Genomic DNA, 41,252 nt, shown 5'->3' with positions numbered 1-41,252 from the left:
CGGGAAGGGTAGCGAGCGACGCGCGGGCCGGGTTGGTCCGGGGGTGGGTCACGGGATCCCTCGCTGCGCTCGGGATGACCATCCGGCCTGCGGCCGGATGGTCACTTCAGCGCCTTGAACCGCAGGCGCTTGGGACCGGCGTCGTCGCCCATGCGGCGGCGCTTGTCCTCTTCGTACTCGCGGTAGTTGCCCTGGAAGAACTCGACGTGGCTGTCGCCCTCGAAGGAGAGGATATGGGTCGCGATGCGGTCGAGGAACCAGCGATCGTGCGAGATCACGAAGGTGTTGCCCGGGAACTCCAGCAACGCGTCTTCCAGCGCGCGCAGGGTCTCGATGTCGAGGTCGTTGGAAGGTTCGTCGAGCAGCAGCACGTTGCCGCCCTGCAGCAGGGTCTTGGCCATGTGCAGGCGGCCGCGCTCGCCGCCCGACAGCGCGCCCACGCGCTTCTGCTGGTCCTGGCCCTTGAAGTTGAAGCGGCCGATGTAGGCGCGCGACTGGATCTCGATGCCGTTGATGTTGAGGATGTCGAGGCCGCCGGAGACTTCCTCGAACACGGTCTTGTCGCCTTCCAGCGCCTCGCGGCTCTGGTCGACGTAGGCCAGCTTCACGGTCGGACCCATGAGGATCTGGCCCGAGTCCGGCTTCTCCTGTCCGGTGATCATCTTGAACAGGGTCGACTTGCCGGCGCCGTTGGGGCCGATGATGCCGACGATCGCGCCGGGCGGCACGATCATCGACAGGTCGTCGATCAGCAGCCGGTCGCCGAAGCGCTTGCTGACGTTCCTGAACTCGATCACCGAGTTGCCCAGGCGCTCGCCTGGCGGGATGAAGATCTCGTTGGTCTCGTTGCGCTTCTGGTAGTCGACCGACTGCAGCTCCTCCAGCCGCCCCAGTCGCGCCTTGCCCTTGGAGCGGCCGCCCTTGGCGTTCTGCCGCGACCATTCCAGCTCCTTCTGGATCGCCTTCTGGCGCGCCTTCTCCTGGTTGTCTTCCTGCTTGAGCCGCTCGTCCTTCTGGGTCAGCCACTGGGTGTAGTTGCCCTTCCACGGGATGCCGCGGCCGCGGTCGAGTTCGAGGATCCACTCGGCGGCGTTGTCGAGGAAGTAACGGTCGTGGGTGACGGCCACCACGGTGCCGGTATAGCGGGCGAGGAACTGCTCCAGCCATTCCACCGACTCGGCGTCGAGGTGGTTGGTGGGCTCGTCCAGCAGCAGCATGTCCGGCTTCTGCAGCAGCAGCCGGCACAGCGCCACGCGGCGTTTCTCGCCGCCCGACAGCTTGCCGATCAACGCGTCCCATGGCGGCAGGCGCAGCGCGTCGGCCGCGACCTCCAGCTGGTTTTCCAGCGTGTGCGCATCGCCGGCGGCGAGGATCGCCTCGAGCCGCTCCTGCTCCTTGGCCAGCGCATCGAAATCGGCGCCTTCCTCGGCGTAGGCGGCATAGACCCTGTCCAGCTCCGCCTGCGCGCGCAGCACCTCGCCCACGCCTTCCTCGACCGCCTCGCGCACGGTCATCGCCGGATCGAGCTGCGGTTCCTGCTCCAGGTAGCCGACCTTGGTGCCCGGCTGCGGCCGCGCCTCGCCCTCGAAATCCTGGTCGACGCCCGCCATGATCCTGAGCACGGTGGACTTGCCGGCGCCGTTGAGGCCCAGCAGGCCGATCTTGGCACCGGGAAAGAAGCTCAGCGAGATGTCCTTGATGATCTGCCGCTTGGGCGGCACCACCTTGGACACGCGGTTCATGGTGTAAATGTACTGCGAAGACATGGGGAACTCCGGATTGCACGCGGCCGAGACCCACGCAGAACGCGGACCGGCGGGGATGACGCGGGATCGGGAGATTATAGCCGTTCGCCCTCCGGGCCCGACGGCTGAGCGGGCGTTAAACATTCGTGGAGGGCGTGCGTGTGCAAACGGTTGCAGGAAGCGGCGATTCAGCCTGGGCCGCCGATAGTCGTCCCACGCCAGCCGGGGTGCGGATGGCGCGGATTCCCGGAGGAACGACATGAACCAGAAGCTCAAGTGGGGTGCCGTCCTGATGCTGGCACTGGCCACGGCAGCCATGCCCGCGCTCGCCGACAACGACCGGCGGGGTTACGGCCATCGCGACCATGACCGGCGCGAGCACCGCCGCGACCATCGCGAGGCCCGTCGCGACTACCGCGACGATCGCCGCGACTACCGTCACGACCGGCGCCACGATCGTCACGATAACCGCCACCACCGCCGCGACTACGCCTACCACCGGCCTCCGGTGCGGGTGATCCACCACCGTCCCGTGGTCCGGCACTACTACCCGCCGGTACATTACGCGGGGCCGCCGCGCTGGGCCCGGGGCGGCTACGTGCACCACTACCAGCGCCCGATCTACGTGGTCCATGATTATCGCGGCTACGGCCTGCGCCATCCGCCGCGCGGCTACCACTGGATGCGCGACGACTACGGCGATTACCTGCTGGTGGCCATCGCCACCGGCCTGATCGCCGACCTGATCCTGCGCTGAGTCCCGGGCCTGTCGCGCCGGGGCGCTCCGGTCCGGGGATCCACGAGGCGCGCCTCCGGGCGCGCCTTTTCCGTGTCCGCAATCCCGCCACGCCGGGGCAGAACGGTACAATCGCCCGATTCCCGCACCCCGGAGTGCCGATGTTCCAGCGCGATGCCCGTATCGAAACCTACGATCCCGAACTGGCCCGGGCGATCGCCGACGAGGCGCGCCGCCAGGAGGATCACGTCGAGCTGATCGCGTCGGAGAACTACTGCAGCCCCCGGGTGATGGAGGCGCAGGGCAGCCAGCTCACCAACAAGTACGCCGAGGGCTACCCGGGCAAGCGCTACTACGGCGGCTGCGAGTACGTCGACGTGGCCGAGCAGCTGGCCATCGACCGCCTCAAGCAGCTGTTCGGCGCCGACTACGCGAACGTGCAGCCGCATTCGGGCTCGCAGGCCAACCAGGCGGTCTACCTCGCGCTGCTGCAGCCGGGCGACACCATCCTCGGCATGTCGCTGGCGCATGGCGGCCACCTCACCCACGGCGCCAAGGTCAACGCCTCGGGCAAGCTGTTCGACGCCGTGCAGTACGGGGTCGACGACCAGGGACTGATCGATTACGACGTGGTCGAGCAACTGGCGCTCGAGCACAAGCCGAAGATGGTCGTCGCCGGCTTCTCCGCCTATTCGCGCCGGATCGACTGGGCGCGCTTCCGCGCCATCGCCGACAAGGTCGGCGCGTACCTGTTCGTGGACATGGCGCACGTCGCCGGCCTGGTCGCCGCAGGCGCGTACCCGACCCCGCTGCCGCACGCGCACGTGGTCACCTCGACCACGCACAAGACCCTGCGCGGGCCGCGTGGTGGGATCATCGTCGCCAGCCGCGAGGGCGCCGGCGAGCGGTTCGACGAGATCGCCAAGAAGATGCAGAGCATCGTCTTCCCGGGCATCCAGGGCGGGCCGCTGATGCACGTGATCGCCGCCAAGGCGGTCGCGTTCAAGGAGGCGCTGGAGCCGGAGTTCAAGGGTTACCAGGAACAGGTGGTCAGGAATGCGCAGGCGATGGCGAAGACCATCGTCGAGCGCGGCTATCGCATCGTCTCCGGCGGCACCGACAACCACCTGATGCTGGTCGACATGATCGGCAAGCCGATCACCGGCAAGGCGGCCGAGGAGGCGCTGGGCAAGGCCCACATCACCGTCAACAAGAATGCGGTGCCGAACGATCCGCAGAAGCCCTTCGTCACCTCCGGCCTGCGCATCGGCACCCCCGCGGTGACCACCCGCGGCTACCGCGAGGACGACTGCGTGGCGCTGGCCAACTGGATCTGCGACGTGCTCGACGCGCCCGAGGACGAGGCCGTGCTGTCGCGCGTGCGCGAGGCCGTGACGAAGCAGTGCCGGCAGTTCCCGGTGTATGGCTGAGATGCCGGGAATCGGGAATAGGGAATCGGGAATCATCCAGGCCGACGATTCCAGGATCTTGCTTTACCGATTCCCCATTCCCCATTCCCCATTCCCGACCCGCTGATGCACTGCCCCTTCTGCCAGCACCAGGACACCAAGGTGATCGACTCGCGGGCGTCGGAAGACGGCGCGACGATCCGGCGCCGGCGCGAGTGCGAGGCCTGCGGCGAGCGCTTCAGCACGCTCGAGACCATCGAGCTCAAGCTGCCGGTGATCATCAAGGGCGACGGCCGGCGCGAGCCGTTCGATGCGCGCAAGCTGCGCATCAGCATGGACCGCGCACTGCACAAGCGCCCGGTGTCCGAGGAACAGATCGAGACCGCGGTGCGCGCGGTGGTGCACCAGCTGCGCATGACCACCGAGCGCGAGGTGTCGTCGCGCCGCATCGGCGAGTTCGTGATCGCCGAACTGCGCAAGCTCGACCACGTCGGCTTCGTCCGCTTCGCCTCGGTGTACCGCTCGTTCGAGGACATCACCGACTTCCGCGAGGAACTCGACAGGCTCGAGCGCGACCTGCCCGGCGAGGGCCAGCTGCCGTTGCTCGGCGGCGACGTGGTGCCGTTCGGCAAGCCGTCCGGGAAGGAAAAGAAGCGCTGATGGGCGGATCGTGAGCGGCTTCTCGGCGGTCGACCACGCGATGATGGCCCGCGCGCTGCGCCTGGCCGGACAGGCCGCGTACACCACCAAACCCAATCCGATGGTGGGCTGCGTGATCGCGCACGGCGAGGAGATCGTCGGCGAGGGCTGGCACCAGCGCCAGGGCGAACCGCACGCGGAGGTCCTCGCGCTGCAGGCCGCAGGATCGCGCGCGCGCGGCGCCACGGTCTACGCCACGCTCGAGCCCTGCGCGCATACCGGGCGCACCGGGCCGTGCGCGGATGCGCTGGTCGCGGCCGGGGTCGCGCGCGTGGTCGCGGCGATGCGCGATCCGTTCCCGCAGGTCGACGGCGCCGGCTTCGAGCGGCTGCGCGGCGCCGGCATCGCGGTCGGGTCGGGGCTGATGGAAGCGCAGGCGCGCGCGCTCAACGTCGGCTTCCTGTCGCGGATCGAACGCGGTCGGCCCTGGGTGCGGGTGAAGCTGGCCTGCAGCCTCGATGGGCGCACCGCGATGGCCAACGGCGATTCGAAGTGGATCAGCGGGCAGGCCGCGCGCGCGGACGTGATGCACTGGCGCGCACGCGCCGGCGCGATCCTCACCGGCGCCGGCACGGTGCTGGCAGACGACCCGTCGCTGACCGTGCGGTTCGACGAGCCGCGCGAATTCGTGCCGCCGCTGCGGGTGGTGCTCGACCCCGGCCTGGCCACCGTCGCGCGCGGCAAGGTGCGCGAGGGCGACGCGCCGACCCTGTACCTGCATGCGCCCGGCGCCAAGCCACCGCGCGACCTGGCGGCGGACCGCGCGGCCGTGCCGGTCAAGGGCGGCATGTTCGACCTCGCGGCGGTGCTGGCCCTGCTCGCGCGACGCGAGATCAACGAGGTCCACGTCGAGACCGGCGCCACGCTCGCCGGGGCCCTGCTCAAGGCGGGGCTGGTCGACGAACTGCTGCTGTACATCGCCCCGGTGCTGCTGGGCGACACGGCGCGGCCGCTGTTCGGCGGGCTGGGCTTCACCGAGATGGCGCAGCGCTTGCGGATGAGGATCGTCGAGACGCGGCATGTCGGAGACGACCTGCGTTTGTCGCTGCGTCCGCAGGTGTAGTCGGACGTCCGGGCGGTTGCGCGCCGCCGTTCGGTCTGGTTCTCCGGCGAAGTCCACGAAGAATCGATGCGGGAAGGAACATGCCGGAACATGAGCGGCGGCTTCCACGTTCACGAGTGAATGTGGCGCACGCGCGGCCGCCATTGCCCGTGCCCGGCGGGGAAGTGCATCCCGTCCGGATCGCATCGGGTAAGGTGGCGCGATGATCGCCGCCTCGTTCAAGGACCACTTTTCCACGGTCGCGGATGCGTACGCCGACGCGCGACCGGAGTACCCGGCGGCGCTGTTCGACTGGATCGCCTCGGTCGCGCCTGAGCGCGGCCTGGCGTGGGAGGCCGGCTGCGGCAGCGGCCAGGCCACGCGCGACCTGGCGCCGCGGTTCGCGGCCGTGCATGCCACCGACCCGAGCGCGGAGCAGATCGACCGTGCGCGGGGGCCGGCCAATGTCGCGTTCGCGGTCGAACCGGCCGAGCGCTGCAGCCTCGCCGATGCGAGCGCGGATGCGGTCTGCGTGGCGCAGGCGCTGCACTGGTTCGACCGAGATGCCTTCTTCGCCGAATGCGCGCGAGTGCTGCGGCCCGGCGGCGTGCTGGTCGCCTTGGGCTACCAGGACATCGTGGTGCCGGACGCCCTGCGCGAGGCGGTGGATGCCTTCGCGGCCGCCATCCGGCCGTACTGGCCGCCCGAGCGTGCGCAGGTCGACGCGGCCTACGCCGGCTATGCATGGCCGTTCCCGGCAATCGACACGCCGTCCTGGATCCTGCACGCGGACTGGCCGCTGACGCGCCTGCTGGCGTACTTCTCCAGCTGGTCGGCGAGCGGGTGCTTCCGCGAGGCGACCGGCGTGGATCCGGTTGCGGCGCACGCGGACGCGATCGCGCGGGCCTGGGGCGATCCCGGCACCACCCGTACCGTTCAGTGGCCGATGTTCGTGCATGCGCGGAGGAAGCCGTGACCCTGCGCTGGGGGATCGTCGGGTGCGGCGACGTGACCGAGGTCAAGAGCGGGCCGGCGCTGCAGCAGGCGACCGGCTCGGCGCTGGTGGCTGTGATGCGCCGCGATGCCGCGAAAGCGGAGGATTACGCGCGGCGCCACGGGGTGCCGCGCTGGTATGACGACGCCGACGCGCTGATCGCGGACCCGCAGGTCGACGCGGTGTATGTCGCGACACCACCGTCGACCCACGCGCGCTACGCGATCCAGGCGATGCGCGCGGGCAAGCCGGCCTACGTCGAGAAGCCGATGGCGCTCGATGCCGCCGAGTGCGACGCGATGCTCGAGGCCAGCCGCGCCACCGGGATGCCGCTGTTCGTCGCCTACTACCGGCGCGCCCTGCCGCGGTTCCTGAAGGTGCGCGAGCTGCTGGACGCCGGCACCATCGGCGCGCCACGGCAGGTTCGCGTGGCCTTGCACCGCACGCTCGACGGACGATACGCCGAAGGCGCCGCGCTGCCGTGGCGCGTGCGCCCGGAGATCGCCGGCGGCGGCCTGTTCGTCGATCTCGGCAGCCACACGCTCGACCTGCTCGACTTCCTGCTCGGGCCGATCATGGAGGTGTCGGGCCAGGCGCGTTCGGCTTCGGGCGCGTATCCGGCCGAGGACACGGTGGCGATGGCCTTCGCCTTCGGCAACGGGGCGCGTGGCGAGGGCGACTGGTGCTTCTGCAGCGATGCGCGCCGCGACGAGGTCGAGATCACCGGCGAGCGCGGGCGGCTGCGCTTCGCCACCTTCGACGAGGTGCCGATCGTGCTCGAGGCCGACGCCGGCGAACAGCGCTTCGAGGTTCCCAACCCGCGCCACATCCAGCTGCCGCTGGTGGAGACGCTGGTGGCGCAGCTGCGCGGCGAGGGGCGCTGCCCGTCCAGCGGCGAGTCGGCGGCGCGCACGACGCGGGTCATCGATGCCGTGCTGCGCGATTTCCGCAACGCAGCGTCCGTCGCCACCCGCGGCGCCGGGGACGCGCTGCGCTAGAATGGCGCACCGGCCGCCCGCGGCCACCACCACCAGAAACGTCTTCGGGGCGGGGTGCGATTCCCCACCGGCGGTAGGCGGACAGGTCCCCGGGACCCGGCCCGCGAGCCCGCGAGCGCCTGCACGGCCCACCGCCGCGCAGGGTCAGCAGATCCGGTCGAATGCCGGAGCCGACGGTCACAGTCCGGATGAAAGAAGACGCGTCGTACGGCCTGCGCCGTGCGTTCGCTCGCGCCCTGCGGGCGTTTCCCGCCATGGGAAGCGCAAGCCATGTTCACCGGATTGATCGAAGGCCTGGGCCAGCTCGCCTCGCGCGAGGTGCGCGATGGCGACGCACGGCTGCGGATCGCGGTCGGCACGCTGCCATTCGATGGCGTGACGCTCGGGGAAAGCGTCTCGGTCAACGGCGTGTGCCTGACCGTGGTCGCCTTCGACGCGATGCATTTCGATGTGGACGCCTCGAACGAAACGCTGGCGCTGACCACGCTGGGCCGGCTCGCGCCGGGCCAGGCCGTGAACCTCGAACGCGCGATGCGGCCCGACGGCCGACTCGGCGGGCACCTGGTCAGCGGACACGTCGACGGCGTCGGCTCGGTCGCGGCGATCGTGGACGATGCGCGCGCGCAGCGCTGGCGCTTCGGCGCGCCACCGGCGCTGATGAAGTACATCGCGCAGAAGGGCTCGATCTGCGTCGACGGCGTCAGCCTCACGGTCAACGCGGTGGACGCGGACGGGTTCGAGGTGGCGCTGATCCCGCACACGCTGGCGCATACGGCATTCGGCCAGGCCGGCGTGGGCGATGCGGTCAACCTCGAGGTCGACCTGGTGGCGCGCTACGTCGAGCGCCTGCTCGCCGCCCGCGCGCAGGAGGCCGCGGCATGAGCTTCGCGCCGGTGCCGGAACTGCTGCAGGAGGTCCGCGAGGGCCGCATGGTGGTGATCGTCGACGACGAGGATCGCGAGAACGAGGGCGACCTGATCATGGCCGCGGAGTGCGTGCGGCCGTCCGACATCAATTTCATGGTCACCCACGCGCGCGGCCTGGTGTGCCTGTCGCTGACCCGCGAGCGCTGCGCCCAGCTCGGCCTGCCGCCGATGGTGCAGTCGAACACCTCGCGCCACCGCACCAACTTCACCGTCAGCATCGAGGCTGCCGAGGGCGTGACCACCGGGATTTCCGCGCACGATCGCGCCCACACCATCCGCACCGCGGTGCGCGCCGACGCCGGTCCCGCCGACCTGTCGCAGCCGGGCCACATCTTCCCGCTGATGGTCGAACCCGGCGGCGTGCTCGCCCGCAGCGGCCACACCGAGGCCGCCGCCGACCTGTCGCGGCTCGCGGGATTCGAACCCGCGGGGGTGCTGGTCGAGATCCTGAATCCCGACGGCAGCATGGCGCGGCGCCCGCAACTGGAGGTGTTCGCGCGCGAGCACGGGCTGAAGATCGGCTCGATCGAGGACCTGATCCGGTACCGGCTGGAAACCGAGCACACCGTCGAGCGGCTCGACGAGCGCGCGATCGACACGCCGCACGGGTCGTTCCGCCTGGTGACCTATCGCGACCGGCTGGGCGATGCGCTGCATTTCGCGCTGGTGCGGGGGACGCCCGATGCCGGCCGCGCGGCGCTGGTCAGGGTGCAGCCGATGAACCCGCTGGCCGACGCGCTGCACTGGCGGCGCACCGACTTCGGGCCCGCCACTGGCGACGTGATGGCGATGCTGGCCGCGGAGGAGGCCGGCGCGCTGGTGCTGCTCGAGGAGCCGCACGATCCCGCGGCATTGCTGGCGCGCATCCGCGAGCCGCAGGCCGACGTCCCGAAGGTTTCGAAAAGCGGTGCGGCCGGCGAGTGGCGCCGCAACGGCGCCGGCGCCCAGATCCTGCACGACCTCGGCTTCGGCCGCCTGCGGGTGCTGGGCACACCGCGCCGGCAGGTGGGCCTGGCGGGATTCGGCCTGGAAATCGTGGAGTACGTGGCGCCGTAGGAGCTCGGGTCGTCGTGGCTTGGGCCACCGCGCCCCCCGCCGTCGCCGGGCCGGCTTCCCGCGCCCGCACCGGCGGCCGGCAGTACGCGCAACGACCGCGCCGGAGGCCCAGCGCGCGGCGCGGTAGAATCCACGTCCTCCATTCCCGCCTCCTGCCCATGAGCCACTACGAAGGCGACCTGCGCGCCCCCGAGGGCGCGCGCTTCGCGATCATCGCCAGCCGCTGGAACCCGCGCATCACCGATTCGCTGGTGGCCGGCGCGCGCAAGGCCTTCGCCGACCACGGCGTGGTCGAGGCGGCGGTCGACGTGGTGCGCGTGCCTGGTGCCTGGGAAATCCCGTTCGCCGCCGCGCGCATCGCACGGGCTGGCGACCACGCGGCGATCGTCGCACTGGGCTGCGTGGTGCGTGGCGACACCCGCCACTTCGAGCAGGTCGCCGATGGCTGCAGCGAAGGCCTGATGCGCGTAGCGCTGGAGCACGGCGTGCCCGTGGCCAACGGCGTGCTCGCGGTCGACGTGCACGAGGACGCCGAGCGCCGCGCCGGCGGCAGCCACGGCAACAAGGGCGAGGAATGCGCGCTGGTGGCGATCGAGATGGCGCACCTGCTGGAGTCGTTGCGGTGAGCCGCGGCCCGCGTCGCGACGGCATCGACCCGGTGGCGCGCACGCGTTCGCGCCGGCGCGCCCTGCAGGCGGTGTACGCGATGCAGCTCTCGGGCGTGGACGCGAAGAACGCGATCGCGCAGTTCGCGCACGAACAGGCGAACGAAGTCGCCGACCTCGAGTACTTCGAAGACCTGGTGCGCGGCGTCGGCAGCCATGTCAGGGCGCTGGACGCGGCGTTGCAGCCGTTCCTCGACCGCACGGTGGAGGAGGTCGACCCGATCGAGCGCGCGATGCTGCGCATCGCCGCCTACGAGCTGCAGCACCGACCGGACGTTCCGTACCGCGTGGTCATCGACGAGGCGCTCAAGGCGGTCAAGCGTTTCGGCTCCGAGCACGGGCATACCTATGTCAACGGCGTGCTCGACCAGGCCGCGGCGCAGTGGCGCGCCACGGAAGTCCAGGTGTCGCGCCCGTAGGAGCGCCTTGAGGCGCGATGCTTCTGCTTCTCGTCGAACCTTGGTCACTGTCGCAACAGCATCGCGCCTGAAGGCGCTCCTACGGGGGGCGTGACATGGAATTCGACCTGATTTCCCGCATCCGCGACCGCGCGCCCCGCCGCGTCGATGTGGTGCTGGGCATCGGCGACGACGCGGCGCTGCTGCAGGTGCCGTCCGGCATGCAGCTCGTGGTCGCGATGGACACCCTCAACGCGGGCGTGCATTTCCCGGCCGCCGCCGCGCCCGCCGACATCGGCTGGAAGGCGCTGGCGGTGAACCTGTCCGACCTCGCGGCGATGGGCGCGCAGCCCGCGTGGTGCACGTTGTCGCTGTCGCTGCCCGAGGCGGCCTCCGCCTTCGTCGACGGCTTCCTCGACGGTTTCCTGGAGCTGGCCGCACGCCACGACGTCTCGCTGGTCGGCGGCGACACCACGCGCGGACCGCTGTCGATCTGCGTGGCGGTGCACGGACTGGTCGAGCCGGGCCGGGCGCTGCGTCGCGCCGGCGCCGGCGTGGGCGACGATGTCTGGGTCACCGGCACGCCCGGCGACGCCGCCGCCGCGCTCGCCGCGCTGCAGGCCGGCGCTGCCGTCGATCGTGCGTTGCGCGCACGCCTCGACCGCCCGACGCCCCGCGTCGCGGCCGGACGCGCGCTGGCCGGCATCGCCAGCGCCTGCATCGACGTGTCCGACGGCCTGCTGGCCGACCTCGGACACGTCTGCGCCGCCAGCGGCACCGGCGCATGCATCGAACTGGAGGCACTGCCCGTCTCGAAGGCGCTTACGCGGTTCCGCCCGGAACTGCGCTGGCCATGGCAGGCGACGGGTGGCGACGACTACGAGCTGTGCTTCACCGCGCCCGCCGCGCAGCGTGAGGCCGTGGCGACCGCGCTTGCCGCGACGGGGGAGATCGGGGCCACCCGCATCGGCCGGATCGAAACCTCCACCGGCGTACGCGCCCGATCGCCCGACGGCACGCCCTGGACACCCGCGATGCCGGGCTACCGCCACTTCTGAACTCCGAACGTAGCCCGGATAAGCGCAGCGCATCCGGGATCGCGCGGGGGCGGGTTTTTCTTCCCGGATGCGCTGCGCTTATCCGGGCTACGCGGGATACGGGCTACGGGTTCGGCAGTCGTCCGATCGCCTCGGCCATGCGCGACAGCGCCTCGCGCAGCAGGGGGCGCGGCATCGCGAAGTTCAGGCGCACGAAGCCCCGGCCGGCGGCGCCGCATTCGGCGCCGTCGGTCAGCGCGACGCGCGCATGCCGGCGGAAAAACGCGCCGGGGGTCGTGTCGGGCGACAGCGCCAGGTCGCGGCAGTCGATCCACGCCAGGTATGTGCCCTGCGGCGGTGCGAAGCGGGCGTCCGGCAGATGGGTCGCCATCCATTCGGCGACCAGCGCGCGGTTGCCCTGCAGATAGTCGAGCACATGCCCGAGCCACGGCCCGCCGTCGCGCCAGGCGGCGACCGAGGCGATCATGCCCAGGCCCGCCACGCCATGGCCTGCGACCAGGATCATGCGCCGCCAGCGGGCGAGGTCCTCGTCGTTGCCGAACACGAGCTGCGCGCACTTGAGTCCGGCCAGGTTCCAGCCCTTCGACGCCGAGACCGCGACCACGCCGTGCCGCGCCGCGGCTTCGGACACGGTGATGTAGGGGACGTGGCGCTCGCCGGCGTAGACCAGCGGCGCGTGGATCTCGTCGGAGAACACCCGCGCGCCGTGGCGTTCCACCACCTCGGACAGGGCGAGCAGCTCGTGCTGCCCGAACACACGCCCGAGCGGATTCTGCGGATTGCACAGCAGCACCAGCCCGGCGCCGTCGCGCAGGGCGCCGTCGATCGTCTCCAGGTCCATGCGCCACGTGCCTTCGTGCAGGCGATGCGGCACTTCGATCACGCGATGCCCGTGCAGTTCGAGCAAGGGCCGGAACGGCATGTACGCAGGCGTCGGCAACACCACGGGCGTCTTCGCCGGCACGAAGTGCTGCAGCACGATCTCCAGCCCGCCGAGCACGTCGCCGACCGCGTGCACGCGCCCGGGGTCCACCTGCCAGCCATTGTGCCGGGCCTGCCATTGCGCGCAGGCCTGTGCGAGTTCGCGCGACAGGGCAGGGGTCGGATAGCCGCAGCGACCCTGCGCGATCGCAGCGCGCAGCGCGTCGGCGATCGGGTCGGCGATGCCGAAATCCATCTCCGCGACGAAGGCGCCGATGCAGTCGGGAAACGCCGCCCATTTCAGCCCGCCGGCGGCGCGCAGCGAGGCTTCGTCGATCAGGTCGTAGTCGGGAAGGGTCATGCACCGATTGTAGGCGCGGTGTCAGCCGTCGTCGGCGCGGAAGGCGTCGCGCATCCAGTCGAACGAGGGCGCATCGGGATCGCCGCTGGCATCGACCACGTCGAACCGGCACGGCGCGTCGCGGTGTTCGCGGTGCGCCGCCAGGAACTGCCGCGCCGCCAGCACCAGCTTGCGGCGCTTGCGGGCGTCCACCGATTCCGCGCCGCCGCCGAAGCGCGAGCTGCGGCGGTAGCGCACCTCGACGAACACCAGGGTGTCGCCGTCGCGCATCACCAGGTCGAGTTCGCCGAAGCGCGCGGTGGCGTTGGCGGCCACCGGGCGCAGGCCCGCGGCGACCAGGTAGGTGCACGCCGCCGCTTCCACGCCGGCGCCGCGCGCGCGCATGCTCAGCCGCCGGCGCCCGCCAGCGGCACCACCAGGCCATTGCTGAAGGTGGCCCACGCCGGCGCACGCAGCACGTTGCCGTTGGCATCGAGCGACAGCCGGCCGGTGGCGCCATCGAGTCCGGCGTCGGGATGCTCGGCCAGGTGCTGCAGGTAGGCGCTGAGCAGCCAGGCGTCGTGGCCGAAGGCGAACAACCGCGCTGCCGGGCCGCGCGCGGTCGGCAGGTCCGCGGCCAATGTCGCCGGCGAAGGCAGGCCGGGCAGGCCGGCGCTGGTCCAGGTCTCGGTGGCGAAGGCGATGCCGTCCAGCGCCCGATCCTCGTCGGCCTTGCCGGTGCCCGAGGTGAGCTGCGAGGTCGCGATGCGCAGCTTGTCGCCCAGGCCGGCCGCGAACAGCTGCGGTACCACCAGGCGTGCTTCGCTGCCGCGCAGCGCGATCAGGATCGCGTCGACGCCGCCTTCGCGCGTTGCCGCCGAGCGCAGCGCGACCGACTGGTCGCCCGGGGTCTCGCCGACGATCGCGAGCGTGCCGACGATCGCGCCGCCTTCGGCCTCCAGTCGCGTGCGGAACGCATCGACGCTGCGCCGCGCGTGGTCGTCGCCGTTGCTGAGCACCAGCACCCGGCGGGCGTTGCGCGCGAGCGCGTAGGCCGCGGCGGCGCGCCCCTCGTCCTCGGGGGCGAGCGAAAAATCGGCGCCATTGTCGGGCGGCACCGCGTTGCCGCGGTTGAGCGCGAGCAGGGGCACCGCCTGCGGCGCCTGGAACAGCGCCGAGACCTCGTCGCGGCCCAGCGGACCGAGGATCTGGTCGGCGCCCTCGGCGATCGCGCGATCACGCGCGGCGACCGCGCCCGAAGCCGTGCCGGCGGTGTCGTAGAACGCCAGTTCCGGCTTGTCCCGGCGTTCGGCGTAGTAGCCGGCGAGCAGGCCATCGCGCACCGGCCCGGCCGCAGTGGCGAGCTGGCCGGTCATCGGCAGCAGCACCGCCAGCTTGCGCGGCGGGCGGTAGCCGTCGCGGGCGGCCGGGTCGCGGGCCGGGTCGAAGCGCCAGTGCGTGTTCAGCGTCGGCTGCGCGATCTCATCCGGGCCGGTCGCCGGCCTCTGGACCTGGACCGAGGCACAGCCCGCCAACGTGGCCAGCATGGCCGCACACACCATCGATCTCGACATTTGCCGCATCCGGGCGCCCCACGGTGGAGAATGGACCGATTCTACCGTCCCACCCGTGGAGAGACGATGCCAGCCGCTGAATCCGGAGCCCCTGCCGCGGGCGTGCTGCACGTGGTCGCGACCCCGATCGGCAACCTCGGCGACCTGTCGCCGCGCGCGCAGCAGGTGCTGCGCACGGTGGCGGCGATCTGCGCGGAGGACACGCGCCACACCCGGCAACTGCTCTCGCAGTTCGGCATCGTCACGCCGCTGCTGGCCCTGCACGAGCACAACGAGGAGGCGATCGCGCAGCGACTGGTGGCGCGTCTGCAGGCGGGCGAATCGCTGGCGCTGGTCAGCGACGCCGGCACGCCACTGGTCAGCGACCCGGGCTTCCGGCTGGTGCGTGCCGCGCGCGAGGCCGGGATCCGGGTGAGCCCGGTGCCCGGACCCAGCGCGCTGGTCGCGGCGCTTAGCGTGGCCGGCCTGCCGAGCGACCGCTTCGCCTTCGAGGGCTTCCTGCCGGCGAAGGCCGCGGCGCGGCGCGAACGGCTCGCCGCGCTCGCGGCCGAACCGCGCACGCTGATCTTCTACGAATCCGCGCATCGCATCGACGCGATGCTTGCCGACGCCGTTGCCGCCTTCGGCGGCGCGCGGCGCGCGGTGCTCGCGCGCGAGTTGACCAAGCTCTTCGAAACCGTGCTCGACGGCCCGCTGTCCGCGCTGCACGCGCGCGTGCTTGCCGATGCCGACCAGCGCCGTGGCGAATTCGTGGTGATCGTCGAAGGGGCGGGCGAGGAGGGCGATGCGCGCCTGGTCGAGGGTCGGCGCGTCTACGCGTTGCTGGGCGCTCACCTGCCGCCTTCCGCGGCGGCGAAGCTGGCTGCGGAAATCACCGGCGCGCCGCGCAAGCTGCTGTACGGGAGTTGAGGCGAGCGCAATTCGCCGGGCGCCTCGCCGTCGTCGCGTGCGCTGGGTGCGCACCGGCATTCATCCGTTCCGCGTAGCGCGTGCGACAATGGCCTCGGCGGAGTCGGCCGGACAGTCGCGTCGTCGGCCCACTTCGGTGGGTGCGGATGCCGAGGAAAGTCCGGGCTCCACAGGGTACGGTGCCAGGTAACCCCTGGGCGGCGCGAGCCGACGGAAAGTGCAACAGAAAGATACCGCCGAACGCTCAGGCAGTTCCGCAAGGAGCGGCAGGAGGCGTGGCAAGGGTGAAATGGTGCGGTAAGAGCGCACCGCGAGCCTGGCAACAGGCCGGTACGGCAAACCCCACCGGGAGCAAGACCAAATAGGGAGACGATGCCGTGGCCCGCGGTGTCTCCGGGTAGGTTGCTCGAGCGTCGCGGTGACGCGGCGCCTAGAGGAATGACTGTCCACGACAGAACCCGGCTTATAGGCCGGCTCCGCCACCTTCCTCCAGGCTATTCGCGTGCGACGTGCGCGTCGGGGTCCTTGTCCGCGACCAGGCGCAGGTCGATGCCGTGCTCGAGGAACGCCTTGCACGCGGCGACCACGAGATTGAAGCCCTCGGTCGAGTCCAGCGCCTGGGCGACCTGTTCGTCGTCGCTGCCCTCGAAGCCCGAAGCGGTGATGGCAATGAAGGTGGCATGTTCGCCGCGCGCGGTGAACCGCCATTCCACCGGAGTCGGCCATTCGATCGCGATCCGGCGCGCGGGCTCGAACACCACCACGCGCACCTCGCCGGAGGCGCCGTAGTCGTCCCGGTACCAGGTGACGGTGGCGCCGGGCGCGAGCGGATCGACGAAGGCGTCGAACACCTCGGCGACCGGCCTGCGGATGAGCATGGTGGCGCGGGCCACCGGGGGCGTCTTCAGCGTCAGGATCGTTCCGGGGGCGAGGGTGCCGCGGCGGCTGCGCCGGCGTCGAGCAGGATGTGCCGCCCCTCCACGTAGCTGTCCAGCCACGCGACCGCCTGCGCGAGCGGCGCAGCCCGCAGCGCGCAGAGATGCGTGCGGCCGCGCACAGTGCGTTCGAGCAGGCCTGCCCGCTCCAGGGCGCGGATGTGCTTGGAAGCGGCAGCCAGCGAGATCTCGAAAGGCGCGGCCAGGGCACCCACGCTGCGTTCGCCGCCCAGCAGTGCAGCGAGCATCGCACGACGGGTGGGGTCGGACAGCGCGTGGAACACGCCGTCGAGGGGGGAGGGATATTCATCCATGTAGTTGAATGTGAGCCATCCTGGCCAAAACTGTCAACCGAGTGGTTGAAGATGGATAATGATGCGACGCACCATACCCGTGCCCCGGTGCATCTGCTGGTGTGCTGCAAGGGGTCCGGAACTCGCCAATCTCAAAATTTGAGACGAATCAGCAGCTTGTGGATAAGGTTTGAACAAGTCTGTGAACTATCACGCAAGTCATTGAGCTGATTAATGAAATTTGCACACGAAAGCTGTTGACATCGTTCCGGACGGCCCATACTGTGGCGCTTCGTGGGGAAACCGGGTTTTTTGTGGTTTTCCGATACTGAAGCCCGCCGAAGACGGGCAACTCCGGGCAGGCTGTGGTGTTCCAGGGCGAGACCGCCATCACGATCGACGACAAGGGCCGGCTGGCGATCCCCACCAGCTACCGGGACCTCGTCGCGGGCGCGGGCGGCAACCGGCTGGTGGTCACCTACAACCCGTTCGAGTCGGGAAGCCTGTACCTCTATCCGCAGGCGGTCTGGGAGCGCGTGCGCGACCAGGTCAACGCGCTGCCGCGCACGCGTTCGGTCAACCGCCAGCTGCAGCTGAAGCTGGTCGGCGCGGCCACCTTCGTCGAGCCCGACGCGCACGGGCGCATCGGCGTTCCCGCCAGCCACCGCAATGCGGTCGGCATCGAGAAGAAGGCCGTGCTGGTGGGCATGGGCGAGAAATTCGAACTCTGGAGCGAACAGGCGCATCTCGCGCAGATCAGGCAGACGCTGGGCGATGCCGATCTGGGCGACGACCTGGTCGACCTGCAGCTGTGACGGAAGGGGGCGCGGAAGTCCGGTCCGCGCACCTTCCGGTGATGTTCGAGCAGGTCATGGAAGGGCTGCGCGTGATCGAGGACGGGACGTATCTGGACGGCACGTTCGGCCGCGGCGGTCATGCGCGCGGCGTGCTGCAACGGTTGGGCGCAGGAGGTCGGCTGCTGCTGATGGACAAGGATCCCGAAGCGATCGCGGTGGCGGAACGCGAGTTCCGTGGCGACGCGCGCGTCGCGATCCGGCGCGGCAGCTTCGGCGAACTTGGTGCCTGGGACGAAGTGGGGGCGGGTATCGACGGCGTGCTGCTCGACCTCGGCGTCTCGTCGCCGCAGCTCGACGTCGCCGCCCGCGGCTTCAGCTTCGGCAAGGACGGCCCGCTCGACATGCGCATGGATCCCGACAGCGGCGAGAGCGCGGCGCAGTGGCTGGCGCGCGCCGACGAGCGCGAGATCGCCGACGTGCTGTGGACCTTCGGCGAGGAGCGCATGAGTCGCCGCATCGCACGCGCCATCGTCGCCCGCCGCGCCACCGCGCCGCTCACCCGCACCACCGAACTGGCCGGGCTGATCGCCTCGGTGGTGCCGCGCGGCCGCCACGACCTCCATCCCGCCACGCGCTCGTTCCAGGCGATCCGGATCCACGTCAATCGCGAGCTGGCGGACCTGGAGCTGGGTCTGGCCGCGGCGCACGACGCGCTCAAGCCCGGCGGCCGGCTGGCGGTGATCAGCTTCCATTCGCTCGAGGACCGCATCGTCAAGCGCTTCATCGCCGCGCATGCCAAGGCGCCACCGGGCAACCGGCGCCTGCCCGAAGCCACCGGCTTCGAGCCCACGCTGCGCGCGGTCGGCGACGCCGGCAAGGCGCGCGCCGACGAGCTGGCCGCCAACCCGCGCGCCCGTAGCGCGGTGCTGCGGGTGGCTGAAAAGAGGGGAATCGGGAATCGGGAATCGGGAATGGAGGCGGCAAACGCTTCGCGGCCATTCCCCATTCCCCATTCCCCATTCCCAGCCTCCGCAGGAGGCGAGCCATGACCCTGCGCCTGATCGTCGCCGTGCTGGTCGTCGCCAACGTCATCTCCGCGATCGGCGTCGTCCATGCGCGCCACCAGCACCGCGAGCTGTACGTTCAGCTGACCCGGCTCGAGCGCGCGCGCGACGAACTCAACATCGAGTTCGGCCGGCTGCAGCTCGAGCAGGCGACCTGGGCCGAGAGCAACCGCATCGACCAGGTCGCGCGCAACCGACTGGGCATGAAGTTTCCCGCCGCCGGCGAGATCGTGGTGGTGCGGCCATGAGGTTCGTCAAGACCGCAGGCGGTTCGGCCAAGAAGCCGCGTCCGCGCGCGCAGTTCAACCTGCGTGGGCGGTTGATGCTGGTCGGTGGCGCGCTGGCGCTGTGCGCGGTGGCGCTGGTGGTGCGCGCGGTCGACCTGCAACTGGTTGACAACGCCTTCTATCAGCGCAAGGCCGACGCGCGCTTCCTGCGCGAAGTGCCGATCCCGACCTCGCGCGGCATGATCACCGACCGCAACGGCGAGCCGCTGGCGGTGTCCTCGCCGGTGGAGTCGCTGTGGGCCAACCCGCAGGAGCTGGCCAACAACCCGGCCGCCGTCGCGCGCCTGGCCGAGGCGACCGACCTGCCGGTGGACTACCTCACGCGCTACGTCTCGCAGCGCAAGGACAAGGAGTTCATGTACGTGCCGCGCCATCGCCGGGTCAACCCGGCGGTCGCGCAGAAGATCCTGGCGCTGCGCATCCCGGGCGTGTTCTCGCAACGCGAGTTCCGCCGCTTCTACCCGCAGGGCGAGGCGGTCGCGCACGTGCTCGGCTTCACCAACGTGGACGACCGCGGACAGGAGGGCGTCGAGCTGGCGTTCGACGACTGGCTCAGCGGCACGCCCGGCGCGCAGAAGGTGATCCGCGACCGCCACGGCCGCATCGTCGAGCACGTCGACCTGGTCCGCCCGGCGGAACCCGGTCGCGACCTGGTGTTGAGCATCGACCGCCGCATCCAGTTCCTGGCCTATCGCGAACTCAAGCGCACGCTGCTGGAAACCGGCGCCGGCAGCGGCTCGGTGGTGATCCTCGACGTCGCCACCGGCGAGGTGCTGGCGATGGCCAACCTGCCCTCGTACAACAACAACAAGGTCAGCGGGCTCAATCGCGACGCCTACCGCAACCGCGCGCTGACCGACCTGCTGGAGCCGGGTTCGACGATGAAGCCGCTGACGGTCGCGGCCGCGCTCGAGGCCGGTGTGGTCACGCCGGCCACGCGCTTCGACACCAGCCCCGGCTGGATCCCGAACGGCCGCTACCGCACCAGCGACTTCCGCAACTACGGCGTGCTCGACACCACCGGCATCATCACCAAGAGTTCGAACGTCGGCGTGTCGAAGATCGTCAGGCTGCTGCCGGACCGCGACTTCGACGCGTTCCTGCGCCGTTTCGGCTTCGGCTCCAGCACCGGCAGCGGCTTCCCCGGGGAGGCGCCGGGCACGTTCCCGCCACCGGAGCGCTGGAGCGGTACCGACAAGCAGGTCATGTCCTATGGCTACGGCCTGTCCGCGACGCCGTTGCAGATCGCGCGCGCCTACGCCGCGCTCGGCAACGGCGGTCGACTGGTGACGCCGACCTTCGTCAAGGGCGGGCACAGCGGCGAGTCGACCCAGGCGCTCGCACCCGAGGTCGCCGCCCAGGTCATGCGGATGATGCAGACCGTCACCGAACCCGGCGGCACCGCCACGCGTGCGGCGATCCTCGGCTACCACGTGGCGGGCAAGACCGGCACCGCGCGCAAGTCCGCCGGCGGCGGCTACTCGCGTCGCTACATCGCCTACTTCGCCGGCCTGGTGCCGGTCGAACGGCCGCGTTTCGCGGTGACGGTGGTGGTCAACGACCCGGATCCTTCCGGCGGCGGATCGACCTACGGCGGCGGCTGGGTGTCGGCGCCGCTGTTCGCGCGGGTGATGGAGGGCGCGCTGCGGCTGATGGACGTGCCACCCGACGACATCGAGACCTGGCTGGCCGCGCAGGCCGTCGAAGAGGCCAAGCGCGCGAAGGCGCAGGCCGCGGCGGCGCCGCGGGTCGCGGCAGGCGCGGCCGCCGTGGCGGAGGCGGCGCGATGAGCCGGACGATGTCGCTCGCGCAGTTGTTGCCGGACGTGGCCGCGGTGCCCGCGTCGCTGTCGATCTCCGGCCTGGTGCTGGACAGCCGCGACGTGCGCGAAGGCGACGCCTTCGTCGCGATCGGCGGGTTCGGCACGCACGGGCTGCACTTCACCGACCAGGCCAGGCGTGCCGGCGCGCGCGCGATCCTGTTCGAGCCGCCGGTGCCGGGCGACGTGCCCGCGCCCCCGGCCGATGCGATCGCGGTGCCCGGCCTGCGCGCGCGCATGGGTGCGATGGCCGACGCCTTCCATGGCAACCCGTCGGCGCGGATGACGACGATCGGCGTCACCGGCACCAGCGGCAAGACCTCGACCGTGCAACTGCTGGCGCAGGCGCTGGACCTGCGCGGCGTGCGCTGCGGCACCATCGGTACGCTCGGCGCGGGCCTGTACGGACACGCGCGCGCGACCGGCTTCACCACGCCACTGGTGCTGCAGACGCATGCGCTGCTCGCGCAATTGCGCGCGGCCGGCGCCGACGCGGTGGCGATGGAAGTCAGCTCGCACGCGCTCGACCAGGGGCGCGTGGACGCGGTGCATTTCGCCGTCGGCGTGTTCACCAACCTCAGCCGCGACCACCTCGACTACCACGGCGACATGGAACGTTACGGTGCGGCGAAGGCGAAGCTGTTCGCGACGCCGGGCCTGCGCGCGGCGGTGGTGAATCTCGACGACGCCTGGGGGCGTCGCGTGCACGCCGCGCTGCCGGCTTCGCTGCGCGCGGTCGGCACCAGCGCGCGCGGCGCCGACGATGCGCAGGTGCGCGCCGGCAACGTTTCGCCCGACGCCGACGGCATCGGTTTCGACCTCCACCTCGGTGGCGGGACGCATCGTGTCGCCTCGCCCCTGCTGGGTCGCTTCAACGTCGACAACCTGCTGGTGGTGGCCGGCGTACTGCACGCGCTCGACCACGATGCGGCCGCGATCGCGGGCGTGCTCGGCCGGCTTCAGCCGATTCCCGGGCGCATGAACCGGTTCGGCGGCGGCGACCGCCCGCTGGTGGTGGTGGATTACTCGCACAAGCCCGATCCGCTGGAACAGGCGCTGCAGTCGCTGCGCGGACACCTGCGCGGACGCTTGCTGTGCGTGTTCGGTTGCGGTGGCGAGCGCGACACCGGCAAGCGTCCGCAGATGGCGGCGATCGCGGAACGACTGGCCGACGAGGTGGTCGTCACCGACGACAACCCGCGCGGCGAGGACGGCGACGCGATCATCGCCGGAATCATGGCCGGCTTCGCCCATCCCGAGCGCGTGGTGGTGCAGCGCGACCGCCGCGCCGCGATCCTCGGTGCGATCGGCCGCGCGCAGGCAGGCGACATCGTGCTCGTTGCCGGCAAGGGCCACGAGACCTACCAGGAGATCGCCGGCGTGAAGCATTCCTTCGACGACAGCGTGGTCGCGCGCGAGGCGCTGGGCGAGCCGGCCGCGCCGCAGCCGCGCGATTCGGAGGAGGGGCGATGAACCCGCTGCCGCTCTCGCGTATCGCGCAATGGACCAACGGTCGCCTGCATGCCGCCGGCCGGCCCGACGACATGCTGATCGATGCGGTCGAAACGGACACGCGCACGCTCGACGCGCGCGACGGCCGCGCGGCCCTGTTCATCGCGCTCAAGGGCGCGAACTTCGACGGCCACGACCACGTCGCGGCGGCCGCGGCGCTCGGCGCGCGCGCCGCGCTGGTCTCCCGGATCTGCGACGCGCCGCTGCCGCAGGTGCTGGTGGCCGATACCGAGCGCGCGCTGGCGGCGCTGGCGGCGGCGCTGCAGCATGCCCGCCGCGGCAAGGTGGTGGGTATCACCGGCAGCAACGGCAAGACCAGCGTCAAGCAGCTCACCCTCGCGATCGTGTCGCGCACGATGAAGACGTACGCCAATCCAGGCAATCGCAACAACGAGATCGGGCTGCCGCTGGCGGTGATCGACGCGCCGGACGACGCCGAAGTCGCGGTCTACGAGATGGGCGCGGGCAAGCACAACGACATCGCCTACCTGACCGCGATCGCGCGTCCGGACGTGGCCCTGGTGAACAACGTCGCGCCGGCGCACCTGGAACGGATGCAGAGCCTGCTCGGCATCGCCGACACCAAGGCCGCCATCTACGACGCGCTGCCGCACCACGGCATTGCGGTGGTCAATGCCGACGATGCGTTCGCGCCGTACTTCGCCGAACGCGCGCACGGGCGCCGGCTGCTGCGCTTCGGTCTGGAGGCCAGTGCCGACGTGACCGCGCGCGACATCCGCCTCGACGACGATGCCTCGCGCTTCACCCTGGTCACGCCGGCCGGCGAGGCGGGCGTGTCGCTGCCGCTGCCCGGCCGGCACAACATCGCCAACGCGCTGGCTGCGACCTCGATCGCGCTCGCGCTGGAGGTGCCGCTGGGCCTTATCGCCGAGGCGCTGTCGACCGCGGAGCCGGTGAAGGGTCGGCTCGTGCGGCATCGCCTGGCCAACGGCGCGGTGCTGATCGACGACAGCTACAACGCCAACCCCGGTTCGCTGAACGCGGCGATCGATACGCTCGCGGCCACCAGCGGCGAGAACTGGCTGGTGCTGGGCGACATGCGCGAACTGGGCGAGGACGCGGCGGCGCTGCACGCCGAGGCCGGGCGCCGTGCGCGTCGCGCGGGCCTGGCGCGGCTGTACGCGCTGGGACCGCTGAGCGCCGCGGCGGTCGAGGGCTTCGGCGACGGCGCCCGCCATTTCGACAGCCACGCCGCACTGGTCGACGCGCTGCGGGTCGACCTGCACTCCGGCGTGCGCGTGCTGGTGAAGGGCTCGCGGGGCAGCGCGATGGACCGAGTCGTCGACGCCCTGCTGCCGGACGACACGGGGGAACAGGATGCTGCTTGAACTGACCCGCTGGCTGCAGCAGCTCGAAGGCCTGTTCGGCCTGTTCGGCTACCTGACCTTCCGCGGCATCCTGGCCGCGCTCACCGCGCTGTTCCTGTCGCTGTGGTGGGGACCGGCGGTGATCCGCAAGCTCGCCCAGTACAAGGGCGGCCAGCCGATCCGCCAGGACGGGCCGCAGTCGCACTTCTCCAAGGCCGGCACGCCGACCATGGGCGGCGCGCTGATCCTGTTCACGGTCACCGCCTCGGTGCTGCTGTGGGGCGACCTGCGCAACAAGTACGTGTGGGTGGTGCTGCTGGTGATGTTGTGCTTCGGCGCGATCGGCTGGTACGACGACTGGATCAAGATCGTGCGTCGCGACCCGAACGGGCTGAAGTCGCGCTGGAAGTACCTGCTGCAGTCGATCTTCGGCCTGGCCGCCGGCCTGTACCTGTACCTGTACGCCGACGTGCCGGCGGCGACCAACTTCTACGTGCCGCTGTTCAAGTCGATCGCGCTGCCGCTGGGCGGGATCGCCTTCGTCGCGATCGCCTACTTCTGGATCGTCGGCTTCTCCAACGCGGTCAACCTCACCGACGGACTCGACGGGCTGGCGATCATGCCGACCGTGCTGGTGGCCGGCGGCATCGCGGTGTTCGCCTACGCCTCGGGCCACGCGGAGTTCTCGCGCTACCTGCAGATCCCGCCGGTGCCGGGCGCGGGCGAGCTGATCATCATCTGCGCGGCGATCGCCGGCGCGGGCCTGGGCTTCCTCTGGTTCAACACCTATCCGGCGATGGTGTTCATGGGCGACATCGGCGCGCTGGCGCTGGGCGCGGTGCTGGGGACGATGGCGGTGATCGTGCGCCAGGAATTGGTGCTGGTGATCATGGGCGGCATCTTCGTCATCGAGACGCTGTCGGTGATGATCCAGGTCGCCTCGTTCAAGCTCACCGGGAAACGCGTGTTCCGGATGGCGCCGATCCACCACCACTTCGAACTCAAGGGCTGGCCCGAACCGCGCGTGATCGTACGCTTCTGGATCATCTCGGTGATCCTGGTGCTGGTCGGCCTGGCCACGTTGAAGGTGCGCTGATGGGCACGACCTTCGACGCCCGCGCATTCGACGCCACCAGCCGACAGGCGACGCGCCTGGACGCGATCGACGGGCGCTACGACGGCTGGCTGATCGCGATCGCGGCGACGATCGCCGCGTTCGGCGTGGTGATGGTGGCCTCGAGTTCGATCGCGGTCGCCGAGAACCTCGGCCAGGGGCCGTTCTATTTCCTGGTGCGGCACGTGGTGTTCCTGGTCGTGGGCATCGGGCTGGCCGTGGCGGCGATGCGCACCGACCTGAAGCTGGTCGAGAAGTACCCGCAGGCATTGCTGGGTGCCTGCTTCCTGCTGCTGATGCTGGTGTTCGTGCCCGGTCTCGGCTACACCGTCAACGGCGCGAGCCGCTGGATCAACCTGGGCGTGTCGAATTTCCAGGTGGTGGAGGCGGTGAAGATCCTCTACCTGGTCTGGCTGGCGAGCTACCTGGTGCGCTTCCGCGACGAGGTCAACGCCACCTGGGGCGCGATGCTCAAGCCGATCGGCGTGGCGGTGGCGCTGGTGGGCCTGCTGCTGATGCAGCCCGACTTCGGCTCGGCGACGATGCTGCTGGCGGTGACCGCCGGCATGCTGGTGCTCGGCGGCGGCCACCTCAAGCGGATGATGGTGCCGGTGCTGCTGCTGCTGCCGGCGCTGGTCGCGGTGGCGGTGATCGAGCCCTATCGGCTGCGTCGCATCACCTCGTTCTGGAACCCGTGGGAGGACCAGCTCGGCGCCGGCTACCAGCTCAGCAACGCGCTGATGGCGATCGGGCGCGGCGAACTCACCGGCGTGGGCCTCGGCGCCTCGATCCAGAAGCTGTCGTACCTGCCCGAGGCGCATACCGACTTCATCTTCTCGGTGATCGGCGAGGAACTCGGTTTCGTCGGCGTGTTCTGCGTGATCGCGCTGTTCGCGGCGCTGGTCGGCCGCGCGCTGTGGATCGGTTACCGCTGCGTCGAGATGCGCCGCCACTTCGCCGGCTACGTGGCCTTCGGCGTGGCGCTGATGATCGGCCTGCAGAGCCTGGTCTCGATCGGCGTCAACCTCGGCCTGCTGCCGACCAAGGGCCTGACGCTGCCGCTGATCTCCTCGGGCGGATCGAGCGTGATGATGACCTGCCTGGCGATCGGCCTGCTGCTGCGGGTGTCCTTCGAACTCGACCGCGCCCGGCGCCAGGTGGCGCGTCTGCGCGGAGAGGGCGCGAAGGCCGCCGGCGTCGATGCGCCGGCCGCAACCCCCCCGCCGACCACGCAGCCGCCGCCCGGCGCGATCGCCGGCGCACGCGGCACCAGCCGCCTGCGCCCGCGGATCGAGCCGACCCTGGGCGGGCTCGGGAGGAACGCATGATCCGCCGCCTGCTCGCCGCGCGCGAGATGACCAAGGAGGGCATCGCCCGGTCCTTCTCGCGCGTGCACTTCGTCGGCATCGGCGGCGCCGGCATGAGCGGCATCGCCGAGGTGCTGTGCACGCTCGGCTACCAGGTGTCCGGTTCGGACACCGCCGACAACGCGACCACGCGACGGCTGACGCGGCTGGGGGCGACCGTGCACCGCGGGCATTCCGCGGCGAACGTCCTGGGCACCGACTGCGTGGTGGTGTCGAGCGCGATCCGGCCCGACAACCCTGAGCTGATGGAGGCGCGCTCGCAACGCATCCCGATCGTGCCGCGGGCGGAGATGCTGGCCGAACTGATGCGCTTCCGCCGCGGCATCGCGGTGGCGGGCACGCACGGCAAGACCACCACCACCTCGCTGACCGCGAGCGTGCTGGGCGAGGGCGGGCTCGACCCGACCTTCGTGATCGGCGGCCAGTTGCTGGCCGCCGGCGCCAATGCGCGCCTGGGCAGCGGCGACTGGCTGGTGGCGGAGGCCGACGAGAGCGACGGCAGCTTCCTGCGCCTGAACCCGCTGATCGCGGTGGTCACCAACATCGACGCCGACCACCTGGAGAACTACGGCGGCGACTTCGCGCGCGTGCAGGCGGCGTTCTCCGAATTCCTGCACCGGCTGCCGTTCTACGGCCTGGCGGTGCTGTGCATCGACGATCCGGAAGTCGCGCAGCTGGCGCAGGACATGCCGCGCCACGCGATGACCTACGGCCTGTCCGAGCAGGCCGACGTGCGGGCCGAGGACGTGTCGCAGCAGGGTGCGGCCATGCGTTTCACCCTGTGCCTGCCCGACGCCTCGCGCACCCCGGTGACGCTGGCGTTGCCCGGCCGACACAATGTGCTCAACGCGCTCGCCGCCGCGGCGATCGGCTGGCAGCTGGGCGTCGAGCCGGCGGCGATCGCCAGCGCGCTGCAGAAGTTCCAGGGGATCGGCCGCCGCTTCAACCTGCTCGCGCAGTTGCGCACGGCGCAGGGCGCGAACGTACAGCTGGTCGACGACTACGGCCACCATCCCAAGGAGCTGGCCGCGGTGTTCGACGCCGCACGCGGTGGCTGGCCCGACCGCCGCCTGGTGGTCGCGTTCCAGCCGCATCGCTACACCCGCACCCGCGACCAGTTCGACGATTTCGCCGCGGTGCTCTCCGATGTCGATGCGCTGGTACTGACCGAGGTCTACCCGGCGGGCGAAGCGCCGATCGCCGGTGCCGACGCGAAGGCGCTCGCACGCGCGATCCGCGCCCGCGGCCGCATCGATCCGGTCGTGGTCAACGGCGCGCACGAGCTGTCCGGCGTGCTGCCCGACGTGCTGCAGGACGGCGACCTGCTGCTGATGATGGGCGCCGGCGACATCGGCCATGCCGCGCAGCAGCTGGCGCACGACGGGTTCGCGGAGGCGCCGCGATGAGCCAGGTCGTGCCCGCGGTGCGCGTCACCGATCCGGCCATGTTCGGACGCGTCGCCGTGCTCATGGGCGGCACCAGCGCGGAGCGCGAGGTGTCGCTGGATTCGGGCAACGGCGTGCTCGCCGCGCTGCGCCTGCGCGGCGTCGATGCGCATGCGGTCGACGGCATCCCGGCGCTGGTGGACGGCGTCCGCGCCGGCCGCATCGACCGCGTCTTCAACATCCTGCACGGCAACCGCGGCGGCGGCGAGGACGGCGTGGTGCAGGGCCTGCTCGAGGCGCTCGGGGTGCCGTACACCGGCCCCGGCGTGCTCGGCTCCGCGCTGACCATGGACAAGATCCGCACCAAGCAGGTGTGGATGGCGGAAGGCCTGCCGACGCCGCGCTTCGTGCGCGTCGCGCCGGGCGGCGACCTGCGCGCGGCGGTGCGCGAGCTCGGCTACCCGGTGTTCGTCAAGCCGTCGAACGAGGGTTCCAGCGTGGGCGTGTTCCGGATCCTGGCCGAGGACGACCTGGCGCCGGCGATCGCGTTCGCGGCCGGCTACGCCGGCGAACTGCTGGCCGAACAGATGGTGCAGGGCGAGGAATACACCGTGGCGATCCTGGGCGAGATCGCACTGCCGTCGATCCGCATCGTGCCTGCCGGCGCGTGGTACGACTACCACGCCAAGTACATCGCCGAGGACACCCAGTACCTGTGCCCAGGCATGGAGGGCGAGGAAGAGGACGCCGTGCGCGCACTGTCGCTGGCCGCGTTCCGCGCCGCAGGCTGCAGCGGCTGGGGCCGGGTCGACGTGATGCGCGACCGCGTCCGCGGCCTGCAGCTGATCGAGGTCAACACCGCCCCGGGCATGACCAGCCACTCGCTGGTCCCCAAGGCGGCCGCGCAGGTCGGCATCGACTACGCCGAGCTGTGCTGGCGGGTGCTGGAGCAGACGCTGTGAAGCCGGGAATGGGGAATCTGGAATCGGGAATCGGGAACGGCATGCCGGTACCTGGCGCGGCGTGCGCGCTCACGCTTGCTTCCTCGATTCCCCATTCCCGATTCCCTATTCCCGCAGCCTCTGCAGGAGGCGACGCATGATCCGCCGCATCCTCCAGGTCTCGACCTGGGCGCTGGCGCTGGCGCTGGTGGTGCTGCCGGTGGTCGCGCTGGTCAATGGCTGGATCGGCAGCGAACGCTGGCCGCTGCGCACGCTGCGCGTCACCGACGGGCTGGAGCGGGTCGACACCGCGCGCCTGCGCGAGGCCTTGCTGCCGCACGCGGCTTCAGGGTTCTTCGCGGTCCGGCTGGACCAGGCGCAGGCGGCGGTGGCGAAGCTGCCCTGGGTGGAACACGCCGAGGTGCGCAAGCGCTGGCCCGACGTGCTGGAGGTGCGCATCGTCGAACACCGTCCGTTCGCGCGCTGGGGCGAGGACCGGCTGCTGTCGGAGCAGGGGCGCCTGTTCCCGGTCGCGGGCATCGACGTGCCCGCCGGGCTGCCGCGGCTGCACGGGCCGGATGCGCGCGTGCCGGAGGTGGTCGCGCTCTACAACGAATCGCGAGAGATGTTCGCCCCCGGCGGGTTCGCGGTGGCGCAGCTCTCGCTCGACCGTCGCGAAAGCTGGTCGCTCACGCTCGGCAACGGCGTCGAGGTCACCGTCGGCAGCCAGGAGCCGCGCCTGCGCCTGGCGCGATTCGCGCGGGTGCTGCCGCAACTGCTCTCGCGCAACTCGCAGCCGCTGCAACGGGCCGATCTTCGCTACACCAACGGCTTCGCCCTTGAATGGGCGAAGCCGGGAATGGGGAATGGGGAATCGGGAATGGGTGAAGCCGGCGTGCCCGACGCGCCCCCCGTCGCCGCGATTGCCGTCCATTCCCCATTCCCTAATCCCCATTCCCGGTTTTTCTCCATTCCCCATTCCCGATTCCCCATTCCCGGCTCCAACACATGAACCGCAAAGGCGACAAGGCCCTGATCGTCGGCCTCGACATCGGCACCTCCAAGGTGGTCGCGCTGGTGGGCGAGTATTCGCCCGGCAACCCGATCGAGGTGATCGGCATCGGCAGCCACGAATCGCGCGGACTCAAGCGCGGCGTGGTGGTCGACATCGAATCGACCGTGCAGTCGATCCAGCGCGCGGTCGAGGAGGCCGAACTGATGGCCGGCTGCGAGATCCGCAGCGTGTACGCGTCGATCTCCGGCAACCACGTGCAGTGCCGCAACTCCAACGGAATCGTCCCGATCCGCGATGGCGAGGTGACCTGGGCCGACCTCGACCGGGTGCTGGACGCCGCCAAGGCGGTGGCGATCCCGGCCGACCAGCGCATCCTGCATGCGATCCCGCGCGAGTACGTGCTCGACGATTCGCAGGAAGGCATCCGCAACCCGGTCGGCATGACCGGGGTGCGCCTGGAGGTGCATGCGCACCTGGTGGTGTGCGCGCAGTCGGCGGCGGCCAACATCAGCAAGTGCGTGCAGCGCTGCGGGCTGTCGATCGACGACCTGGTGCTGTCGTCGCTGGCCTCGAGCACCGCGGTGCTGACCGGCGACGAGCGCGAGCTGGGCGTGGTGCTGGTCGACATGGGCGCGGGCACCACGGATCTCGCCGTATTCGTGCAGGGCGCGATTTGCCATACGGCGTCGCTGCCGATCGCCGGCGACAAGGTCACCGAGGACATCGCGCACATGCTGCGCACGCCCACGCCGGAGGCCGAGCAGATCAAGGTGCGCTACGCCTGCGCGCTGGCGCAGCTGGCCACCAGCGAAGAATCGATCCAGGTGCCGAGCGTCGGCGACCGCCCGCCGCGACGCCTGCCGCGGCAGTCGCTGGCGCAGGCGGTGCAGGCGCGCTACGAGGAGATCTTCGAGATGGTGCAGGCCGAACTGCGCCGCTCGGGCTTCGAGCAGCACGTGCGCGCCGGCATGGTGCTCACCGGCGGCGCCGCGAAGATGGAGGGCGTGGTCGAGCTGGCCGAGGAAATGCTGCAGATGCCGGTGCGCGTGGGCATCCCGCAGCACGTCACCGGCCTGGGCGAAGTGGTCAACAACCCGGTGCACGCCACCGGCGTGGGCCTGCTGCTGATGGGCAGCCAGATCGAGAACCCGCGGCGCCCGTCGATCCCGACCGGGCGTGCGGGAAGTCTGCTGAAGAAGGTCAGTACCTGGTTCCGCGGTGAGTTCTGAGGAACTCACCGCGGAACGGGAATGGGGAGTCGGGAATGGGGAATCGGTAAAGCGAAGGCGACGAAGCGGACTGAAGAGGCGAGAACAGGAAGAGATTCGAACAACGCGGTAGGACGTAACACATAAAGCGCCGGCGTCAGGCGATGGAAGGGACTGGAGGAACGCGCGCTGTTCCCATTCCCGATTCCCCATTCCCGATTCCCGGCTCCAACTAGAGAGGACAAGGACATGGCACATTTCGAACTCGTGGAAAAGATGGCTCCGAACGCCGTCATCAAGGTGATCGGCGTCGGCGGCGGTGGCGGCAACGCGGTCGCGCACATGGTCGGCAGCAGCGTGGACGGCGTGGAATTCATCACCGCCAACACCGACTCGCAGGCGATCAAGAACTGCGGCGCGAAGCTGCAACTGCAGCTCGGCACCAACGTGACCAAGGGCCTGGGCGCCGGCGCGAACCCGGAAGTCGGCCGCCAGGCCGCGCTGGAGGACCGCGAGATCATCATGGACGCGCTGCAGGGCGCCGACATGGTGTTCATCACCGCAGGCATGGGCGGCGGCACCGGCACCGGCGCGGCGCCCGTCGTCGCCCAGCTGGCCAAGGAGATGGGCATCCTGACCGTGGCCGTGGTCACCAAGCCGTTCCCGTTCGAGGGCCGCCGCCGCATGCAGGTGGCGCTCAAGGGCATCGAGGACCTGTCGGCGCATTGCGACTCGCTGATCACCATCCCCAACGAGAAGCTGATCACCGTGCTCGGCCGCAACGCGACCATGATCCAGGCCTTTCGCGCCGCCAACGACGTGCTGCTGGGCGCCGTGCAGGGCATCGCCGACCTGATCGTGCGCCCGGGCCTGATCAACGTCGACTTCGCCGACGTGCGCACCGTGATGTCCGAGATGGGCCTGGCGATGATGGGCACCGGCCACGCCCGCGGCGACGACCGCGCCCAGGCCGCGGCCGAGGCGGCGATCCAGAACCCGCTGCTCGACGACGTCAACCTGGCCGGCGCCAACGGCATCCTGGTCAACATCACCGCCGGTCCGGACTTCACCATGAGCGAGTTCGACGAAGTCGGCCGCACCGTGGAGAACTTCGCCAGCGAGGACGCGACCATCGTGATCGGCACCGTGCTCGATCCGGACATGGCCGACGACGTGCGCGTGACCGTGGTGGCCACCGGCCTCAACCGCGCCGCCGTACGCCACAGCGGCCGCGGCAGCGACAACGGCCAGCTCGACGCCGTGGCCCGTCGTCCGCACGTGCAGCTGATCAATACCGGCAAGCGCGACGGCACCACCGGCATGTTCGTCGAGGACGCCACCGACGCCTACAACCCCGGCAGCAGCATCGCCGCGGGCCTGCGCGGTCGCACGGCGGGCGAACCGGCATCCTCGTCGCCGCCGGTCGCGGACTTCGGCAGCGACAGCAGCTACCTGGACATCCCGGCGTTCCTGCGTCGGCAGGCGGACTGAGCACGTCGCGGGGCTCTGCCTCGAGGTTCGCGAGGTGGAGCGCCGTGCCGCGCTTGCGGGGCAGGGTGGGCGGCGTCGTGGTCGCCGGTCCGGTCCCGTACGCCAGGCAAGGTTGGGCGCCTGCCTCCCCGCATCCGCGGGTGAGCCAGGCGGTGAGTTGATCCGCATGCGCAGGTGGCGTGACAGGTGCCTTCGGCCGGCGGAATGGTTGCATCACGAACAAGTCCATGTCCGATTCCAGCCGCCGGGGCCAGTGCCGGTCCCGGCGGATTTTCGGACCGGTCGTGGCGCGCCCGCTTTCGTTCAGTTCAGCGCGCAGGGTGATAATCTGCGCCGTTGTGCACCCCCTGCGGGGTGACCCTGCCCCCCACAGGCGCTCCAGATGCCGCAGCAACGCACCATCAAGAACGTGATCCGCGCCACCGGCGTCGGCCTGCACAGCGGCGAGAAGGTGTTCCTGACCCTGCGCCCGGCCGCCCCCGACGCCGGCATCGTGTTCCGGCGCGTCGACCTGGACCCCGTGGTCGAGATCCCCGCCTCGGGCGACCTGGTCAGCGAAACCACCCTCTGCACCGGCCTGGCCCGCGACGGCGCCAAGGTACAGACGGTCGAACACCTGATGTCGGCACTGGCCGGCCTCGGGATCGACAACCTCTACGTGGAGCTGTCCGCGGCCGAGGTGCCGATCATGGACGGCTCCTCGGGCCCGTTCGTGTTCCTGCTGCAGTCGGCGGGCATCGTCGAGCAGGACGTGCCCAAGCGCTTCATCCGCATCATGCGCCCGGTCGAAGTGCGCGAGGGCGACAAGATCGCCCGTTTCGAGCCCTACGACGGCTTCCGCCTGGGCTTCACCGTGCAGTTCGACCACCCCGCGATCCCGCAGTCGCGCTCGCGCGCGCAGATCGAGTTCTCGACCGAGAGCTACATCCGCGAAGTCAGCCGCGCGCGGACGTTCGGCTTCATGCGGGACTTGGAATACATGCGCGAACGCAACCTCGGCCTCGGCGGCTCGATGGACAACGCGATCGTGCTCGACGAGTTCCGGGTGCTCAACGACGACGGCCTGCGCTACGCCGACGAGTTCGTGCGGCACAAGATCCTCGATGCGGTCGGCGACCTCTACCTCGCCGGCCACCCCATCCTCGGCGCGTTCGAGGGCTACAAGTCCGGTCATGCGCTGAACAACAAGCTCGTGCGCGCGCTGCTCGCCGACAGGACGGCCTGGGAAGAGGTCTCCTATCCCGCGACCGCGCCGGCGCCCCTCGCCTATGGCGTCCCGCTGACGGCCTGATGGCGCGGGCGGCGTACCGGGACCCGGTCACGTTTCACGCCGCGAATGCGGTGAAATAACGTTTCGTTAACGCAAAATGAGCTTTTGCCGATCACCGGGTTAACGTTTTGTGCAGGCCCGGCCGTTAGCATGCCGTGTCCGCGAGGGCCGGCAGGACGCCGGGGAACGCCTCCGTGGATGCCGGTTCCGGCTCAGCCTTCGTCCTTCCCGTGCGGTGCGGGTTCGGCCAGGGCCGCCAGGGCCGCGCGGAACGCCTCTTCCGTGGACGCCGACCGGCCCGCATTCGATCGCGATGCCGGCACGCGTGCAACGGGTGGCTCAGGGGGTTGCAACGGTTGTGTCGTCGCCCGGATGGCGACGTCCCGCACTTCCAGTCCGAGGGAACGGGCGGCGTCGAGCAGTTCGCTGGCGGCCAGGCGCAACCTGGCATGCCAGACGGGGGAATCGACGAGAAACACCAGCCTGCCTTCAGTCACGTTGGCCAGCCGCACATGCGCGGCCAGCCCCGACGGCAGGAGAGGACGCAGTTGGCGGTCCAGCGCATCGAGCCCCAGGGCATGGCGCACCGGATCGCGGGCGGTACCGGACAGCAGTGCATCGAGCGCCGTTTGCATGGTCGCGGACCGTTCCGCACCGGCCGGCACCTTTGGCGAACTGGACCGCCGTGGCAAGGAATCAGACATCACACCTATGACTCTACACAGAATCTCCGTGCACGCGTCGTCGACGCTGCACTCGCTCGGACAGCGCCTCCATGGGCGCCTTGCAAGCAAACCCGTCTCCGCCGCCATCGTGCTCGTCGGCACCGGACTCATCCTCGGCGGCGCGCTGAACGCCGCCACCGTGGATCGCCTGCAGCAGCAGGTCGTCGGCCAGGAGCGCTCCCTCGAATCCACCCGGCGCGAAGCCCAGCGAGAGGTCAACGCGCTGGCCGCGCGCCTGGGCGAGCTGCAGGCGCAGGCCAACCGCCTCAACGCGCTCGGCGACCGCCTGACCCGCATCGCCAAGCTCGGCGACGGCGAGTTCGATTTCGACAAGCCGGTCGGCCTCGGCGGCGCCGAGCCCAGCCAGGACATGCCGGCGCGGATGCTGGTCGACGGGCTGGATGGCGTCGACGCGCAGTTCGGCAGCGCCGGCCGCCAGCTGTCGGTGCTCGAGGCGCTGTTGTTCGACCAGAAACTCGAGCGCAACGCGATGCCGTCGCGCTCGCCGGTCGCCAGCAGCTACATCACCTCCGGCTATGGCGGGCGCGCCGATCCGTTCGGCGGCGGCAGCCAGTTCCACAAGGGCATCGACTTCGATGCCAACACCGGCGATCCAGTGATGACCGTCGCCGATGGCGTGGTCAGCTTCTCCGGCGTGCGCAGCGGTTACGGCAACGTGGTCGAGGTGGACCACGGCAACGGCTTCGTCACCCGCTACGCGCACAACTCCCGCAACACCGTGAAGGTCGGCGATCTGGTGCGCGTAGGCCAGGAGATCGCCAGGGCCGGTTCGACGGGCCGCTCCACCGGCGCGCACGTGCATTTCGAGGTATGGGAGAACGGGCGCGTGCACAATCCGCGCAAGTTCCTGGGCGAGATCGGCGCCAAGCGGATGTAACAACGCCTCCGGGCGCGCGTCCTCCCCCGTAGGAGCGCCTTCAGGCGCGACCCCGTCGCGGGGCTGTGTGGTTCCCGATTGTGCCGGTCGCGGCTGAAGCCGCTCCTACCGCGACCACACCCGTAGGAGCGCCTTCAGGCGCGACCCGGTGGCGGGGCTGTGTGGTTCCCGATTGTGCCGGTCGCGGACCTGCGTGGGCTCCCGGATGTCCCGAGGCGCGACCCCGGTCGCGCACCTGCGTGGTTCCCCGATGTCCCGTCGCGACTGAAGCCGCGCCTGCGGCGGTCCGACGCGACCCGGGCGGTTTGCGTTGCCCGTCCTGCGGGCAGCAGCGCAGAGCTCCCGGAGCGTGGTGGTTCGCCCGGGTCGCGCGTGGCGACGCGTTCGGCCATCCAGCTGTGCATCGGGCGTCGGGCGCCCCTTGCAAACGCCCCCGGGCGCCACCACGGTACAATGCGCGTTGCCATCGAAAAGGGCGCCACTTGCGCCCTTTTTCATTGCCGGCGCGCCTTTCCGGCGCCGCCCGGCCCCGCCACAGGATCCCGGTACATCCATGCTCAATCGCCTGCTCACCAGCGTCTTCGGCAGCCGCAACGAACGCCTCGTCAAGCAGCTCGGCGGCATCGTCAAGAAGATCAACGCCCTCGAGCCGCAGATGCAGGCGCTGTCCGACGCCGAACTGCAGGCCAAGACCCCCGAGTTCAGGCAGCGCGTCGCCGAGGGCGAAACGCTCGACAAGCTCCTCCCCGAGGCCTTCGCGGTCTGCCGCGAGGCCAGCGTCCGCGTGCTCGGCCTGCGCCACTACGACGTGCAGCTGGTCGGCGGCATGGTGCTGCACATGGGCAAGATCGCCGAGATGCGCACCGGCGAGGGCAAGACCCTGGTCGCGACCCTGCCGTGCTACCTCAACGCGATGGAAGGCAAGGGCGTCCACGTCGTCACCGTCAACGACTACCTGGCCCGCCGCGACGCCGCGCAGATGGGCAAGCTCTACAACTGGCTCGGCCTCAGCGTCGGCGTGGTCTATCCCGGCATGCCGCACTCGGACAAGCACGGCGCGTACGGCGCCGACATCACCTACGGCACCAACAACGAGTTCGGCTTCGACTACCTGCGCGACAACATGGCGATGTCGAAGCGCGACCGCTACCAGCGCGGCCTGAACTACGCGATCGTCGACGAGGTCGACTCGATCCTGATCGACGAGGCGCGCACGCCGCTGATCATCTCCGGCCCGGCGGACGACTCGCCCGAGCTGTACATCAAGGTCAACCGCATCGTGCCCTCGCTCACCCGGCAACTGGTCGAGGATGGCGTCGGCGACTACTGGGTCGACGAGAAGGGCAAGCAGGTGCACCTGTCCGAGGCAGGCCAGGAGCATGCGGAGGAACTGCTGCACAAGGCCGGCATCCTCGAGGCCGGCGACGACCTCTACGCGCCGCACAACATCCACGTGGTCCACCACCTCAACGCGGCGATGCGCGCGCACGCGATCTACCAGCGCGACGTGGACTACATCGTGCGCGACGGCGAGGTGGTGATCGTCGACGAATTCACCGGCCGCACCCTGGTCGGCCGGCGCTGGTCCGACGGCCTGCACCAGGCGGTGGAGGCCAAGGAAGGCGTGCCGGTGCAGCGCGAGAACCAGACGCTGGCCAGCATCACCTTCCAGAACCTGTTCCGCATGTACGGCAAGCTCTCGGGCATGACCGGTACCGCCGATACCGAAGCCTTCGAGTTCAACAGCATCTACGGGCTGGAAGTGGTGGTGATCCCCACCCACCGGCCGATGATCCGCATCGACCATCCCGACGCGGTGTTCCTCAACAAGGCCGGCAAGTACCGGGCGGTCGCGGCCGAGATCAAGGATTGCCACGGACGCGGCCAGCCGGTGCTGGTCGGCACCACCTCGATCGAGGTGTCGGAACTGCTGTCGAAATTCCTGCACGACGACGGCATCGCGCACGAAGTGCTCAACGCCAAGCAGCACGAGCGCGAGGCGCAGATCGTCGCCAACGCCGGCCGGCCCGGTGCGGTGACCATCGCCACCAACATGGCCGGCCGCGGCACCGACATCGTGCTCGGCGGTTCGCTCGATACCGAACTCGCCGCGCTGGGCGAAGAGGCGGGCGAGGCCGAAAAGGCGGGCGTGCGCGCGGAATGGCAGAAACGCCACGACGCCGTGGTCGCCGCCGGCGGCCTGCACATCGTCGGCACCGAACGCCACGAATCGCGCCGCATCGACAACCAGCTGCGCGGTCGTTCGGGCCGCCAGGGCGACCCGGGCTCGAGCCGCTTCTACCTGTCGCTCGAAGACAACCTGATGCGCATCTTCGCCGCCGACTGGGTACAGCGGGTGATGGCGCGGATGGGCCTGAAGGAAGACGACATCATCGAGTCGCCGCTGGTGTCGAAGCAGATCGCCAACGCGCAGCGCAAGGTCGAGGCGCACAACTTCGACATCCGCAAGAACCTGCTCGACTTCGACGACGTCAACAACGACCAGCGCAAGGTCATCTACGGCCAGCGCGACGAACTGCTCGAGGCCGAGAGCGTGCAGGAGAACATCGACGGCATCCGCGGCGACGTGGTGGCCGAGGTGGTCGAGCGCTTCGTGCCGCCGGAGTCGATCGACGACCAGTGGGACCTGCCCGGCCTGGAGGCGACGCTGGATCAGGAATTCGGCCTGCGCCTGGAGCTGGTGCAACTGGCCCGGGACAGCAGGGAACTCGATGCCGAAGGCATCCAGAACCACGTGCGCGAGGCGCTGGAGCGGGTGTTCACCGACAAGGAAGCCCAGGTCGGTCCCGAAACCATGCGTGCGCTCGAGAAGCACATCATGCTCAACGTGCTCGACGACAACTGGAAGCAGCACCTCGGGCGGATGGACTACCTGCGCCAGGGCATCCACCTGCGCGGCTACGCGCAGAAGCAGCCCAAGCAGGAGTACAAGAAGGAAGCCTTCGCGCTGTTCAGCGAGATGCTCGACAAGGTCAAGCGCGAGGTGGTGACCCTGCTGGCGCGCGTGCGCGTGCGCAGCGAGGAGGAGGTCGCGGCGATCGAGGCCCAGGAGCGGGCGCAGGTCGAGGCGCGGCTGCGCCAGGCCCAGTTCCAGCACGCCGACGCCGGCGGCTACAGCGCCGACGAGGAAGCCGCGCAGCCCGACTACCAGCAGGGCCCGCAGGCGCCGATCGTGCGCGACGGGGCCAAGATCGGCCGCAACGATCCGTGCCCCTGCGGCAGCGGCAAGAAGTACAAGCACTGCCATGGGCAGCTCGCCTGAGGCAGCGGGTTCCCGGGAGGGCTGTCGCGGACCCGCGGTCCTCGCGGCTCCACAGCCCCCCGGCCTCGCGCCGGCGGTCAGTCGTGCGGTAGCTCCCGCGCAACGCGAGGTGCGAGGCGCGGGGTGCGAGGTGCGAGGTGCGAGGCACAGCAAAGCGCGAACCTGTCATCCCGAGCGCAGCGAGGGATTTGCTCGAAGATCGCGGGACCGTAGCCTCCCCGCAGCCATCCCGTCTGCCGCTCTCCCGCAAAGCGGGGAGGGCCGGGGCGGGGCCCTCCCTGCCCCCATGATGTCCGAGTCCGCGGCCTACCCTGCAGCCTCACTGCGCAGACGGAGCACCGTGGCGCCGTCCACGTCGTCGCCATCGACCCACGCACCCAACCCTCAGCGTGGGGCGGGGGGCACGCACCGCCATGACCTCTGAGTCCCCTGGCCTCCCGCCAGGCATGCCCCAGGGGGCGGAGGGTCCCGACGCCACCCATGTCGTCGCAGGCGTCATCGTCGACAGGCGCGGCCGCGTGCTGCTGGCGCGCCGCTCGGGCGGCCGCGAACTCGCGGGCCTGTGGGAGTTCCCCGGCGGCAAGGTCGAGCCCGGCGAAACCCCGGAGGCGGCGCTCGCGCGCGAGCTCGACGAGGAACTGGGCATCGAGGTCGAGGTCGGCGACCGGCTGATGGTCGTGCCGCACCTCACCCCGACCAGGCGGCTGCGGCTGGACGTACGCCGCATCCGCGCCTGGCGCGGCACCCCGAAGGGTTACGAGGGCCAGGCGCTGGCGTGGGTGCAACCCGCCTCGCTCCTGCGCTACGACATGCCCGATCCCGACCGCCCGGTCGTCGCGGCGCTGCTGCAGCCCGACCACTGCCTGGTCACGCCAACGCCCGTCGACGGCGACGCGGCCTGGATCGCCGCGCTGGAGTCCGCGCTGGCCCGCGGCGTGCGCCGCGTGCAGTTCCGCATGCCGGGCATCGACCGCAGCCGACGCCGGCGACTGCTCGCCAATGCCGCCCTGCACTGCAGCGCCGCCGGCGCGCAGTTGCTGGTGAACGGGGATATCGAACTGGCGTGCGAATCCGACCTGGGCCTGCACCTGCCGGCGGCCGGCCTGCGCCAATGCCGTGCACGCCCGGTGGCGCCCGACCGGCCGCTGTCCGCCTCCTGCCACGACCTGGAGGAACTGCGACTGGCGCAGGCGCTGGGATGCGACTTCGTGGTCGTCGGCCCGCTGCATCCCACCGCCACGCATCCGGGCCACGAGGGTATCGGCTGGGCGCGGTTCGAGGCGCTGCGCGAGCAGGTCTCGCTGCCGATCTACGCCATCGGCGGACTCGGCGTGGCCGACATCCCCGCCGCGCGCGGCCATGGCGCGCAAGGCATCGCCGCGATCCGCGGCCTGTGGCACCCCCCCGTCCCGTAGGAGCGGCTTCAGCCGCGACCCGTGTCCGGCCCCCGTTTTCCCGCACGAGTGTCCGGTCCCGGACCCGCCAGAGCCGACCCGTCCGCCCCATCCCAGCACGGTGCGGAGATACCGAAGCGCATGACCTCGCGCACCGGCGCGCCGGTCGCACCTGAAGGCGCTCCTACGAAGGGCCACCAACCCCGTAGGAGCGGCTTCAGCCGCGACCCGTGTCCGGCCCGCATTCCGGCACCCGTTTCCGGCCCTGGGCCCATCCGGACCCATCCGGCAGCCCGCCCGCATCCCGGGCACGTGTGCGGAGATATCGAAGCGAAGCGCATGACCTCGCGGTCCGACCTGCCGGTGCGCCGGTCGCGCCTGAAGGCGCTCCTACAATCGCGCGTGGGCAACCTGTAGGAGCGGCTTCAGCCGCGACCCGTGTCCAGTCCCACTTCCGAGCCCGCGGCGTCGGACACTCGAGGCTGGTTACGGGAGGTCGGGCCGAAGGCGCTCCCACGACCGCGCGTGGAAGACGGTCGCGCCTGAAGGCGCTCCTACGATGGCAGGAGACTCACGTTGTGGCGATTGCCCGGTAGCGCGCATCCAAGGCCTCCACATGCGCGTCCAGGGCCGCCAGCGGCCCATCGTTGACGAGCACGTCGTCGGCGATCGCCAGGCGCTGCCGGCGCGTCGCCTGCGCCGCGATCATCCGCTCGGCGAGCACCGCGTCGATGCCGTCGCGGGCCAGCAGGCGCGCGCGCTGTACGTCCACGGGCACGTCGATCACCAGCACCCGATGCAGCCACGGATAGGCGCCGCGGCCGCCGGCCTCGCCGTCGCGCGCCGGCAAGGCCTCGGCCAGCAGCGGGATCGCGGCGATCGCATACGGCCCCGGTGCCGCCGCGCACGTGGCCTGCAGCAGTTCGCGCACGCGCGGATGCACGATCGCCTCCAGTCGCGCACGTGCCGCATCGTCGGCGAAAACGCGCCGACGCATCGCCGCCCGGTCCAGCGAGCCGTCCGCCGCGAGCGCCTCCGCGCCGAACGCCGCCACGATCTCGGCGAGCCCCGAACTTCCCACCGCCACCGCGTCGCGCGCCGCGAGGTCGGCATCGGCCACGGTCACGCCCAGCGCCTCGAAGCGCCGCGTGACCTCGCTCTTGCCGGAGGCGACGCCTCCCGTGAGTCCCACTACGTAGTCGGCCATGGGGGGATTGTGCCCGCAGGAGCGCTGTTCGGCGCGACCGTCCTGTGCCCTGCCCGAAGTCGCGGGGGAGGCATCGCGGCTGAAGCCGCTCCTACAGGCTACCCACGCGCGATTGTAGGAGCGCCTTCAGGCGCGACCTCCCGCAGCCAGCCTCGCGTATCCGCCGCCACGGGCGGGGCATCGCGGCTGAAGCCGCTCCTACAGGCTACCCACTTGCGATTGTAGGAGCGCCTTCAGGCGCGACCGTCTCCCACGCGCGGTCGTGGGAGCGCCTTCAGGCGCGACCTCCCGCAGCCAGCCTCGCGTATCCGCCGCCGCGGGCGGGGCATCGCGGCCGAAGCCGCTCCTACAGGCTGCCCACGTGCGATTGTAGGAGCGCCTTCAGGCGCGACCGTCTCCCACGCGTGGTCGTGGGAGGGCCTTCGGCGCGACCTCCCGCAGCCAGCCTC

Annotated in this window: 37 protein-coding genes, 1 other RNA gene and 1 riboswitch; of the genes, 30 read left to right on the top strand and 8 right to left on the bottom strand. The window is 70.7% G+C overall.

Translation table 11 applies throughout. The annotated features are described in order from the left end of the window. Nucleotides 1–101 precede the first annotated feature (101 nt). Nucleotides 102–1,766, bottom strand: a complete 1,665-nt coding sequence (ettA, locus tag JMO03_RS00200; protein ID WP_202839030.1) for an energy-dependent translational throttle protein EttA — start codon at nucleotides 1,764–1,766, stop codon at nucleotides 102–104. A 238-nt stretch (nucleotides 1,767–2,004) separates the two neighbouring features. Here ettA and JMO03_RS00195 point away from each other — a divergent pair, with 238 nt between their 5' ends. From JMO03_RS00195 to thiL, 11 genes are all read left to right on the top strand, one after another. Then, nucleotides 2,005–2,502 (top strand): RcnB family protein, encoded by a 498-nt coding sequence (locus tag JMO03_RS00195; RefSeq protein ID WP_202839028.1) that lies wholly within the window; start codon nucleotides 2,005–2,007, stop codon nucleotides 2,500–2,502. A 140-nt stretch (nucleotides 2,503–2,642) separates the two neighbouring features. Further along, entirely contained in the window at nucleotides 2,643–3,911 is a 1,269-nt protein-coding gene (glyA, locus tag JMO03_RS00190; RefSeq protein WP_202839026.1) for a serine hydroxymethyltransferase, read from the top strand. Nucleotides 3,912–4,016: 105 nt separating this feature from the next. Next, a complete protein-coding gene (gene nrdR, locus JMO03_RS00185) occupies nucleotides 4,017–4,550 on the top strand; it encodes a transcriptional regulator NrdR (protein WP_202839025.1) in 534 nt (177 codons plus the stop codon). 40 nt (nucleotides 4,551–4,590) lie between these two features. Next, on the top strand, nucleotides 4,591–5,652 hold the full coding sequence (ribD, locus tag JMO03_RS00180) for a bifunctional diaminohydroxyphosphoribosylaminopyrimidine deaminase/5-amino-6-(5-phosphoribosylamino)uracil reductase RibD (protein ID WP_202839035.1): 1,062 nt from the start codon (nucleotides 4,591–4,593) through the stop codon (nucleotides 5,650–5,652). A 202-nt stretch (nucleotides 5,653–5,854) separates the two neighbouring features. Next, nucleotides 5,855–6,607 (top strand): class I SAM-dependent methyltransferase, encoded by a 753-nt coding sequence (locus JMO03_RS20935; RefSeq protein WP_238345747.1) that lies wholly within the window; start codon nucleotides 5,855–5,857, stop codon nucleotides 6,605–6,607. Then, the gene (locus JMO03_RS00175; protein ID WP_337926325.1) at nucleotides 6,604–7,623 is read left to right on the top strand and encodes a Gfo/Idh/MocA family protein; all 1,020 of its coding nucleotides are present in this window, start codon (nucleotides 6,604–6,606) and stop codon (nucleotides 7,621–7,623) included. Before JMO03_RS20935 ends, JMO03_RS00175 begins: the two co-directional genes overlap by 4 nt. Before the next feature lie 36 nt (nucleotides 7,624–7,659). Beyond that, nucleotides 7,660–7,827: riboswitch (FMN riboswitch) on the top strand. A gap of 66 nt (nucleotides 7,828–7,893) precedes the next feature. Next, nucleotides 7,894–8,505: a riboflavin synthase gene (locus JMO03_RS00170; protein ID WP_202839023.1), complete on the top strand. Its 612-nt coding sequence runs from the start codon at nucleotides 7,894–7,896 to the stop codon at nucleotides 8,503–8,505. Further along, the gene (ribB, locus tag JMO03_RS00165) at nucleotides 8,502–9,605 is read left to right on the top strand and encodes a 3,4-dihydroxy-2-butanone-4-phosphate synthase (RefSeq protein WP_202839021.1); all 1,104 of its coding nucleotides are present in this window, start codon (nucleotides 8,502–8,504) and stop codon (nucleotides 9,603–9,605) included. Before JMO03_RS00170 ends, ribB begins: the two co-directional genes overlap by 4 nt. Before the next feature lie 158 nt (nucleotides 9,606–9,763). Beyond that, complete coding sequence (ribH, locus tag JMO03_RS00160) at nucleotides 9,764–10,231, top strand: 6,7-dimethyl-8-ribityllumazine synthase (protein ID WP_202839019.1); 468 nt, start codon at nucleotides 9,764–9,766, stop codon at nucleotides 10,229–10,231. Further along, nucleotides 10,180–10,689, top strand: a complete 510-nt coding sequence (gene nusB, locus JMO03_RS00155) for a transcription antitermination factor NusB (RefSeq protein WP_202839018.1) — start codon at nucleotides 10,180–10,182, stop codon at nucleotides 10,687–10,689. Before ribH ends, nusB begins: the two co-directional genes overlap by 52 nt. 95 nt (nucleotides 10,690–10,784) lie before the next feature. Beyond that, nucleotides 10,785–11,726: a thiamine-phosphate kinase gene (thiL, locus tag JMO03_RS00150; RefSeq protein WP_202839017.1), complete on the top strand. Its 942-nt coding sequence runs from the start codon at nucleotides 10,785–10,787 to the stop codon at nucleotides 11,724–11,726. A 103-nt stretch (nucleotides 11,727–11,829) separates the two neighbouring features. Here the strand turns inward: thiL and JMO03_RS00145 are convergent, their stop codons facing one another. From JMO03_RS00145 to JMO03_RS00135, 3 genes are read right to left on the bottom strand one after another with little or no spacing between them, the layout of a single operon-like run. Then, on the bottom strand, nucleotides 11,830–13,008 hold the full coding sequence (locus JMO03_RS00145) for a MalY/PatB family protein (RefSeq protein WP_202839016.1): 1,179 nt from the start codon (nucleotides 13,006–13,008) through the stop codon (nucleotides 11,830–11,832). A 21-nt stretch (nucleotides 13,009–13,029) separates the two neighbouring features. Beyond that, nucleotides 13,030–13,392 carry a YraN family protein gene (locus JMO03_RS00140; RefSeq protein ID WP_202839015.1) on the bottom strand — a complete coding sequence of 121 codons (363 nt, stop codon included), beginning with the start codon at nucleotides 13,390–13,392 and terminating at the stop codon, nucleotides 13,030–13,032. Nucleotides 13,393–13,394: 2 nt separating this feature from the next. After that, nucleotides 13,395–14,561, bottom strand: coding sequence for a penicillin-binding protein activator (locus JMO03_RS00135; protein WP_238345746.1), 1,167 nt, complete (start codon nucleotides 14,559–14,561; stop codon nucleotides 13,395–13,397). Nucleotides 14,562–14,627: 66 nt separating this feature from the next. Between JMO03_RS00135 and rsmI the strand changes: the two genes are divergently transcribed. Further along, complete coding sequence (rsmI, locus tag JMO03_RS00130; protein WP_202839013.1) at nucleotides 14,628–15,470, top strand: 16S rRNA (cytidine(1402)-2'-O)-methyltransferase; 843 nt, start codon at nucleotides 14,628–14,630, stop codon at nucleotides 15,468–15,470. Nucleotides 15,471–15,569: 99 nt separating this feature from the next. Beyond that, nucleotides 15,570–15,952, top strand: an RNA gene (gene rnpB / locus JMO03_RS00125) — RNase P RNA component class A. Between the two features lie 12 nt (nucleotides 15,953–15,964). Here the strand turns inward: rnpB and JMO03_RS00120 are convergent. Continuing rightward, nucleotides 15,965–16,363, bottom strand: coding sequence for an SRPBCC family protein (locus JMO03_RS00120; protein ID WP_202839011.1), 399 nt, complete (start codon nucleotides 16,361–16,363; stop codon nucleotides 15,965–15,967). A gap of 17 nt (nucleotides 16,364–16,380) precedes the next feature. Then, nucleotides 16,381–16,719, bottom strand: coding sequence for an ArsR/SmtB family transcription factor (locus tag JMO03_RS00115; protein WP_202839009.1), 339 nt, complete (start codon nucleotides 16,717–16,719; stop codon nucleotides 16,381–16,383). Between the two features lie 347 nt (nucleotides 16,720–17,066). On the opposite strand from JMO03_RS00115, the gene mraZ reads away from it, so the two are divergent. The 14 genes from mraZ to lpxC all read left to right on the top strand — a co-directional run bounded on the left by mraZ (nucleotide 17,067) and on the right by lpxC (nucleotide 33,317). Beyond that, nucleotides 17,067–17,513, top strand: coding sequence for a division/cell wall cluster transcriptional repressor MraZ (gene mraZ, locus JMO03_RS00110; protein WP_202839007.1), 447 nt, complete (start codon nucleotides 17,067–17,069; stop codon nucleotides 17,511–17,513). After that, on the top strand, nucleotides 17,510–18,544 hold the full coding sequence (gene rsmH, locus JMO03_RS00105) for a 16S rRNA (cytosine(1402)-N(4))-methyltransferase RsmH (protein WP_425491747.1): 1,035 nt from the start codon (nucleotides 17,510–17,512) through the stop codon (nucleotides 18,542–18,544). The genes mraZ and rsmH overlap by 4 nt, the downstream gene beginning before the upstream one ends. Then, nucleotides 18,541–18,807 carry a cell division protein FtsL gene (gene ftsL / locus JMO03_RS00100; protein WP_149104708.1) on the top strand — a complete coding sequence of 89 codons (267 nt, stop codon included), beginning with the start codon at nucleotides 18,541–18,543 and terminating at the stop codon, nucleotides 18,805–18,807. The genes rsmH and ftsL overlap by 4 nt, the downstream gene beginning before the upstream one ends. After that, nucleotides 18,804–20,636 carry a peptidoglycan D,D-transpeptidase FtsI family protein gene (locus JMO03_RS00095; RefSeq protein ID WP_202839003.1) on the top strand — a complete coding sequence of 611 codons (1,833 nt, stop codon included), beginning with the start codon at nucleotides 18,804–18,806 and terminating at the stop codon, nucleotides 20,634–20,636. Before ftsL ends, JMO03_RS00095 begins: the two co-directional genes overlap by 4 nt. Beyond that, nucleotides 20,633–22,138, top strand: coding sequence for a UDP-N-acetylmuramoyl-L-alanyl-D-glutamate--2,6-diaminopimelate ligase (locus JMO03_RS00090; protein ID WP_202839001.1), 1,506 nt, complete (start codon nucleotides 20,633–20,635; stop codon nucleotides 22,136–22,138). Before JMO03_RS00095 ends, JMO03_RS00090 begins: the two co-directional genes overlap by 4 nt. After that, the gene (locus tag JMO03_RS00085) at nucleotides 22,135–23,526 is read left to right on the top strand and encodes a UDP-N-acetylmuramoyl-tripeptide--D-alanyl-D-alanine ligase (RefSeq protein ID WP_202838999.1); all 1,392 of its coding nucleotides are present in this window, start codon (nucleotides 22,135–22,137) and stop codon (nucleotides 23,524–23,526) included. Before JMO03_RS00090 ends, JMO03_RS00085 begins: the two co-directional genes overlap by 4 nt. Beyond that, nucleotides 23,516–24,601, top strand: coding sequence for a phospho-N-acetylmuramoyl-pentapeptide-transferase (gene mraY, locus JMO03_RS00080; protein WP_202838997.1), 1,086 nt, complete (start codon nucleotides 23,516–23,518; stop codon nucleotides 24,599–24,601). Before JMO03_RS00085 ends, mraY begins: the two co-directional genes overlap by 11 nt. Continuing rightward, nucleotides 24,601–25,947, top strand: coding sequence for a putative lipid II flippase FtsW (ftsW, locus tag JMO03_RS00075; protein ID WP_202838996.1), 1,347 nt, complete (start codon nucleotides 24,601–24,603; stop codon nucleotides 25,945–25,947). Before mraY ends, ftsW begins: the two co-directional genes overlap by 1 nt. Beyond that, nucleotides 25,944–27,392: a UDP-N-acetylmuramate--L-alanine ligase gene (gene murC, locus JMO03_RS00070; protein WP_202838995.1), complete on the top strand. Its 1,449-nt coding sequence runs from the start codon at nucleotides 25,944–25,946 to the stop codon at nucleotides 27,390–27,392. Before ftsW ends, murC begins: the two co-directional genes overlap by 4 nt. Next, nucleotides 27,389–28,333, top strand: coding sequence for a D-alanine--D-alanine ligase (locus JMO03_RS00065; RefSeq protein WP_238345745.1), 945 nt, complete (start codon nucleotides 27,389–27,391; stop codon nucleotides 28,331–28,333). The genes murC and JMO03_RS00065 overlap by 4 nt, the downstream gene beginning before the upstream one ends. 139 nt (nucleotides 28,334–28,472) lie before the next feature. After that, nucleotides 28,473–29,324: a cell division protein FtsQ/DivIB gene (locus tag JMO03_RS00060; RefSeq protein WP_202839032.1), complete on the top strand. Its 852-nt coding sequence runs from the start codon at nucleotides 28,473–28,475 to the stop codon at nucleotides 29,322–29,324. Continuing rightward, the gene (gene ftsA, locus JMO03_RS00055) at nucleotides 29,321–30,556 is read left to right on the top strand and encodes a cell division protein FtsA (RefSeq protein WP_149104715.1); all 1,236 of its coding nucleotides are present in this window, start codon (nucleotides 29,321–29,323) and stop codon (nucleotides 30,554–30,556) included. Before JMO03_RS00060 ends, ftsA begins: the two co-directional genes overlap by 4 nt. Before the next feature lie 228 nt (nucleotides 30,557–30,784). Further along, nucleotides 30,785–32,026: a cell division protein FtsZ gene (gene ftsZ, locus JMO03_RS00050; RefSeq protein WP_202838994.1), complete on the top strand. Its 1,242-nt coding sequence runs from the start codon at nucleotides 30,785–30,787 to the stop codon at nucleotides 32,024–32,026. Between the two features lie 382 nt (nucleotides 32,027–32,408). Further along, complete coding sequence (lpxC, locus tag JMO03_RS00045) at nucleotides 32,409–33,317, top strand: UDP-3-O-acyl-N-acetylglucosamine deacetylase (protein WP_202838993.1); 909 nt, start codon at nucleotides 32,409–32,411, stop codon at nucleotides 33,315–33,317. A gap of 191 nt (nucleotides 33,318–33,508) precedes the next feature. On the opposite strand, the gene JMO03_RS00040 is transcribed toward lpxC, so the two are convergent. Beyond that, nucleotides 33,509–33,931: a DciA family protein gene (locus tag JMO03_RS00040; RefSeq protein ID WP_238345743.1), complete on the bottom strand. Its 423-nt coding sequence runs from the start codon at nucleotides 33,929–33,931 to the stop codon at nucleotides 33,509–33,511. Between the two features lie 76 nt (nucleotides 33,932–34,007). Between JMO03_RS00040 and JMO03_RS00035 the strand changes: the two genes are divergently transcribed. From JMO03_RS00035 to JMO03_RS00025, 3 genes are all read left to right on the top strand, one after another. Next, nucleotides 34,008–34,919, top strand: coding sequence for a M23 family metallopeptidase (locus tag JMO03_RS00035; protein ID WP_202838990.1), 912 nt, complete (start codon nucleotides 34,008–34,010; stop codon nucleotides 34,917–34,919). 553 nt (nucleotides 34,920–35,472) lie between these two features. Further along, nucleotides 35,473–38,202, top strand: a complete 2,730-nt coding sequence (gene secA / locus JMO03_RS00030; protein WP_202838982.1) for a preprotein translocase subunit SecA — start codon at nucleotides 35,473–35,475, stop codon at nucleotides 38,200–38,202. 446 nt (nucleotides 38,203–38,648) lie between these two features. Next, nucleotides 38,649–39,617: a Nudix family hydrolase gene (locus JMO03_RS00025; protein ID WP_202838979.1), complete on the top strand. Its 969-nt coding sequence runs from the start codon at nucleotides 38,649–38,651 to the stop codon at nucleotides 39,615–39,617. A 550-nt stretch (nucleotides 39,618–40,167) separates the two neighbouring features. Here the strand turns inward: JMO03_RS00025 and coaE are convergent. Continuing rightward, nucleotides 40,168–40,803, bottom strand: a complete 636-nt coding sequence (gene coaE / locus JMO03_RS00020) for a dephospho-CoA kinase (RefSeq protein ID WP_202838977.1) — start codon at nucleotides 40,801–40,803, stop codon at nucleotides 40,168–40,170. Nucleotides 40,804–41,252: the final 449 nt, after the last annotated feature.

Source organism: Luteimonas saliphila, assembly GCF_016774335.1.
In the GTDB taxonomy this organism is placed as follows: domain Bacteria; phylum Pseudomonadota; class Gammaproteobacteria; order Xanthomonadales; family Xanthomonadaceae; genus Luteimonas; species Luteimonas saliphila.
This window is presented reverse-complemented; position numbering and strand designations above follow the sequence as displayed.

Excerpts from the sequence above, each read along its gene's own strand:
- ettA (WP_202839030.1), bottom strand. The coding sequence starts at position 1,766 with ATGTCTTCGCAGTACATTTACACCATGAACCGCGTGTCCAAGGTGGTG.
- JMO03_RS00195 (WP_202839028.1), top strand. The coding sequence starts at position 2,005 with ATGAACCAGAAGCTCAAGTGGGGTGCCGTCCTGATGCTGGCACTGGCC.
- glyA (WP_202839026.1), top strand. The coding sequence starts at position 2,643 with ATGTTCCAGCGCGATGCCCGTATCGAAACCTACGATCCCGAACTGGCC.
- nrdR (WP_202839025.1), top strand. The coding sequence starts at position 4,017 with ATGCACTGCCCCTTCTGCCAGCACCAGGACACCAAGGTGATCGACTCG.
- ribD (WP_202839035.1), top strand. The coding sequence starts at position 4,591 with ATGATGGCCCGCGCGCTGCGCCTGGCCGGACAGGCCGCGTACACCACC.
- JMO03_RS20935 (WP_238345747.1), top strand. The coding sequence starts at position 5,855 with ATGATCGCCGCCTCGTTCAAGGACCACTTTTCCACGGTCGCGGATGCG.
- JMO03_RS00170 (WP_202839023.1), top strand. The coding sequence starts at position 7,894 with ATGTTCACCGGATTGATCGAAGGCCTGGGCCAGCTCGCCTCGCGCGAG.
- ribB (WP_202839021.1), top strand. The coding sequence starts at position 8,502 with ATGAGCTTCGCGCCGGTGCCGGAACTGCTGCAGGAGGTCCGCGAGGGC.
- ribH (WP_202839019.1), top strand. The coding sequence starts at position 9,764 with ATGAGCCACTACGAAGGCGACCTGCGCGCCCCCGAGGGCGCGCGCTTC.
- nusB (WP_202839018.1), top strand. The coding sequence starts at position 10,180 with ATGCGCGCTGGTGGCGATCGAGATGGCGCACCTGCTGGAGTCGTTGCG.
- thiL (WP_202839017.1), top strand. The coding sequence starts at position 10,785 with ATGGAATTCGACCTGATTTCCCGCATCCGCGACCGCGCGCCCCGCCGC.
- JMO03_RS00145 (WP_202839016.1), bottom strand. The coding sequence starts at position 13,008 with ATGACCCTTCCCGACTACGACCTGATCGACGAAGCCTCGCTGCGCGCC.
- JMO03_RS00140 (WP_202839015.1), bottom strand. The coding sequence starts at position 13,392 with ATGCGCGCGCGCGGCGCCGGCGTGGAAGCGGCGGCGTGCACCTACCTG.
- JMO03_RS00135 (WP_238345746.1), bottom strand. The coding sequence starts at position 14,561 with ATGTCGAGATCGATGGTGTGTGCGGCCATGCTGGCCACGTTGGCGGGC.
- rsmI (WP_202839013.1), top strand. The coding sequence starts at position 14,628 with ATGCCAGCCGCTGAATCCGGAGCCCCTGCCGCGGGCGTGCTGCACGTG.
- JMO03_RS00115 (WP_202839009.1), bottom strand. The coding sequence starts at position 16,719 with ATGGATGAATATCCCTCCCCCCTCGACGGCGTGTTCCACGCGCTGTCC.
- ftsL (WP_149104708.1), top strand. The coding sequence starts at position 18,541 with ATGACCCTGCGCCTGATCGTCGCCGTGCTGGTCGTCGCCAACGTCATC.
- JMO03_RS00095 (WP_202839003.1), top strand. The coding sequence starts at position 18,804 with ATGAGGTTCGTCAAGACCGCAGGCGGTTCGGCCAAGAAGCCGCGTCCG.
- JMO03_RS00090 (WP_202839001.1), top strand. The coding sequence starts at position 20,633 with ATGAGCCGGACGATGTCGCTCGCGCAGTTGTTGCCGGACGTGGCCGCG.
- JMO03_RS00085 (WP_202838999.1), top strand. The coding sequence starts at position 22,135 with ATGAACCCGCTGCCGCTCTCGCGTATCGCGCAATGGACCAACGGTCGC.
- mraY (WP_202838997.1), top strand. The coding sequence starts at position 23,516 with ATGCTGCTTGAACTGACCCGCTGGCTGCAGCAGCTCGAAGGCCTGTTC.
- ftsW (WP_202838996.1), top strand. The coding sequence starts at position 24,601 with ATGGGCACGACCTTCGACGCCCGCGCATTCGACGCCACCAGCCGACAG.
- murC (WP_202838995.1), top strand. The coding sequence starts at position 25,944 with ATGATCCGCCGCCTGCTCGCCGCGCGCGAGATGACCAAGGAGGGCATC.
- JMO03_RS00065 (WP_238345745.1), top strand. The coding sequence starts at position 27,389 with ATGAGCCAGGTCGTGCCCGCGGTGCGCGTCACCGATCCGGCCATGTTC.
- ftsA (WP_149104715.1), top strand. The coding sequence starts at position 29,321 with ATGAACCGCAAAGGCGACAAGGCCCTGATCGTCGGCCTCGACATCGGC.
- ftsZ (WP_202838994.1), top strand. The coding sequence starts at position 30,785 with ATGGCACATTTCGAACTCGTGGAAAAGATGGCTCCGAACGCCGTCATC.
- lpxC (WP_202838993.1), top strand. The coding sequence starts at position 32,409 with ATGCCGCAGCAACGCACCATCAAGAACGTGATCCGCGCCACCGGCGTC.
- JMO03_RS00040 (WP_238345743.1), bottom strand. The coding sequence starts at position 33,931 with ATGCAAACGGCGCTCGATGCACTGCTGTCCGGTACCGCCCGCGATCCG.
- JMO03_RS00035 (WP_202838990.1), top strand. The coding sequence starts at position 34,008 with ATGACTCTACACAGAATCTCCGTGCACGCGTCGTCGACGCTGCACTCG.
- secA (WP_202838982.1), top strand. The coding sequence starts at position 35,473 with ATGCTCAATCGCCTGCTCACCAGCGTCTTCGGCAGCCGCAACGAACGC.
- JMO03_RS00025 (WP_202838979.1), top strand. The coding sequence starts at position 38,649 with ATGCCCCAGGGGGCGGAGGGTCCCGACGCCACCCATGTCGTCGCAGGC.
- coaE (WP_202838977.1), bottom strand. The coding sequence starts at position 40,803 with ATGGCCGACTACGTAGTGGGACTCACGGGAGGCGTCGCCTCCGGCAAG.